This is a genomic window from Nitrospira sp. (assembly GCA_035968315.1).
In the GTDB taxonomy this organism is placed as follows: domain Bacteria; phylum Nitrospirota; class Nitrospiria; order Nitrospirales; family Nitrospiraceae; genus Nitrospira_D.
In genome coordinates this window covers 172461-228638 of sequence record JAVYIN010000007.1, presented here as the reverse complement: position 1 = coordinate 228638, position 56178 = coordinate 172461, and the positions used below count along the sequence as shown (strand labels likewise).

Below are 56178 nucleotides of genomic sequence, written 5' to 3'. Positions count from 1 at the left end.
TTCCTTGGCAGCGGCAGGGCCCGCATGCGGACGGCCCATCTTCTTCAGCTCTTCCCAGGCACCCTTGTCAGCATAGAACTTCAAGGTCTTGCCCGGATGAACTTTCTGCCACCAGAGGCCGCTCTCGGCGTTGCCGCCGAACACCGCGACGTTGATCCAGACCGCTTCATCATAATGATCGAGCACAATCACCCGACCGGTGATCGTCGTGGGCTTGCTCATATCTCCCCACTCAAACCGTTCCTGAAATGCTTCGATGGCCAATGCGGTGGAAGCCATGCCGACTACCAGCGCAACGGCTGCCAAAATGGCCCCGCCCTGCTTCTGAAGCTTCATAATCGAATCCTCCTTCAACAACATGAAAGAATGATAGCGTGATGATATCGATTACTTGAGGACCTTGAAACCGGTAATCGTCCGGCCATCCAAAGTCACTTCCATGGCTACGAGTTCCTGCGCAGCCTTGATGATCTGGTCCATCAACGCCTTGTCCTTCACAGCCAAACGAACCGTCGTCGCGGCATGGTACCAGCCGGCATACGCATTGTTCTTATCGGTCCCGCCCACAAAGCCCCATCCGCAGCAGGTCACCAAAGGATCCGGCGGCTTCACATCCATCATCGTTGAAGAACGGCCGGCAGGAGTCCCTGAAGCAGGATCCCCGGTGTTCCAATACTGAATTCCGAACAAGAGCTCTCCGTCTGGATTGTCGGCCCACTGTGACCAGACACGGCCCTGAAGCGTCTTGGCGGCTTCGCCCTTCAAGACTCTGCCTCCGACAACGTCGGTGGCAGGACCACCCCCAGCTGGGGCATCGGCGGCTACGGCAAATTCGGCCGCTAGCAAGCCGAGAACAGAAAACACTGCAACGGCGGCTAGAACTACGACCCTCTTCATACCTAGTCCCTCCTTCATAAAGTTAACAACCTCTGAACCTTTACGTTGATGACGATGAATTCAGCACAACCGAATAAATACGGATTTTGCTCATTCATATCGGAGTATCACGAAAACGTGGCAATGTTACTGAATCGGCACATGAGAGTCAAGGGATTGTTTCACGAAGATTAAAATTTGCAATCCACAGATAAATATAAATAATAACAACGATGTATGATGTATTCTTGAGCCCTGCAACCTTTCTAATATAACTCGCCCATTAAAAAACTCTCATCTTAGATGCCGGATTTGCTGCTGAGAAAGTGGCCCCAGTCCAGTAATCGCGAGCGTGTTTTCGTCGAATAGTTCTTCCGCCACTCGACTAACTTGCTTCATTGTCACCGCATCGATATCGCGAATCATGTGATCCAAGGTGGTATGCACGCCTTTGATCAGTTCATCCTTGGCCAGCTTATTCATGCGGCTGTGCGAACTCTCCAGGCTCAGCATGAGGCTGCCCTTCATCTGATCCTTCGTCCGGCGCAACTCGTCGCGAGTGATCCCTTTTTTTGCCATACTCCGGATTTCGCGGCGAATCAGTTCCACCACCCGCTCCACTTCCTTCTGCCTGGTTCCGGCATAGACCGTCACAGTTCCGCCATCGGAATAGCCAGACAGATAGGAATAGATGGAGTAGGCCAAGCCGCGCTTTTCCCTGACTTCTTGAAAGAGCCGGGAACTCACACTGCCGCCCAAAATACTATTCAACACATAGAGGGCATACCGGTCTTTATGGCCGGCAGCAACTCCCTTGAGTCCGATGCAGAGATGCACCTGCTCCAGCTGCTTGCGCTGCAGCACGACGCCACCATGGATCTCCGGCGATCGGCGAGGCGGCGCGGCCATCGTATCCACGCGCCCTCGGCGGTCGAACTCCCGCACGATGATCTGCTCCAAACGGCGCTGATCGAAACTCCCCGCCACCGCAATCACAATATCCTGAGGCCGGTAATGCATAGCCATGTAGTCGAGCAGGTCGTGCCGCCGCAGGGAACCGATGACCGCTTCCTCGCCCAAAATCGGCCTGCCGAGCGGATGCGCGCCCATCACCTGGCTGGTATGCAGGTCCTGCACGAGATCTTCCGGATCATCCTGCACCATCCGGATCTCTTCGATCACGACCTGCTTTTCTTTTTCGATTTCCTTGGCGCCGAATCGGGAGTGGTGGAAGAGATCGGAGAGCAGCGCCAGCGCCTGCGAGAGATGCTGATCGAGCACTTTGACGTAGAATGTCGTCGTCTCACGCGTCGTGAAGGCGTTTAACTCTCCACCCAACGCGTCGATCTCGCGGGAGATGTCCGTGGCCGACCGGGTGGCCGTGCCTTTGAAAAACATATGTTCGATGAAATGAGAGTACCCGGCTTGCGAGGGTTGTTCGTCGCGGGATCCGGCATTCACCCACATGCCGACCGTGACGGACTTGAGAGTCGGGATCCGCTCGCTGACCAAGCGGATCCCGTTATCCAGAATGAGCTTGCGATACAAGAGCGCTACTCAGCCGATGGTTCTTTCGCCGGGCTTCCGGCCGGCGCAGGCATGGTTTCCTTCCGGCTCAGCCGGATCTTCCCCTGCTTGTCGATTTCCATGACCTTCACCATGATCTGATCGCCTTCGGCGACTTCATCCGCCACGGCTTTCACGCGATGGTGCGCCAGTTGCGAGATGTGCACCAATCCATCGGTGCCCGGCAGCACTTCGACGAATGCGCCGAAATCCATGATCTTCCTGACGGTACCCATGTAGATCTTGCCGACTTCCACTTCCTCGGTCAGGCGGCCGATCGTATCTTTCGCCTTTTGGAGCGACGCTTCATCGGATGACGCAATCGTCACGATGCCCGTGTCTTCGATATTGATCTTGACGCCACAGTCGGCCTGAATCGCGCGAATCGTCTTGCCGCCCTGGCCGATGATGTCCCGGATCTTGTCCTGCTTGACCTTCATCGTGAAAATACGAGGCGCGAACGCGGAGAGGTTCGTGCGCGGACCGGTCAACGCCTTGGCCATGCAACTCAGAATATGGAGCCGTCCGACGCGAGCCTGCTCCAGCGCCTGCTGCATCAAGGCCGTCGTAATCCCGCCGATCTTAATATCCATCTGCAAGGCCGTAACGCCATTCTTGGTGCCGCAGACCTTGAAGTCCATATCGCCCAGGTGATCTTCCAGCCCGAGAATATCGGACAGAATGATGACCCCGTCGCCTTCCTTGATCAGCCCCATCGCAATACCGGCTACCGGTTCCTTGATCGGCACACCGGCATCCATCATCGCCAAGGTGCCGCCGCAGACCGTCGCCATGGAGGAGGATCCGTTGGACTCCAGGATTTCAGAGACAATGCGCAATGTATAGGGAAACACGTCTTTGCCCGGAATGACCGGCTTCAACGCGCGTTCCGCCAGCGCCCCGTGCCCGACTTCGCGCCGGCCCGGAGACCGAAGCGGCCGCGCCTCGCCGACACTGAACGGCGGGAAATTGTAATGCAGCATGAAGGTGCGCATGTATTCGCCCTCCAGGGCGTCGATGCGCTGCTCGTCGTCCGTGGTGCCCAGCGTGACGACCGCAAGGCTCTGCGTTTCGCCGCGCGTGAAAATGGCGGATCCATGCGCCCGCGGCAATGCGTTGACTTCGCAAGTAATCGGCCGGATGTCCGCCGGTCCCCGCCCGTCAGCGCGCGACTGCTTCTCCAGAATCATGTTCCGGACTTCGGTGTACTCCAATCCGTGGAACACGATCTTGATGTGCCGCTCACTGGTGGGCTCGTCAGGATTCTTGAATTTCTCGACCGCCTCGGCCATGACAGCGTCCAGCCTCTCCTGACGGGCCGACTTGTTGGGGATCATGATCGCGTCGCGAATGGGCTGCGCTACCAACGCTTTTACTTTGGCGGCCAACGCCGGATCGATCGCCTCGACCTTCACTTCGCGCTTCTTGTTTCCGACCATCTTCGCCAGCTCGGTAATCTTGGCGACGATTTTCTTGATCTCGGCATGGGCCAAGACCAGCGCTTCCAGCATCGTGGCCTCGGGCAGTTCATTGGCGCCCGCTTCAACCATCATGATGGCATCCGCGGTGCCCGCCACCACTAAATGCAGCTCGCTCTTTTCCAGCGTCTCCAAATCGGGGTTCACGATGAATTGGCCGTTCACCCGGCCGATCTTCACACCGGCAACCGGACCGTTGAAGGGAATGTTCGAGATGGACAACGCCGCCGACGCCGCCGTGATGCCGATGACATCCGAGGAGCCCGTCTTATCGGCAGACAGCACCGAGGCGATGACCTGCGTTTCAAAGTAATAGCCTTCGGGGAACAGCGGACGGAGCGGACGATCGATCAAGCGGCTGGTCAGTACTTCCTTCTCGGCCGGCCGGCCCTCGCGCTTGAAATAGCCGCCAGGAATTTTCCCGGCCGCATAAGCCTTTTCCTGATAATCGACCGTGAGGGGCAAAAAATCGATGCCCGGCTTGGCGGTCTGCGCCGCCACCGCGGTTGCCAGGATGACGGTGTCGCCATACGACGCCCAAATCGATCCGTCGGCTTGCTTGGCCACCCGGCCTGTTTCGAGCCGCAACGTGCGGCCCGCAATCTCCAGTTCAACGACATGTACCATCTATGGTCTCCTCCCGTTTGGTCCCACAGATGCCCACAGAGATACGCTCGCGCGCAAGCGCATCTCCGTGTTCACCTGTGCGACAGTCATTGCCGCTGCCGCACATTTGCGCGGCAGCGGCTTGCGTCCGTCTCTCTCCTGGCTACTTACGAATACCCAACCGTTCGATGACCGCCCGATAGCGGGCCTCATCCACACCGCGCAGATAATCAAGCAACCGGCGGCGGCGGCCGACCAGCTGCAAGAGACCGCGCCGTGAGTGGTGGTCCTTCTTGTGCGTCTTGAAATGCTCGGTCAGATAGGTGATCCGGTTGGTCAGCACGGCAATCTGCACTTCCGGAGATCCGGAATCCGTATCGTGCTGCCGGTACTGCTTGATCAATTCGGTTTTTGCTTCTTTTAACAATGCCATGGTTACGACTCCTCCTCGCTCCTCTTCAATTGAGTGATCCGATATCGACTAACACTTTTTGCACTTTGATCGGCCCTTTCGTCTGGGGATCATAGGTGCCGATCGCCAACAACCGCCCCTGTCCATCCTTGATTCTGATCGTGCTTGGCTCAGCGACGCCGCTCCATCCCGCCGGCGAAATCGGGGCGCCATGTAAGACACGGGACGCATCCTGCTCGCTGACCGTACACAGCGGCAATTGATCGAGGACGCGATCCAGCGTCCAGACCTGCTGACCCAACGTGCCGATCGCCAGCTGTGCGGCAATCTGCTCAACCGTCAGCGCCTGGTCGATTGACATCGCTCCGACTCGGCGGCGCTCCAGCGACAACAAATGTCCGCCGACACCCAGGGCCTCCCCCATATCGGCGCACAACGTCCGGATATAAGTGCCCTTCGAGCAGACGACCCGGAGCGTGATGTCCCGCCCATCCACGGCCAGCACGTCAAGCGCATGGATCACGATGTCACGCTCGGTCCGCTCGACGGTTTGTCCGGCCCTCGCCGACTTATAGAGCGGCCGCCCGGCGATTTTCACCGCCGAATACATCGGCGGCAGTTGCTTTTGCGGCCCAACAAAGCGCGCGACCGTGTCCCGCAGGGATTCGGAACTGACTCCGTCCGTCTCGACCCGCTGCAACACCGTCCCGGTCGCATCCTGCGTGTCCGTGGTTTCCCCCAGGCGCAGGACCGCACGATATTCCTTATCCCATCCGACCAAATATTCCGCTATCCGCGTGGCCCGCCCGATCAGCAAGGGCAAGACACCGGTGGCAGCCGGATCCAGCGTCCCCGCATGACCGACCTTGGCGCCGCCCAACAATCCCCGCACCTTGGCCACGACATCGTGCGACGTCCAACCGGCTTCCTTGTTCACAATCAACACGCCGTCGGCAATGCCGGTCTGGGCCATCATATCGATCGACGCCGTCATGAAACCGTTCCCGCCGGAGGGACAGGCAACCCCGCGACACCTGACGCGCCCATCGGCTCATCGTCGACGTGCAGTTCATCCAACAGCTTCAACACCCGGTCCCCGCGCGGGCCGGTCATATCTTTCTTGAACACAATTTCCGGCAGATAGCGGAGCGTCAAGCGCCGGCCCAGCTCGGCCCGCACAAATCCGCTGGCCTTGGATAATCCGGCGAACACATCGCGTTCGGCGGCATCCTGCTCCATGGTCGTGACAAAGACGTAGGCAATCCGCAAATCCGCCGTCAGCTCGACATCGGTGACCGTCACCGTTCGCACGCGCGGATCCTTGATCTTGCGCATCAAGATGTCCGCCACTTCCATCCGAATCTGGTCGGCCACCCGGTCGGCCCGCTTGTACGTTGACTTCGACATCATTCCTTCGCCGGCCTGACGCGCCGCCTCATACGCCACCGTCGCGCCCATGCAGACTACAGCAGCTCCCGGTGCACACGCACCACTTCGATGGCCGGCATGCTCTTCATCACGTTCAACACCTGCTCCAACACCTGCTCCACATGCGTCCCGTCGTTGGCCACACAGGCCATGCCGAGCACGGCTTTTTGCCAGAGATCCTGGCCATCAACCTCGGCCAGAGAAATATTGAACTTTCCCCGCAAGCGGTCTTTCAGACTATGCAGAACCTGCCGCTTCTCTTTGAGCGATTGACTCTCATGAATGAACAGTTCGACCGTACAGACTCCAACGACCATGATGATCCGCGCACAAGCCGCCCGATGATCGGTTTAGAGCTTCGCCGCAACCTTGTCGATGGCATAGGCTTCGATCACGTCGCCGGCCTTCACGTCGTTGAAATTTTCGACGCTGAGACCGCACTCATACCCCTGCTGCACTTCGCGCACGTCATCTTTGAATCGGCGCAGCGACCCGAGCTTGCCCTGATACACCACCACGTTATCCCGGATGACCCGCACACCGGCGGCAGCCCGCGAAATGGTGCCGTCAACCACATACGAGCCCGCCACCACTCCCGCCTTGGGAATGGTAAAGACCTGCCGGACTTCGGCGCGGCCCAAGACCCGCTCCTTGAGCGTGGGCTCCAGCAACCCTTCCATCGCCGCCTTGATATCGTTAATCGCATCGTAAATGATCGTATACAGCCGGATATCGACGCCTTGCTGCTCAGCCAGCGAGGCCGCCTTCGGCTCCGGGCGCACATTGAAGCCGATGATAATGGCCCGCGAGGCCGCCGCCAGCAGAATGTCGGATTCCGTAATGCCGCCCACGCCGTTGTGAATGACCCGCAGCCTGACCGCCGGAGTCGGCAGCTTTTCCACCGCCCCCGCCAGCGCTTCGGATGAGCCCTGCACATCGGCCTTGATGACAATGGCCAGTTCCTTGACCGACCCCTCTTGAATCTTGGCAAACAAATCGTCGAGCGAGACCTTCGCCGGGCCGGCCAGATCCGCCGCCCGCTGTTTCCGCGCCCGCTCGTCGGCAATTTCGCGCGCCACCCGTTCATCGGAAACCACTTGGAAGACATCGCCGGCGGAGGGCACCCCGGGCAAGCCGTTGACCTCCACAGGAATCGAAGGACCGGCCTGCTGCACTTTGACGCCCCGGTCATTGAGCAGGGCGCGCACGCGGCCGCTGAATGACCCGACCACGAATACATCGCCGACTTTGAGCGTGCCACTCTGAACCAGCACCGTCGCCACGGGACCGCGGCCCCGTTCGAGCTTGGCCTCGACCACCGTGCCCTTGGCTTGGCGATTGGGGTCAGCCTTCAACTCCAGCACTTCGGACTGCAAAAGAATCATTTCAAGAAGGTTGTCGAGCCCGGTCTTCTGCTTGGCCGACACTTCCACCATGATCGTGTCGCCGCCCCAGGCTTCGGAAACCAGCCCGTGCTCGGACAACGCATTCTTGACGCGATCGGAATTGGCGCCCGGCTTGTCGATTTTATTGATGGCTACGATTAGCGGCACGCCTGCGGCCTTGGCGTGATGGATGGCTTCGATCGTCTGCGGCATGACGCCATCGTCGGCGGCCACCACCAGAATGACGATATCCGTCACCTTCGCGCCGCGCGCCCGCATGGCCGTGAACGCTTCGTGGCCCGGCGTATCCAGGAACGTGACCTGCTTCCCGTTGACGGAAACGGTATAGGCACCGATGTGTTGCGTGATGCCGCCCGCTTCGCCTTCCGCGACGTTGGTTTGCCGGATCGCGTCCAACAGGGAGGTCTTGCCGTGGTCCACATGCCCCATGATCGTGACGACCGGAGGACGATGCACCAACAGCTCGTCGCCACTGCCCGCCTGCACGACTTGCTCCAACAGCTCATCGCCGGCCTTTTCGACGGAAACTTCGATCTTGACGCCGGCTTCATCGGCGATCATCGACGCGGCATCCATATTCATCGGCTGATTGAAGGTGAGCATCTGCCCCATCTCCATCAGCTTTCTGACGATGTCGGCAGGGCGCTGACCGATCAGCTCGGCAAATTCCTTGACGGTCGTCCCCGGCGCCACCTTGACGCTCTTCCGGCGAGGCTTGGTCACCTCTCCCGGCTGAGCGTGATGCAGATGCTTGGACCGATCGTCCCGGCGCTGCACCGCAGGAATGGCCCGCAGGTCTTCCCAACGCGCGGCATCCTCGCGGAACTTCACATCCTGCTCGTCTTTCGGCCGGCCAGTCTTCTTCGCCTTCTTGAGCTTCTCTTTGAGCCCTTCAGCCTCGATGGCCTCAAGCGCCAGGCTCTTTTTCTTGGCAGCGGCCGCCTCCAATGCCGTCATTGGTCCAGGCGCACCGGCAGCCGGCTTCACCGCGGCAGCCACCGGCGCCACGGGAGGCGTGGGGGGCTCTGCGAGAATCGTCCCGATCTCAGGCAACTCCGGCAACTCGGCCACCGGACTCGGCGGCGGCTCGCTCACGACCGGATGCGCGGCAGGCTCGGCCTGAGCGGGAGACACGCTGCTTGCGGCAGCCGCATGGCTCTCCACCTCGCTCATCGGAGCAGGCACAACCGCGCCCTCGCTCGGCTCATCCTCTTTCTTTTTCTTAATGAGGATGCGCCGCTTGTCGGGCTTCGCCGCCTCCTCGACATGCGCCGCTTTGGCGCCAGCTCCCTTGGAAGCATGGCTCACATCGTGGTGATCCGCTGCAGATGCCTCGTCACTCCCCGCCTTGCCTGACTTGACCATGCCCTTCGCTTTCGCACCGAGCTTTTCCAGCGCCTTGTGAACCGTATCCTCGTCAAGAGCGCTGCTATGGGAGGCGACGGACACACCCATTTTCTTCAGTTCGGGGATGAGATCCTTGTTCTCCATCCCCAGCTTCTTGGCAAGTTCGTAGACGCGCATAGCTGTCACTGGTTGTGCTCGATTCTAGTTTGTCGTCGTTTCGGTTTCTTCTGCCTTGGCAGCCTGCCGCGCTTCTTCCTGGAGTCGCTGCGCTTCGGCCTCTTCAGCCAGGGCCGCTTTGATCTCTTTATCTCTCTCGACTTTTTCCTTCTCGTACTCGGTCGCGCTGATAATATCGATCTTCCAGCCGGTCAATCGAGCCGCCAGGCGGACATTCTGGCCGTTCTTGCCGATCGCCAGCGACAGCTGCGAATCGGCCACGACCACCAGCGCCGATTTCTTTTCGTCATCGATGCCGACCTTCTCGATCGTCGCCGGATTGAGGGCTTCGGCGATGAACACACGCGGGTCCTGCGTCCAGGTAATGATGTCGATCTTCTCGCCCCGCAGCTCGCGCACGACCGCTTGCACCCGGGACCCCTTGATGCCGACACAGGCGCCGACCGGATCGACGGCTTTTTCCCGCGAGGTGACGGCGATCTTGGTCCGGTCACCCGGTTCCCGCACCACCGACTTGATCTCGACGATCTTCTCCATGACCTCCGGCACTTCCAGCTCAAACAGCTTGGAGACGAACTGCGGATGGCTCCGCGTCAGAATGACCTGCACATCTTTCGGCGTCCGGCGAACCTCCAGCAGCATGGCCTTCACCCGATCGCCGCGCCGATAGGTCTCCCGGGGAATTTGCTCCTGAATGGGCAGCACGGCCTCGGTCTTTCCGAGATCGACGAGGTAATTGCGCCGTTCCATGCCGAGAATGATGCCGTTGACCAGATCGCCCTGGCGGGTCGAGTACTCTTTCTGCACGGCTTCCCATTCGGCTTCGCGCACCTTTTGAAAGATGACTTGCTTGGCCGTCTGGGCGGCGATGCGGCCGAGTTCGTCCATCTCGATCAAGGAGCCGATTTCATCGCCCACTTCGGCTTCGCTGTCGAATTGCCGCGCTTCCTGGAGAGAGATTTCGGCTTTGGGATTACTGACTTGATCGACGATGACTTTCTTCGACACGACGGAGATCTCGCCCGTCTTGGGATCAATTTCGACCTGAATGTTCTCCGCCTGGCCGAATCGCTTTTTGGCCGCCGTTTGAAGGGCCGACTCAATCGCGCCGATCACGCGGGACTTGTCGATGCCTTTCTGGCGCCCGATCTCATCAATGACTGCGATCAATTCTCGATTCATACATCACGCTCCTGCTCGATCCATCAGCGGAACCGTCTCGGCCCCGGCTTGCACACTATATTTCGATGGCGATCCGGGCCTCTGCAATGATCTGCCGGTTCAGCGTCACCAGTTCCGGTGCCGCCTTTTTCGCCGAAACCGCCAGCACGATCGACTCCTCGTCCGCCTGCATCAATTCTCCGACCACACGCCACTGGCCATGCAGCGGCTCCTTCAGCTTAAGGCTCACACGCTTCCCAACCGCACGCTGATAATCTTGGAACCGTTTGAAGGGGCGATCGAGCCCTGGTGACGACACTTCAAGCGTATAGGTGTGGGGAAACGGATCTGCCACATCCAATGCGGGCCCCACAGCGACATGGGCCCGTTCACAATCCTTCACGGTGACGCCGCCCGGCTTATCGATGAATACGCGGATGATGGTGCGCGGCCCCTGCCCGACACACGACACTTCCACTAATTCCAACCCCAGCGTCCAAAGAATCGGAGAAATGATGTCCTGAAGCCGGTCACTGACCGACCGGGATCCATGCTCCGGAGTAGTCAACGCGTATCCTCTGAATAGTCACCCAAATAAGCGCCCAAACAAAAAAGTGGGCCTGAGCCCACTTCCAGCAGCGCAACCTTAGCATGCCCCCCTGTCCAAAGCAAGGGGGACTACCCCGTCAGGGCCGTCATCCGAGCCGCCAGGGCTCTGGTGATCGGACCGGGAAAACCGGCCCCGATGCTCCGTCCATCGACCCGAATCACACCGAGCACCTCCACGGTCGTCCCCGTGAGAAATACTTCGTCAGCCGCATAGAGCGACTCGACTGGCAGGAATTGCTCGCGCACCGGCAGGCCCTCTTTTCTGGCGAGGTCCAACACGACGGTTCGTGTCACGCCCGACAAGATCCGCGGACCTTCCGGAGCGGTGACCACCGTTCCCGCTTGCACCGCCATCACGTTGCTGACCGACCCTTCCGTGACCAGGCCATCTTTGACAAGAATCGCTTCGAACACGCCGGCCCGCTTCGCCTCCTCTCGCGCCAGCACATTCGCCAATAAATTCAGGCTCTTGATATCGCACCGTGCCCAGCGTAAGTCTTCGCAGGTCTTAGCGGCCACTCCGGTGGCGCGGGTCTGATCCGGGAACGGCAGCAACTCACGGATCGTCATCACCACCGTCGGCGGCACATTGACGGGAAAGGCATGGTCCCTCGGAGCCGCCCCGCGGGTTATCTGGATATAGACTTTCGCTTCGGCAAATCCAGCTTCTTCAATCCCTTGCTGAATCCATTCCCGCCACTGCGCTCTTGAATAGGGCTGAGACAGGCTTAACTCCCCGGCGCTCCGGTCAAGCCGATTGAGATGGGCCTCCAGCTCGAAGGGCCGGCCATGGTACGTCCGGACCACCTCGTAGACCCCATCGCCAAATTGGAACCCACGGTCCTCGATCGAGACCGTGGCCTCTTGCCAGGGAAGAAATCGGCCGTTGAGAAATGCAATAGCGGGCACGGCGGTCAGCCTTTTCCGTTCTCGGTCACATGAATCTGGAATACCCGGCGGTCTTCGGCGGTGCACTTCCATCCCATGCGCTTTTCAAACACAATCTCGTGCGTTCCTGGAAGCATGCTCGCAAACTCAAAGGTCCGTCGGCCATTATCGACGGCGTTGTTGCCGGCAATACGCAAATACTCATCGTTCACCAGCGCCAGTCCTTTGGTATTATAACTCGGGACCCATTGCTCCCCTCTGGTTCGATCTTCCCAAAGATGGAGGGTAAAGGAGCGGCCGATCGCCGATTCGATCACCCGAGGGCCTCCGACATTCGAGGAATTGTGCTGGTCCTGCCCCGCACTATTCATAAAATACTCGCTGCATCTAAACTGTTTACGATGGCCAACTCGACGCGCCCCGGACGCTCACGAGGCTTTCCGCCGAGGACCGACAAAAATCTCCGCGTTTTCCGTGCGAACCTCATAACTTCCGACGCAGTACCCGCCGCCGTCAGTCCCCTGTCCATTACGGATATCAAACGCCAGATCGTGCCAGGGACAAGCCACGACAAACCCCTTCACTCGCCCTTCATTCAAGGGACCACCCTCATGGGGGCAGAGGTTATGCACCGCGTAGAACTTGCCATCGACATTGAAGAGCGCAATAGCCCGATCATTGACCGTGACCACCTTCGATTGTCCAGGCAGCACCTCGTTCACCAGTGCGACTCGCTGAAACCCTTCCATCCCCAACTCCCTTAATCCTCTCCAGGCTCCCATCTTCCTGCTGCCCCGTCACTCCTCCTACATGCGCAGCACGTATTTCAGCTCATCCCCCTTGGCCACGCCCGATCGCTGGATAAACCCGGCTTCAGTTTGCAGCACATACCGGGCCAGTTCCGGCGGAGGCCCAAAGAGCGGGCAAGGATCTTTCGCGCAGGGATCGGCATGCTCGACCATATGCACCACATGATGGCTTTCATCCACCCAAATCATGTCGATGGGAAACCGGTACTCTTTCGTTCGGACGCGGTGCAGGCCGTTCTCTTCGAAGATATAAAGCATCCCGGTATTGGGTGGCAACCCGTCACGAAACGCCAGCCCGAAAAGCAGTTTTTCAGGGGTCTGCGCCACTTCCGCTTCCACAGCGATGCCGCTCGGAAACGTTACCACAATCACGTCAGTGTCTTTTTGCGGAACCAGAAACATCGAGACGCTCATGAGCAACACCGCCAGCAGGAGCATCATGATGATCCGCTTTTTCTTTTGCTCCCGATCGCTCTCCTGTGCCATGGCCATGATCGTTTCCTTCAGCAACTATGCGTATGCCTGCTGGGCCCATGGGCCCATATTCCCGGGCATTCTAGGCCTTCTGACCGACGCGGTTCTGTTGACTTGGAAAAGAACCACAGAATAGAATGGCCCCCTACATTGCGCACGCACTATGATCAGGGCGGCGCGATCTTGTCAACATTGTTTATCTGTCTTTTGTAGTGAGAAGGAGGCGTGGGTCATGGCACTGCTGATTACCGATGAATGCATCTCCTGTGGAGCTTGCCTGCCTGAATGTCCGAACGAGGCAATTTTCGAAACCCGGAGCGATGCCGAGGGCAAAGGAAATCATGTCGGCGACGGACAAGGCGTCGGCGATAATATTTACGTCATTACGCACGATCGCTGCACCGAATGCGTCGGGCACTTCGACGAGCCGCAGTGCGCGGCGGTCTGCCCCGTCGACAACTGCTGCATCGCCGACCCGGCCTATCCAGAAACCACCGAAGTGCTGTTGGAAAAGGCGAAAACTTTGAACCCCGATAAAGCCATTGATCCAGCCAAAATCTGGAGCGGCGTTCGGAACTAATCAGCACGCTACAATATTGGATTACCTTGAGGCCCCCTTTCCGCCAGGAGAGGGGGCCTCGGCTTTTTCTCGCCGCGCCCCCTTTACTCGCTTGTAAAAATGCACCCGCTACTGGATTTGAACCCGTTTGAGCTATAGACTGGAGACAGAATACGGCGTTTTCGATCCAGCTCCTTCTTCCGGTGCCCTCATAGCAAGTGAGACGTTCACTCCCGCTTTGGAGGTGCAGTCATGCGCAACCGATGGAGTCTCCTCGCAGTGTTGTTGTGCACACTCGCAAGCCCCGGCTTAGCTCAGGCCAGCACCGGAGAACTCGGCACCATCATCGAGAGCTTTGTCACGCACCATTTCCCCGATGCCACCAGCCATGTGTGGATCGTTAACGGCACACAATGGGACGGAGATGAAATGGTGGTCGATGTCCGCACAATCGTCGTGGAGCGGCAGCTGCCCGCACCGATTGAAAACCGGTACCTGCTGCTCATTAAGGAAGGGAAGCTCACCGCAGTCCAGCGTGTTCCCTTGGAAGATGGCTCAGACTGCCAACCCGACGAAGCCTAGCGAGCAACCCGCTGCCAAAGAATGAGAAAGGCCCCAGTGGAGGATCCACTGGGGCCTTTCTACTGCTCACGAGAGTGAGTCAAACTACTTCAGCATCACCAGCTTGCCGCCGACATGCGCCGGATGCAAATGGCAGCGGTACGTCAACACGTTGCCCGCGGCATAGAACAGATCGCTGGTGGGCACACCGATATACTTGGTCTCACCTGGCTTCAGAACAACCTGGGTGTTCAACACGGTCGGGGCGGACTGATTCACGGCAGCCGTAAGTTGGAAGCCATGCTCGGCGGACGAGTTATTCGTCACCTTCAACAGCACCGGCGCGCCAGGACGAGTCTTGAAATCGATCACCGTGGTCGGCGGATACCAGGTCTTCATGTTGCCGATTTCCACCGCGTAAAACTGGGCATCCACTTCGAGATCCTTGAATGGCTGGCCCACCACGGATCCGGTTTCCAGATCGCCGACTTCGACGCCGCCAGCCTGAAGTGCATGTGCAGCCGAGGCTCCGGCGACGATCATCCCGAGGCCAAAAAGGACCGATAACATCGTCTTACCCATGACCTACCTCCTTAAAAAGAAGAAGAGATGTGATTAGGTTGGTAAAAAACTACCGCCAAGCTCTGATAGCCTTGACTGCTTCGATGACTTCCGACTTTCACGTCAACACCGTTTGCCAACATCTACTCCATCACGAGGCGAGTCTTATAGCATAGGGGCCAAAATGGAAGCAAGCAGCTTCTACCCACCCATGAAAAGAAAGGCAATCTTGCCCATCCTCAGATTAAACCAACAGAGATCAACACCTTTTCAGCCACTTAGCGACCAATGCCGTCAATTATTGGTTCACTGAGACCTCTTTCCCAATCAGAACATCATAGGGGGCAAAATCGTCGCTTAACTCAAACCCTCTCGGCCAAGGCCTATCTCGATGGGTGCCCAGCAAGGCGATCGCTTCTGAGGGCAACTGCCGATTGAGCGCCATCTCCGTCACTTTCGAGACAAATTCACTCTGCGCTCCTCGATCAACTGGCCCTCCGGCAAAAAAGATCAAATTCTCCGCTTTGGTCTGATTCTGTTTCCACGGCCCCTTCACGGCAAACGTTTCGACCGTCGGAAAGGCCCGCTTCATCGTCTGCACCACCGCGGCCGCTCGAACATTGTCCACCTCTTCTCCCGACGACGCCAGATTCACTGCCACCACACCATCCGGCTTCAAATGCGCCCGCACCGCCGAGAAAAACTCGGTGGTCGTGAGATGAAACGGGATCATATGCCGGGCAAAGGCATCGATCCAAATCAGATCGTAGGCGTATTCCGTCGTGTTCAGAAAGGCCCGTCCATCCTTGACATGCACATGGTGATTGGCCGGCGGATGATACCCGAAATATTCCTCGGCCATGCGCACAACCGTAGGGTCAAACTCGACGATGTCCATCTCAAGATCGGGCCAGTAATGGGCCAGCCACTTGGCCAGCGATCCGCCGCCATGTCCAAGAATCAGTCCTCGCTGCGGATGCTCGACCAGCGCCAGCGACGACACCATCAACTGGCTATAGGGGAGAAATAGCGGCAGCGGATCGGCTTTCCACATGACGGCGTGAAAGGTCCGATCCAGCACCAGATAACGAAACAGTTGGTCGTCGCGGACTCGCACCTGCTGATAGGGGCTATCTTCCTGATACACCGGCGGATTCAATTTCTGGATGGGATGACTCGCACCCACGGCTGACACCGCCGGGACGACCAAGATAAGAATTTGCACAAGGCGCCCAACCCCGGATCCCTTCCACAGCCAGAGCGCTCCCAGCACGACTTGAATAGTGCCCAACCAAGCCACAAGCGCCTGGCTTCCGATCCAGGAGAGGAGGAAAAACGCGGTCCCCCAGGTTCCAATCAAACTGCCGACCGTCGACAGCGCAATCAGACGGCCGGTATGGCGGCCAAGATGGCCCATATCGGACACGGCCAATCGCAACATCGCCGGCAACACTCCGCTCAGCCCAAAGGCCGGTGGAGCCAAGAGCACGGTCGCAGCCAAACAGGGGCCCCAGCGCGGGTCCTGAATCCAGGCTTCCACCTGGAACAAGATCGGCTGGCTTGCCCAGGCCACCAAAAAAGTCCATGATCCGGAAAAGAGCAACAGCCCGGCCAGTACCGCGCCCCCGGGATACCGATCCGACGCCCATCCCCCAAAAGCATACCCGCTGCTCATCGCGGCGAGAATCACCCCGATCAAGGCGCCCCAGACAAACAGGGAATTCCCGAAGACCGGAGCCAGCAGACGGCTCCCCACAATTTCCAGCGCCATCACGACCGCGCCCGTAATAAGGGCCGTCGACAGCAGCACACTGCGGGAGATGGGAGCGGGACGTTCCGATGTCATGAAACAGACACGACCGGATGGATTTGAACGATGGGCGGCACATCACGCGCAGGCATCACAACTGGCTCCCCCAATTTTTGAAATAGCGCAACAGATCTCTTACCGACAACATGCCCACGACCTCTCCGCCCTCAACAACCACAAGATGCCGGATCCCGGCTTCAGCCATCAAGTCGCTGGCCTCGTGAGGAGACGCCGCAATGTCAATCGTCACCAACGGAGCGCTCATAACCGAACGAACCGTCGTCTGCGCCGGGTCCAGTGATTCAGCGAGCACCTTTCTCGCAAGATCCGTTTCACTGACGATCCCCAGATCGCGCCGGCCGTCCCGAACCAGGAGCGCGCCAACCTTCCCCTGACGCATCTGTTGGGCGGCCTCAACCACCAAGGCCTCCGGACGGATCGTATGGACGACCGGCTGCATCATCACCGCCAGCGGCCGCTGGATTCCGCTCGACCCCGTCATGCGCCTCTCTCCTGCCAAATCGGAAGGCGATTCTACTCACCCGATTTTCAAAGAGTCAACGAAACAACCCTCCGAAGGGGAACCATGACGCCGCATACACATTTCATTGCCCACGCTTCTCCTCGTTGCTATACTTCGACAAATTTACGAATTTTCACTGAGGAGATCCGCGCCCATGCACATCAGCGTCATCGGAACCGGCTATGTCGGGCTTGTTACAGGAGCCTGCTTCGCGGAATTCGGCGTCCACGTCACCTGCATGGACACCGACGCCAAACGAATTGCGCAGCTTGAAAAAGGCGACGTCCCGTTCTTCGAACCAGGCATCACCGAGCTGGTCGCCAAGGGAATCAAGGAAAACCGTCTCACCTTCACCACGGACATTGCGCGGGCCGTCGACAAAGCGCTGGTCATCTTTATCGCCGTCGGGACGCCCCCCAAATCGGACGGATCTGCGGATTTGTCCTACGTCGAAGAAGTGGGCCGGGGTATCGCCAAGCACATGACCGGCTATAAAGTGATCGTCACCAAATCGACGGTGCCGGTCGGGACCGGCGAGAAGCTCCGCGAGGTCATCAAGGCGCATCAATCGGACCGGTTCCGATTCGATATCGTGTCGAATCCTGAATTTCTCCGCGAGGGATCGGCGATCGAAGACTTCATGCGGCCCAATCGGGTGGTCATCGGCGCGGACAGCGAGCAGGCCGTCGCCATCATGAAAGACCTGTATCGGCCCCTCTATCTCATCGAAACGCCGTTCGTCACCACCGACGTGCCGACGGCGGAAATGATCAAATACGCCTCGAACGCCTTCCTGGCCGTCAAGATTTCGTTCATCAATGAGATGGCCACTGTCTGCGAACGGGTGGGAGCCAACGTGCAAATGGTGGCCAAAGGCATGGGGCTCGACCATCGGATCGGCAGCAAATTTCTCCACGCGGGTCCAGGGTTCGGCGGTTCCTGCTTCCCGAAAGATCTCGCAGCGCTGGTCCAGACGGGAGAACGAGTGGGCTATCCATTCCAGATCGCGGGAGCCGCAGCCAAGGTGAACTATGAACAGCATCTGCGCATGGTGACGAAGATTCGCGAGGCCTGTGGCGGTCTGCAAGGCAAAACGCTGGGCGTGCTGGGCCTCTCGTTTAAGCCCAATACCAACGACATGCGGGAAGCCCCATCGTTGACGATCCTGAATGCCTTGATGAAGGAAGGGGCCGCAGTGCGAGGATACGACCCCGTGGCCATGGAGGAAGCGGCCAAGCTGATTTCTGGGATGATTCCCTGCCAGGACATGTATGACGTGGCCGACCAGGCGGACGGGCTCATCATCATGACCGAATGGAATCAGTTCAGGAACCTGGACTTCGAGCGATTGAAGCAGACCATGCGGCAGCCGCTCTTGCTCGATCTGCGGAACGTCTACGACTCCGAGAAGGTCACCGGCTACGGCTTCCGCCACGTCTCCGTCGGCCGGCCGACCCAAGAGCCCCGCTCGGCGTAAGCGGGGCTCGCAGTTCGCCTATGTCAGCCTGGGCAGCTCGACCGCAGCCTCCGGCTTCGTCTTCGGCTTGTAGCCCATCCGGTCCAGCACCTTCATGATCCTGGTCTTCAAGCGGTCATCGGCATCGGTCAACGCCGTCGCCAAGGGCTCCACGGCGGGCTTGCCGATTTTCCGGATAATCTCCGTGGCCGACTGCCTGATTTCATCCTCTTCCGAGACCAGCAACGGCACCAGCGATGACACGGACACTCCGCCCAGCTTGATCAACGAATCATAGGCCCGCTGCCGGACATCGCCGACTTCATCGGTGAGGGCATTCACGAGCGGCATGACCGCCCGCTGATCCTTGAGTTCACCCAGCACTTCCGCCGCGTATTTCCGGTTCAGCCAATGCGGGTCCTTGAGATCCAGCAGCATCGCGTCGGCTTTCGCCGCATTCGGGTCTTTCGCGCGAATCCGGAAGCTCTTGGCGACCCGCTTCCCGCCTTCTTCGACCACACGAATCGTCGCGCCGTCCCCGACCTTGAGCTTCTTGAGGTCCTCAAGCGCTTCCTCGGCGACGTCCAGCACGACGGTCTTGCCGTCATAGGCCAGCAGCTCGACTTCGATCTGCTTCGCTTCTGGATTGACTGCGACGACCCGCTCGGTCACGAGATTGAATCCGTCTTTTTTCTCGCCGCCCTTCGGACCGATCTGAATCAATTTCACTGGAGCTTCATCTGCCATAACGTGTGTCCTTCTTCTGTATGTAGTGAGCGGTTATTGACCCGACTTCCAACCAAGACTCGCCAACACCCCTTCCACCGTTTCCTGCACCATCGTATTTTCATCTTCAAGCAGCGGCAACAGCGGTTGAATCGCCTCTTTCGCCCCCAGCCTAGCCAGGGACTCCGCCGCATTCCGGCGCACCAGCCAGTCTTCATCCTTCAAGGATTCGATCAACGGTCCGGCCGCGCGGGCGTCCCCGATTTTCCCGAGGGCTTCAGCCGCGTGACGGCGCACCATCCAGTTGTTGCCCAAGAGGCCGTCGATCAAGGCCTCGACCGCCCGCACATCGCCGATCTTCTTCAGCACCCGCGCGACATCTTCCCGCAGAGTACTGTCTGTCAGCGCGTCAATCAAGCCGGGGACCGCTCGGGGATCGCCGATCCGCTCCAGCGCCCACACCGCCGCCGTCCGCACCGCCCCATCCTTATCCTTGAGCGCCTTCACCAGCGGTTCCACGCCGCGAGGATCTTTCAGCTTGCCAAGTCCGGATGCCGCTTGCTCGCGAATCGCCCACTCGTCGTCCTGCAGCGCCTCGAGCAACGCCTCGACCACCGTCGGCCCGATCCTAACCACCGCCGTCGTGGCGGCTTCACGAATCACCACATCTTCGTCGGCCATCAACCCGATCAATCGGGGCACCGCATCGGGCCCCATCTGCCCCAAACTCGCAATGGCATGGTCGCGCAAGGCTTCGTTCTCGTCGCGCAGCGCGGAAATGAGAAGATCGATCCGATCCGATTCCGTCTCGTTACTCATCCTCGTCCTGTCCTTCCTCTCCCGTGACCGGCGTGCCGGCCAAGGCTTCCAGTTTGTCGGCAATCAAGCCGGCATTATAGGCCACCAGTCCGTCGCGATCCGTCCTCAGCCGGTCGAACAGCTCCTTGTGGGGACGCAAGGCCTCCACGTCCTTGATCTTCGCCAGCGCTTCCATCGCATAGACCCGCAACGGACGGATCGGAATCGCTTCCAAATACAGTTGCATCGGGCGGGCGTCGCCGATCAGGCCCAGCGCCTTGATCGCCAGCTCCTTCACCCCCGTGTCCTTGTCGTGCGCCAGCCGCTTCATCAAGGGCTCGACCGCCCGCACATCGGCAATCTTCCCCAACAGATCGGCTGCCGCCTCACGCACGAGCCAATCCTCATCTTCAAGATATTCGATCAGGATTTCAACGCTGGGCCGGCCGATGCCTAACAGATTGATGACCGTGGACATCCGCGCTTCTTCCCGCTCACTGGCCCCTTCCACATCCCGAAGCGCGTTGAACATGTCATCGATCCGCTCGCGGATGGCGCTCAGTTTTTTCAACGTGCCGACCGCGATGTCCCGCACCGCCGGCTGCCCCATCGCGTCGATAAAGGCATCGATGGAACGGGGGTCCAAAAGCTGATCCAGCATCAGCGCAGCCGTGATTTGCACCTCAGGATCCACATGTTTGAGCATCTCGCACAGAGGAATCACCGCTGTCGGAATCGCGCCGACGAGATGCGTCATCACCTGCCGGGCTTCGCCTTCCGGCGTCTTCAGCAGCAACGCGACCAGCGCCGCGGCGGTATCCGTATCGAGGACACCGGCCATATGCTCCAAAGCGGTCGCCCCGGCCTTGCGCGCCACCTCATCGCTATCTTCGAGCAGACCGACGAGCGCCACCCCCGCTTGCGGATCCTTGATGCGGGCCAGCATCGCCGCCGCTTCTTTTTTCAGCTCCGTCGTGCCAGTTCGCAACACCTCGCTCAGCGCCTGCACGGCCCGCGGCCCGCCCGCCACACAGGCGGCCGTCGCCCGCATCCGGCGCCAGTCCTCTTCATGGACCAGCTCAGAAACTAATGTTTCAATGGTTTCCTTGGACATAGATTCCAGTCGCTGAGACGCTACACCCGTCCCGGTCTCCAGCCAGCCAGCGCCAGCGCTTCTTTGACGTGATACCGGATATTTTCATCCCGCGGGCCGGTCAGCAAGGGGAGCAAAAACGGCACCGCTTTGGAGCCGAACTTCGCCAATGCCGCCGCCGCCTCAGCCCTGGTAAACGTCGGTTCCAAGGCGGCCACCAGGGATGGAATCGAGGAGTCATCACCGATAATGCCGAGGGCCCGCACCGCCACGCCCTGCGTGATGACTTCTTCATTCCATTGATCGCCGCACCCCGCGACGGCGCGCGGCGCGTCGAGCGGACGCTTCCCCTCCACCACTTCGATCAAGACCGGAACCGCGCGGCGATCGCCGATGCGCCCCAGCGCTTCAACCGCCAAGGTCCGCAATCCCGGCTCTTTCATTGCCGTGAACAAAAACTCCACCGCCTGGGGATCGCCGATCTCGCCGAGCGCCCGCACCGCATCCTCGCGAATGGCCGAATCCTGATCGTTGAACAAGACCGACAACAGGGGTTCCACCGCCTTCTGCGACTTCATTTTCCCGAGCGATTCCACGGCATGGAGACGGACCAGCCACTCCGCATGCTGCAGGGTCTCCAGCAGCGCCGGAATCGCCGCTTCCCCGATCGCCGCCAGCGCCGCCGCCACTTCCTCCCGCACCGCTTTGACTTTATCTTGCAGCAGCGGCAGGAGCGGCTCGATCGCCGACACCTCTTGCACCCGCCCCAGCGCCTTGGCCGCGTGCATGCGCACAATCCAATCGTGGCTGCGCAGCGCGTGCTTCAGCGGATCGAGCACCCGTAGGTCCGCAATGGAAGCCAAAATGGCGGAAGCCGCCTCCTGCACCGTCAACTCCGGATCGGAGAGACAGGCTCCCAGCGCCGGGACCGACGGTTCGCCGATCGCCGTCAAGGCGCCGATCGCGGCCTCACGGACAGACCGGTCGCGATCGCGCAAGAGCGACACCAGCGGGAGGACCGCTCTTGGATCTTTCAGGGTGCCAAGGAGGCCGGCCGCCTCTTCGCGAATGGCCCAGTCCTCATCCTTGAGGGCTGCAATCTGCTCCGCTACCGAATCCCCCACCATGGACCTCCCGGATCGAGCCGATAACCCTAACACACGGTTTTTTACAGGGTCAACGGAGCGGCGCCGCACGGGCCGGAAGATGAGAGAGGATTGAACAACAGGCCAAAATGCTAGCTGGACCTTGCCACGTCGCCGGAGGGACCAAAGCGGCCCGTCTCGCCGAGGGGCCGATCGACGCGGAGATTGTCCGCATGACTGGAATTGATATCCACTTCTTCAGCGGGCGGCGACCACCCGAGCTTTTCCAGCGTTTCCAGGACGATCAGCCGGAGGGCGTCTTTGGCCGTCAACCGCACGGAGGCATAGGAAAGGACTCGCTCTCCCTCGGCTTCCACTTCGGAGGCCTTGGGATCGTAGAGGAACGCGATCAGCGGCTCAATGGCCGTGTCGCCGATGATGGTCAAGGCCGCCGCCGCTTTCTCCCGCAACACCCCGTCCTTGAGCAACATGATGAGATCGGGAATGACGCGCGGATCGCGGAACTGCCCGAGCGCCGTGGCGGCCGCTTCCTTGATAAAGGCATCTTCGCTCACGATGCAGCCGGGCGTTGGAGTGCCCTCCTGCTTGATTCCCTTTCCCTTCAAGGCATCAAGCACGGCGGGCAGCGCGCGCGGATCGCCGATCATCCCGAGGGACGCGATCGCGTGGCGTTTGACCACCCCGTCTTTCATGGCTTCCAGCAGCGCGTCGATCGCACGGGAATCGCCGATCATCCCGAGCGCAATCGTCGCATCTTCACGCACCGCGCGATCCGGATCCTTCAGCGTGGCGATCAAGGCGTCGACGACCTTGGCGTCGCGCACCCAGGTCCGGCCAATCTGGTAGTCGGTTGTCATCCCGCCCAGCGCCCGGGCCGCGTGGCAGCGCACGACAAAATCCTTATCTTTCAAGCTCTCGATCAACGGATCGACGGAGGGCTGGCCGATCGCAATCAACGCCGTGCCGGAAGTCTCCCGTACGATCTTGGAAGTATCACGAAACAGCTTGATCAAGGCCGGAACAGCTTTGGCATCGCCGATTTTACCCAGCGCCTCGGCCGCCGCGCTCTTCACGGCCCCATCACGATCGCGGCAGGCGACCATCAGCGCATCGACGGCCTTCTTGTCGCGCAACTCGCCGCAGGTCTTCGCCGCGTGCTCGCGCACCCGCCACCGTTCGTCCTTCAGCGCCGCCAGCATGCGGTCCAGCACGACCGGCCCCATCTTGGCCGCGGCCTCCACCACCTGGTTGCGCACTTCCATGATGGCATCGTTAAACAGCCCGATCAGGGCCTCCACCGCCTTAGGGCCGCCGATCTTGGCGACCGCGCAGCCGGCATAGGCCCGCACCGACCAAAAATCGTCCCCGCACGCGCTCACCAGCGCGTCGATGGACTTCGGATCGGCAAGATCGGCCAGCGCCTTCGCCGCTTCTTCCCGCGTCGCGTCGTCAACATCTTCCAGGGCTTCTAAGAGATCGTCCAGGGTGTGTGTCATAGTTAGGGTTTCTGTTCGTAATACTGATCCCGTTGGCCCCCGTGGGGGTACATTCGCTTGCAGCGCACCACCAAAGTCTGGGTCCCGCGGCCCTCGATGCACTGATCGAGCGACTTCGCAAACTCGATCGTCCCATCCAGATTGACCATGAATGGAAAATCGAACGTGAAACTGATGAACTTGTACTTGCCCGGCTTCAGCAGCAGCTCCCGCCGCTCGGACGTTTTGTAGGCGTCCGACGTTTCAGGATCCAGGGTCCAAATCGTCGGCGTAATGCCCGGCACCTGCCACCACGACTGCGGCACCAGCTTCGTGGCATCAATCGTAATCGTATGTTCTTTAAGATGAGCCGGGGGAGGCCCCGCCTGCCCTTCGGACGTCCAGCCCCCTACCGTAAAACCCAGTACCAATACACCCGCGAGAGCCGCCATCGGGCGGCGAAACAATCTCATTGTCATCATAGGGCTATCTCTTGGAAGAAGCCGCAGCTGGCGCCATGGCTGCCGCGTGGAAGATTTCCTCGATGGCCTTGCTTTCCCACTCCGTATGCGTCTCCAGGCCGAGGAGGCGCATCACCGTCGCCCCGGTGTCAATGATAGATACCGGTTGGCGAATGACTTGTCCGTGCGAAATCCCGGCGCCGGAGATAATCCACGGCACCACCGGGGTGGCCGTCGTCGTGGGCTCCTCCCCGTTGAGGTCTGTGCCGGGAGCGCTCAGGGCCGTCACCACCACCGTGGTCCGATTCGAAAGGCCATGCTCCTTGAAGATGTCCAGGACGGATTTCATGGCCGCATCCACCGCCTGCAGGGCCTGGCGGTATTCTTTCGAGTTCCACCCATGCGCCACGCCGGCGCGGCCGGGCTCCGGAAGATGGACGACCAACAGATGCGGCAGCGAAAGAATCGCGTGCCCGTAGCCATGACCGCTTGTGGCTTTCTGAAAATATTGGCGGATGTAGGACACGATCTTGTCCGGATGGCACTCGGGGCGAAGCGCGCCGCACAATTGATAATCGGTATAGGGCTCCGGACGCGCGAGCTGATAGAGCGACTCATCCATGTAGAAAATGGCGCTGTCCCGTCCGCCGCTCAGATCCAGATAATCGAACAGGCTGGGCGAGCGCGAGTAGCCCCGGCTGAATTCAAACGCGTTCCAGGTAATCCCGTGTTTCTCCACCGGCATTCCGGTGACGAGCGACGCCATCGCAGGCAAACGCAACGCCGGAGTGATCCCCGTCGCCGACCAGGTGGCGGCGCCGTCCTTCACGAGCTTGCTGAGGACCGGCATCGCTCCGCCCTTCAGCGAATCCTGTCCAAATCCTTCCAGCACGAACAGAATCACATGCTCGGGCGCCGCGGCTGGCGCCTCAATCGTTTTGGCCGTGGCCGCTTCGGCGTGGAAGCCAAACCCCGCAAACCACTCAACCCCGATGAGGAAGAGACCGACGAGAAATGTGCGGAACATATGAGATGGATGGCGCATGACTGTTACGCTGTAATCCTTTCACCCGTGAGGGGATAAGTACCTTAGCACGCGAATTTTCTGGAAGGCAAGCCAGTCCAGGCACAGGCTCTACGCTGGCGAAATGAGCGCCGCCGGTGTTATGCTAATCTGCATCGACAGGCGGGAGATCGCTGTCATCCAGCAGGGTTCTGGTGCGTCATTCCTCTCAGAGAGGGTCACAACGATGCCCGGTCCGATTATCCCGCAGACAGCCATCTCGCCGCCGCTTCTCCATCACACCGGCTCCCTCTTCCTCGGATTCTTCTGGCTTGCGGCAATCCTGCTCTCCGCCCAGACGGGACAGGCCGAAATTCGAATCGTGACCGCCCAAGGCGAATACCGGATGGGAAACCGGGATACCCGCGAAGATGCCATCCGGCTCGCCACCGAACAGGCCAAGCGGAACGCCCTGGAGCAAGTCGCCACCTATCTGGAAAGCATCACCGTCGTGGACGGGCTGGATATCACCAAAGACGAAATCCGGACCTACACCGCAGGGCTGGTGCTGGTCCTCGATCAGCAGACCATGACGACGCTGGACGACAACGTCGTCGTCAAAACCGATCTGGTCGCACAGATCGACACCGAAGAAGTCAGCCAGGCCATCGCGGCCTTGCGGGACAACGAGGATGCGCGCCATCAGCTCGTCGCGCTCAAACAGGAGAATGAACAACTCCAGCAAGAACTCGACGCCGCCAATCGCGCGCTGGCCACCGCCTCAACCGCCGATCAAGCCCAACAGGCCACCCAGCAACGGCAGGAGATTCTGAACCGGGTGCAATCCAACGCGATGGTCTCCCAGGCCTGGACCGACTGGGTCCTCGTCTCGCCCGTCGTCTCTCCCTATCCCTGGATCGGCCTCGCCCAAACCCATGCGCTGCTGAACGTGGCCCGCGGGCTCTATCCTGCAAGCCCCCATGTCACCATCGCCCAACAGGTGTTCACCAGCAAACAGCCTCCGATGCCCCCGCAGCCACCGGTGCCCCCGGCTCCCGGCCTCAGCCAACCGGCCATGCCCAGTCACCAGATCGTGCCGCCTCCCGGCTCACCGGGAGGCCCGCGCACCCTCAATGAAATCGTCCAAACCGTTCCCACTGTTCCGCCACAGACCGGCCAACAATCCTCTGGCCATATCGCATCTCGGACGCAACCCTCTCCGCGGCAAAACTATTCCCGTGAACAGCCTGGGATCTACGGATACCAGCCCCCCCAGCCAGGCTCGTATCCTCCTGGCACACACCGTTTGCCGCCGACCATCAACCAGATTCATCCGCCCCTTCCGCACCAGGTCCCGCGCGTCCCCTATCACGTCGCACCCCGATCCTCCGGAGGCGGCGGCTCCCATGGGGGAGGGGGAGGACATAACGGCAATAGCGGAGGACGACGAGGCCGGCCATGACAGCACCCCTTTCCAGCCCTGCCATCATCGCTTCGCTCTGCGGACTCCTGGCCGGCGTGCCTGCACTCCCGGCCCATGCCGCTGGCCCAGATGACGTGAAACAGCGGGCCGACCAATCCTTCAACCGCCTTTCGCCACAACTCCTGCCCAACGGCAACGGCACAGCGGCTCCGGGCCTCCCCGCATCGGACAGCGAACGCGCCAGTGGGTATGCGGCTGACAAATATTGGATCGGCACGGGCCAGGGGGATCTGACCAAGGGGCCCATCATCTGCCAGCGGGTCTCGGAACTCTCGGCACGAACCGACCTCGCCAAACAAATCCGTGTCATGGTCAAGGAACATATGGTGGACCGTGTCCGGGACCGGAGCGGCCGCGAGCCTGAGCAGGATATTGAATTGACCAGAGAGGAGCTCGTGCAGGAATACCTGCAGGACGTGAAGATCGTCGATCGCCGGATCGACGAAGACAAGAAAATCTGCTCCGCCACCGCCGTCATGCCCAAAATCACGCTACAGCCAAAGCCCGTAACAGATTCTGGCAACGCTCTCCCTACTCCTCTCGCCCCTCGCCCCTAACCCTTCAGCCTTCGTATGATTGCACTTCTATCCTGACATGCGGTAAGTACGTCGCCATGCCGCACGAAAATAATTTTCAGCACGACGAACTGTCCAGAAAGAGCCCGGGAGACCGGCTGCGGACCGCCGAACTGACGCCAGGGGCGCTCCCGGAGTCGCCCGCCTGGTTCGAGGCCATGGCGCAACAGGGCACCCAGCTCGCCCAAGCCGGAGTCCGGGCGATCGTCCTGCTCCATGGGTCCATCGTCGGCACCGATGTGTTCGGCATGCAGCGGCTGGACGAAGTCGGGGGACTCAAGCGGGGCTACTCGCGCGGAGTCTCAGGCGTCGATGCCCTGCTCGCCGCCATGCGCGAAGGGGGCAATGGGATCCCGCCCTTGTCCGGCGGGCTGACCGTGCCGCTTGCCAACGATGAAGCCACCAAGAAAGCGCTCGACGCCCAAGTCGGCGAGGCCGGCAATTTTACGGCGTCCTATACCGGCTTGTTGCAGCAGGCCCTGAGCAAGCATCTCCCGACACCCATTCCCTGCGTGCGCCTGCTGTGGTCTTCCGCGCATCACCATCTGGGACGGGCTCTTGCCGCCGTCCAACTGTTGAACGACCTGCGGACGCTCTGCGAACAACATCAGCTCGCGGCGGGACAGCGCATCCTCCTGCTCGCGCATGGGCAAGCGGGACTCGTCGTGGCGCTGGCCTCGAATCTGCTGTGCCCCAGCCCGATTACCAACCGGCCCAAACTCTTGCATCTGCTGGCCACCACGACGCCGCACGCAGGCCATGCCGACATCGTGTCGGCGATTCAACGCATCGAGCCGCTCTTGGCCTCCGGGTCGCTCTTGAAGGGCGCGCAGCTGGACATCGTTACGCTTGGCACACCCGTCCGCTACGGATGGGATCTGTCGGGAACCGGCCGGTTGCTGCACATCGTCAACCACCGGAATTTGCGCACCGACGGAAAAACCTGGCTCTCGAAAATGGAGCTGCCCCAAGTCACGATGGAAATGCCGATTGCCTGGGGCGGAGACTATGTCCAGGAACTCGCGGTGGCCGGAAGCGATGCCCTGCCAGCGAATGAGGCGGCCAAGGCCGCCAACAAAGCCATTTGGGAGCTCGTCGAACCCTACGATGGTTTCGAGCGCTGGCTGGAATGCGCCCGCCGGGCCGTGCGGTTTCCAACCGACGGCCAGTGCCTCCTGGCGGACTACAAAGACTGCACGAACTCCACGACCATCCGCGACCATTACTACGGCCACGCAGCCTACACCCGCCTCAACGCCATGCTGTTCAACACGGCCGAGATCGTCCGCGCGCTCTATTCCACCCAATAGCTCTGCGTTCGTGTCACCAAACACCCAAAGCCATCAGGGTTACGGGCTATCTTGTGAACGAGAAGGGGGGATTAGCGCGCTTTGGACTGCAACAGAGTCTGAAGCTGTTCGCTGGCTTCTTTCACCAGAATCCCCATCTTGGAGTGAGACGGCTCGAAATCGACGGACCAATCATAATGGCGGAGCCGCTCGCTGGCCGTCGGGCCGATAGACGCGACCACCACCCGCTTCAGCGCTGCTCGAAATGACTCAACCGTGCCATCCTGTTCCAGCACCTGCATGACATGGTCGATCTGCATGGCATTCGTCAGCAGCAGCACCTGAACCTTCCCTGCCATCACGTGATCAAGGGTCTGGCGAAGCGCGGTCAGATCCTCCGGCAACCCCCACTTATAGACCGGCACAGGGAACACATCCGCTCCGCGCGTACGGAGGGATTCCAGGAGGTCAGGATTGGAGACGCCATATTCCTGCACGGCCACGCGCAGGCCTTTGACCGGCCGGTATTCATCCAGCGTTGACACGACATCCACCCAGGTATTGGGCTCCGGGACGACCAGCGTGGGCGTGATGCCAAGAGCCTTGAGGGCCGCCACCGGTTTAGGGCCTCGCGCGACAATGGCGGTGCGCTTCACCCCCACCATGATTGACGACATCGGATGGCGCGACCGGAGGATCTCAAAGAGCGCCGTCGTTCCGATGCCGGTCATCAGAATGAGAATATCGACTTGGCCTTCAATGAAACGGATGCCGAAGCGCAGGGCGGTGGGATTGTCCTCGATGGGCAATTCGCGGAGCGCGGGGGTCACCAGGGGGCGCCCCCCGTAGCGTTCGATGAGCCGGGCCATCTCGGGTGCCATCCGGCTCTCGAATGCGACAACTGTGATTCCGGAGAAGCCCTTCTCACTCATGGATGGACTCTATTTCGCCGGCACGTCCATCGCGCAACGGAAGCCGGTCGACTCGTTCCGGATCGTCGGGTCGCTGTCGACGCGGGTGAAGATGCGGACAGTCGGAGTCTCGTTCTGCCAACCGGAGCCGCGCAAGACCCGCTTCGTGCCGGACTCGGGGCCTTTCGGATTCTTCGCCGGACTCTTCTCGTAATACTTGGCGTCGTACCAATCGTTCACCCATTCCCAGACGTTGCCGGCCATGTCATAGACGCCGAACGGGCTCTTGCCGGCCTCGTAACTGCCGACCGGCATCAAGGTCTTTTCACCGACCCACTGCTGGTTAAAATTAAGATGCTTGTTGGTCGGCTCGACATTCCCCCAGGGGAAACGCCGATCGGCTGTGCCCTTGGCCGCCTTCTCCCACTCGGCTTCGGTCGGCAGCCGTTTGCCCGCCCATTTGCAATAGGCCTCCGCATCCGCCCAATCCACATTGATCACAGGCCGGTCGGCCAGCGACTCGGTAATCGTCTCGCCCTGCCAGAGGTTGCGGGTGGGGTTCTTGGGATTCTGCGGGATCCGATGGCCCGTCGCTTTGACGAACTCGAGATACCGCCCGTTGGTCAGCTCGAACTTATCGATATAGAAGCTGCTCACGAATACATCGTGGCGCGGATATTCATCTCGTCCACCGTCCCGGTCGCCGTGGGGCACGCCCATGGGGAACGAGCCTTCAGGAATCAGCACCATCGGGGCGCCATCGTTCCCTTTCACGTCTTTCTCAAGCCCGTCGGCGAGCGACAGGGCGGGAATTGCCAACAGGGACGCCACGGCCATCACAATGCGAAAAGGGACATTCATGACAGGCTACTCCTTTGTTCAGCGAACGGATGGGCCATGGTACCACAGCCGTCCCTCATTCCGCAGGGGCTGAATTTCCGTTGACGGCTGGCAGGCTGCCTCCCTACTATACGACGATCACGTCCGGCGCTGAGTAAGAAGAGGATGGTTTCCGTGGCACTTCCGCAACACCGAGGACTCCGCCATTTGGCACTGCGCGTGACCCATCTTCCCCGATCACGCCGATTCTACGAGGATCTGCTCGGCATGCGCGTGGTGTGGGAGCCGGATGCCGACAATGTCTATTTCAGTTCAGGGAGCGATAACCTGGCACTCCACCAAATTCCCGCTGACGAACTGGCCGCGTATCAGCCGTCCAAGGGCCAGCTCCTCGACCATGTCGGAGTGATTCTCGACGATCCCCAAGCCGTCGACCGGATGTTTGCCGACCTGTCACCGAAGATCACCGGACTTGGCGGAGCGATTGTGAAACAGCCGAAGCTGCATCGGGACGGCAGCTACTCCTTTTATTTTTCGGATCCCGATGGCAATGTGATTCAAGCTCTCTACGAACCGACGATCAGCACACTCCGCTGGCAAAGTGAACGGAATACATGAGTCGGATTTGGGACAACCTGCCTCGCCAGCAATACCTGAGCCTCGCCCCCTGGTGCTGGGTGCAACTGGAAAGCGGGGAAGCGCCCGGGCCCTTTCCCTTCGTGGCTGGCATCGCACCTGAAGTCGTCGCCGGCCTGCACGAAGCCCATAGTTTGTTGTCCAGTTCGATCGACACCGCGATCAGCGACGTGTTTTCAAAGCGGGCGCCGCTGGACGATCCCGACCGGCAGCGGCGGCTGGAAGATGCCTACGCCGAGCTGGTGAATTCCCGCCCCTACTTGAAACAGCACATCCGATGCGGACGCAGGCCGGACGGGACCTTCCAATGGGAATTTCCGACCGACCCGACCAAATCGGCAACCGTGACCAACGGCGGCCTCCGGATTTTTCACTCGGTGAAACGGCAGGCCATTCCGATCGGCTTCGATCAGCGCCCGCTCGGGCCGGTCGTGGGGAAAGTGCTCGGCATGCTGGACGGCACCCATCAAACCGAGGCCATCAAAACCGTCATCATGACCGCGCCGCGCGAGGCACAACCGGTCCTGACCAGGCTGATTGAATCGCTGCATCAATATGAGTGCCTGCTGAGCACGGCAGCCCCATCGGTCCGCCAGCGCTGGTTCGACGTGGTACAAGACCGCGACATGGTCCATCTGGGCCATGCGGCGCTGCTCTATCGCCAGCAGAACAATGCGTTGCTGTTCGATCCCTGGCTGCTCCCCTGGTTTGCGGAATCGTCGATCCCGTCGTTGTGGGGCGCGCTCTTGCCCAAACCGGCCGCGGTGTTTCTCACGCACGACCACGACGACCACGTGGATCCCCGAACGCTTCTGCACCTTCCCAAAGACACGCCGATCATCGTGCCGAGCCGCCGCAATCGCAAAAAGCTGCACTATGACTATCTCGGGCTGTTGCGAGAGATGGGCTTCGGGCGGGTGATCGAACTGGCGCACGGCGAACGCTGGGATTTCGAAGGTGGCGCGGTGATCTCCGTCCCCTTTTACGGCGAAGACCCCTGTGATCTGGAGATGCCACGAAACTGCTACCTAATCCACGACCGCGGCCAAAACGTGCTGGTGCACGCCGATAGCGGCCCGACTAATTCCGGCCGCTCTGCGCTCAAGGACAATGCTATTCAGCAACTCGTCGAGCAATACGGACCGATCACCCTCGTCCTGGCCTCACAGCAACAGCTGCTCGAACTCCGCAGCTATGCCGCGCATGCCTCCCTCTCACACCCAGGGAAGTGGCTGGATGTCGGCGAAAACGGCTACCTGACCAACGCCTACCTGGCGGAACTCTGCGCGACGGCCAAGGCCAGACTCTTCGTGTCCTATGCCACCGGCGGGGCGGACTGGTATCCGGACCACCTGTCCTTCATGTTCAGCCAGCGCAATCCGGCCAGGACGGCATTACTGACGGCCCATTGGGAACGACCGGAATCGTTGAAAGGCCTTCTCCAGCCACAGCATTGCGAGTATCATGGCGCCCGAGCGCTCGATATCTACCGGACCACGGCATCAGGCCGCGTTGATGTTGTTTCCACCGGCGAGTCGCTCACACCGCTCGCGTTGCACCGTCTGGACCACGGCGATCCTCCCTTCATGAAGCCGGGCGGACGGGCGTAACACGATCTTTTTCTTGCCGCGAAGGAGTGCGCCCGCATGAGTGGAACATCTTCCCCGATTCTGATCACCGGCGTCGCCGGCTTCATCGGTTTCCACGTCGCCCAGCGCTTGCTGGAGCGCGGAGACCAGGTCATCGGCCTGGATAATGTCAACGACTACTATGACGTCCGCCTGAAAGAGGCGCGACTGGCGAAACTGGCAAACGCCGAGGGCTATCAGTTTCTGAAGATGGAACTGGCCGACCGAGCGGGGATGAAGGCGCTGTTTGCCGACCATGGCATCAAGCGGGTCGTCCACCTGGCCGCCCAAGCCGGTGTGCGCTACTCCCTGATCAATCCGCATGCCTATACCGAGAGCAACATTGAAGGGTTCATGAACATCCTGGAGGGATGCCGGCACGCGAAGGTAGAACACCTCGTCTACGCGTCGTCGAGTTCCGTCTATGGCGGCAATACCCATATGCCCTTCTCTATTCACGACAATGTGGATCATCCGGTCTCGCTCTACGCCGCCAGCAAGAAAGCCAATGAGTTGATGGCCCATTGCTATGCCCATCTCTACCGCCTGCCCTGCACCGGCCTGCGGTTTTTTACGGTCTATGGGCCCTGGGGACGGCCCGACATGGCGCTGTTTATCTTTACGAAAGCGATTCTGGAAGGCAAGCCGATTGAGGTCTTCAATCACGGCAAGATGAAGCGGGACTTCACCTATGTGGACGACATCGTCGAGGGCATCATCCGCACGCTGGACCGCCCGGCCACGGCGAATCCCTCATGGTCCGGCGACAAGCCGGATCCGGGAACCAGTTCGGCCCCGGCCCGGGTCTATAACATCGGGAATCACCAGCCGGTGGAACTGCTGCACTTTATCGAAGTGCTGGAAAACGCGCTGGGCAAGAAGGCCGAGAAGAAACTAATGCCGTTACAGCCTGGGGATGTGCCCGCCACCTACGCCGATATCGATGACCTGGCCCGCGACGTCGGCTTCAAGCCCGCCACGCCGATTGAGGAAGGCATCCCGCGTTTTGTGAAGTGGTACCGGGAGTTCTACAACGCATGAAAGATCGGGTGCCTTCTACTGGCATCCGACCGGAATAAACCCTCTCCCGAAGATCCGGTTCAGCGTTTGATACCGCGCATTGTCGTAGAACGAGTAACTGGGTCCGCGCTGATTTTGCCCGGTCGGATCGCCGCCGTAGGAAGGATCCGAACCGAAAAAGAACCCGCCTCGCGTTTTCTCGTTCAGCCTGATCCATTCCCAATACATCCCGCAGATTTCGCCGCGGCTTCCTGTCGTCGAGGCATACCAGTCCTTGGCCCAATCCGGCACATTCTGCGTTCCACTGACCGGCCCATGGTCAGGAACCGCCGGGAGCTGGTAGGGTGGATTCCCGATCGTGCGAGGAATCAACGGCATATGATCCAGGGAGGGAACGATGGACAGAGGCTTGAGAGTCATCGCCCGGCACCCCGGCTTCTCTTTATTCGTATAAACCGACGTCCCGTCGGCTTGCGGACATTCCCACGTTTCCGACGGCTCCACCGGCGGCGGGGTATCGGCCCATACCGAACTCGCAGCGACCAGCGCCAACACGGCCGCTATTCCATACATGTGTCTCAGGCCCATACAGCACCTCCTAAAAAATACACCCGCATATCGAACATCGTGTAGCAGCCGATCGAGTTGGCGTGACATTCCCACCTTACGTAACGGAAGTTGGGTGAGTCTATGCTGCTTTGGAGGGGGAAACTGACACCTGTGGCCGGGTTGCCGAGATTGGGCTGTACAAGTTTGAACTAGGTTAGCCGTGAGCTGAGGCGCGTGAAAAGGTCTTCGGGATCCACCCCCGCCAGTGAGGGCAGAACCAGATCGGCTTCATGCAAGTGATCCGCAGAATAGGTCGTCGCCAACCCCAACACAAACATGCCGGCGGCACGCGCTGAACGAATACCAGCCAAGGAATCTTCAATGACCAGGCATTCCTGCGGCTGCACAAGCGGAAGGTTCGTCCCAACACCGTTCAGCCGCGCCAGGGCCAGGCGATAGATGGCCGGATCGGGTTTGCCGATGGGACAGTCTTCCGCCGAGACGATGAGTTCAAAATCATACTGGATAGGGGTACGATCGAGCGCCCGATCGATTTGCTCCCGCCGGCCGCCGGAGGCAATGGCCAGCCGATACCGTGGCTTGGCCGCTTTCACGCACTCCACCACGCCGGGAAACAGTTCCGGCTTGTGCGCGGCGGTATAGCGCCTGAACAGCTCTGCCTTCCGCTCCTGAATCTGCCGCAATAGCCGCTCATCACTGTGCCCATCGCGGGCCGTCAGCAACAGGGCCGTGCAGGTCCGCTCGTCCATCCCGAGGTACGTGCCGTAATACTCTTCGGTCGTCAGCCGCAGGCCGAACTCCTTGAGCGCCTGGCAAAAGCAGTGCACATGCGGGGTCTCGTCATCGGCGATGACCCCGTTGAAGTCGAATATGATGGCTCGCAGCATCAGACCTCTGACCTCCCAGCATCCTGGTGCGCGCCTACTGTACTCAATGGCCCTCTGCCCGACAAGCAGCTTTACCTTGTTCACACCCGGCAGCTGGGGTATTCTCCGACCCAGGCTTCTACGTACTTATTGACTATGACCGACTACGGCGTGCTCAGCAATTTGCTCATCATCTTCGCGGTGTCGATCGCGGTCGTCTTCGTGTTCCATCAGTTTCGGCTGCCCTCGATCGCCGGCTTTCTCGTCGCCGGAGCGCTCATCGGCCCGCACGGGTTCAACCTCATCTCCAATACCAGCACAGTGCAAATCCTCGCGGAAATCGGCGTCGTCCTGCTGCTGTTCACCATCGGCATCGAGTTTTCCTTGGGCCGATTGGCCTCGCTGAAACGGCTCCTCTTCATCGGCGCCCCCCTCCAAGTCGGCGGCGTGATCGGCATTATCTGGGCCGGGAGCCTGTTCACAGGATTGCCGTGGCAGCAAGGCCTCTTCTGGGGGTTCCTCCTCTCGCTTAGCAGCACGGCCATCGTGCTGAAAGCGATGGCCGCCAATGGCGAAAGCGACTCGCTCCACGGGCGCGCGACGATCGGGATCCTGATTTTTCAAGACCTCGCCGTCGTCCCCATGATCCTATTGGCCCCCATCCTCGCCAGCCCCAGCGAAGGCGCCGCGCTCTCCATCCTCCTGACGCTTGGCAAATCGGTGGTGGTCGTGGGCTTGGTGGTGGCGGCGGCCTGGTACATCGTCCCGAAACTCCTGGAGCACATCGTCCGCAGCCGCAGCCGCGAACTCTTTCTCCTCACCATCATCATGTTGTGCCTGGGGATCGCCTGGCTGACCTCGCTCGGCGGGCTCTCGCTGGCGTTGGGCGCCTTCATCGCCGGGCTAGTGATTTCGGAATCGGAATACAGCCATCAGGCCATCGCGGAAGTCCTGCCCTTTCGCGACAGTTTCAACAGCCTCTTTTTCGTCTCCATCGGCATTTTGATGGATTGGCGCGTGCTGCTCGAATACCCGGCGGTGGTGACCGGCCTGCTGGCGGTCATTTTGACGGTCAAGTTCGTCGCAGGCGCCGGTGCCGTCCTGGCCGTGGCCGTGCCCCCGCGATCCGCCGTCATGACCGGCGTGGCCCTCGCGCAAGTCGGCGAATTCAGCTTCATTCTGGCGCAAGTCGGCCAGGAGAACGGGCTGCTCTCCGGCGCGCCCTATCAAATCTTTCTCGCGGTCTCCGTCTGCTCGATGATCATAACGCCCTTTCTGATGCAGTGGTCGCCGCATCTCGCCCGCCGGGCCGAAGCCGTGCAGCGGCTCCGTCACTGGTTCCCGGGACGAACGACCGCGCATGTGCTCGAAACGGAAGGGCGGCATCTGCGGATCAAAGATCACGTGATCATCGTGGGGTACGGCCTGAACGGCCGCAACCTGGCGCGCGTGCTCGGGGAAACGGAAGTGCCCTATGTCGCGCTGGATCTGGACGGCGACACGGTCAAGCGGGAATCCCAGCATGGCGTGCCGCTCTATTACGGTGACGCCACGAATCCCCATGTGCTCCGGCACATGAAAATCGAAGAGGCCCGGGTCATGGTCGTCGCCATTTCCGATCCCTTCATGGTGCGTCGCACGGTGCAAGTGGCGCGAAGCCTCAACGCCAAACTGCACATCGTCGTCCGCACCCGGTATCTGCGCGAGCTGGAAGAGCTCCACCAACTGGGAGCCGATGATGTCGTGCCGGAAGAGTTCGAGACCTCGATTGAAATTTTTGCCCTCGTCCTGCGGACCTATCACATGCCTCCGGACTACGTGATGAAGAAGGCCGAACAAGTGCGGCGGGAAGGGTATGCCCTATTGCGGCGGAGCGAATTGCCGGAATTGGCCCACCATCTGCGCGGCGGCACCTTGAACGATGCCGAAGTGGAAACCTGCCGGATCGATGAGGACTCTCCCGCCGCGGGGAAGACGCTGGCGCAGATTTCCCTCCGCCCGCGAACCGGCGCCTCGGTGATTGCCTGGACGAGAAGCGGCGTGACCGAGTCGAATCCGTCCGAGAAAACCAAACTCCTGGCCGGGGATATCATCGTGCTGCTCGGCTCGCGCGATCAGATTCGCCGGGCCATCGCGCTCGTCGTGCCTGCCAACACACACTAGCCTTCAGATACAGGCTGTTCGGAAAGGCCTTCCATGCTCACCCGCCCAACCCCAGCGCGCCGAAACGCGCTGCTCCGCGAGCAAGGCCGCAGCCTGCACTAGCTCCTCCAGCGCAACGTCACCGGCCCTTTGAGCGGATGGTCGAACGGTTGTCCGGTCTGAAGCGACGCAACATGGGCCGCTTTCAACTTGTGATACCACTTCGCCTGCTGATCGGCATCGCCCACGAGGCGGAACGGCGGCTTGTACTTGAGCCCGATCGACTGGCGGTCCATCGCGACCTTGTCCTGCGCCAGAAACCCTTTGGCAAAATACTTGAAGATCGAGGTGCCGAACGGCAGCCACCGCAGCGCGTTCCAGGCCGCACAGAAATCCATGCGCGTTTCGTGTTCCGTAATCGGCGTCATCAGAACCCGAATCGAGACCCACAGCGACCCGCACTGGATGAACTCATACCGCTGGTTCGGCAGCACGAAATCGATGGTGGTGGTGAGCTCCCCGCCTGAAAACCACTTTAATAATTGATAGGGGGGGCTGTTCTTCGACGGCGCATGGCCGATCATCCGAAACCCGTTAGGGATCGGCTCGAATGTTTTCGCCTTGTCGTGCTGGCCGGCCGGCTTTCGCCAAAATCGGCTCTGATGCACGTAGGGTCCGTGCGCCGGGTCCATAAGTCCCACCACCCCGTCATCGAGCGTGCTGGAGAGCATCTGTGAATGCTGGAACATCAGATAGGGGCTGGAGGGAAGCGGATGCCGCATGAGGGGAGGAATCGGCCGGTCGGGATAGCGGCTGTCCGCCATGTAGACCCAAATATAGCCGTCCTGATCCTGGCAGGGAAACGACGTGACACAGATTTTCTTGGGATCGATCGGCGAATCGCTGACCAGAGATGGAATCGCCGCGCAGCGCCCGTCCGTCTCAAACTGCCAGCCGTGATAGGGGCACTCGACCCGGTTTCCATCCATCCGCCCAAACGACAGCGGCATCCCCCGATGCGGGCACAGATCGAGCATCGCCGACACCCGGCCATCCGCCGTCCGGCAGAGGAGTATCGGCGTGCTCAACAGCACAACGCCCTTCAACGTCCCTGGAGCGAGATCGGCGCTGGCCGCCGCCGCATACCAAAACCCCAAGAGCGGCGGGCTGCGTACGGGAGTGGTATCCTGTTCCACGTGCATTGTCATGCCTTGAGACGGTTCTGAGGATCGTGCGTGTGAAGTGGGGACTATAACCAGCCGCACGAGTGCGGTCAAGCTCGCTGCCTTGACAAGAAAAAGATACGGAGACTATAGTCAAAACACCTTACAAATAGCGGTATCGCGCGTGATGCACGCGAATGAGGAGCCCCATGCAGACCACTCAGATAGAGCCGTCCGCAACCTTGGCGCAGCTGCAAGAGTCGAAACCCGATAAGGTGACGATCGTGCTGCTGAGCGGGGATATGGATAAAGCCATGGCCGCCTTTATCATCGCCACCGGCGCGGCCGCGATGGGGATGCAGGTCACCGTATTCTTTACCTTTTGGGGCCTGAATACGATCCGCCGGAAAGGCGCCACCAGCTCGGCCAAAGACTGGCTCCGCCGGATGTTCGGCGTCCTCAACAAGGGAGGAGCAGAGAACCTTCCGTTGTCCCGCTTCCATTTTGGCGGGCTCGGCACCAGGATGATGCAAAAAGTCATGAAACAGAACCGGATGCCCGGCGTGCCCGAGTTGATGGAAACGGCCCTTGATCTGGGCGTGCGATTCATCGCTTGCACCACGACCATGGGGCTTATGGGCATCACCAAGGACACGTTGATCGACGGCATCGATCAATTCGCAGGGGTGACGACCTATCTCGCCGAAGCCAAGCAGGGCAGCGTCAATTTGTTCATTTAATATAAAAGGCAAGAGGTACGAGGCCAGAGGCGAGGGGTCATCGGATTCTTCCCCTAGCCCCTTGCCTCTCGCCGCTAGCCAGGAGCGTTATTGATGATGCAGGCCGATGTGAAGCTCGATACCCTCGGGTACTTTTGCCCGATGCCCATCATTCTCACCTCGAAGAAAATCAAGGAACTCGCCGTCGGCCAAGTGCTGGAAGTCGTATCCGACGACGAAGGCATCAAGAAAGACATGCCAGCCTGGTGCGACACCACAGGGCATCAGATGGTCGGCATGGAAGAAGAACAGGCGACCGCGGGCCGGATCTACAAGGCGTTTGTCAAAAAAACCAAGTAAGCGTTCGACCGCCTCGCGCACCCCGTCCAGCTTTGCCGTTTCTCGCATACACGCCGATGCCGACGATTATTGAATGCATCCCCAATTTCAGTGAGGGGCGAGACTCCGCCACCCTTGAAGCGCTGAGGGCAGCCGTGCGATCGGTGCCGGGCGTCTGGCTGCTGGATCATACCAGCGATCCCGATCATCATCGCTCCGTGCTGACGTTCGCGGGCGAACCTGAGGCCGTCTGCGATGCGGCGCTCCAGGCGATTCGTGTGGCCACGGAACGGATTGATCTGCGCCGCCATGAAGGAGTCCATCCCCGCATCGGCGCGACGGATGTGGTGCCGTTTGTGCCCCTCCAAGACGCGACCATAGAGGATTGCATCCGGCTGGCCCGTCTGCTTGGCGAACGTGTGGGACAAGAACTTCAGATCCCGGTCTTTCTGTATGAACAGACCGCCAGTCATCCCGATCGCGTGCGACTGGAATCCGTCCGCCGGGGAGGATTACCAGGCCTGCGCGCACGAATGGCCGCGGATCCAAACTGGCGGCCCGATTTCGGCCCCTCCCGGCTTCATGAGACCGCGGGAGCCATCGTGATCGGCGCGCGACCGCCACTCATCGCCTTCAACGTGAACCTCAACACGGCCGATCTCGCGATCGCCAAGGCCATCGCCAAGACCGTCCGACAATCGAGCGGCGGATTCCCCTGTATCAAAGCCCTCGGCGTCCCGCTCACCAGCCGCGGGATTGTGCAGGTTTCGATGAACCTGACGGATTATCGCGTCACATCAATGGCCACGGCCTTTCGTGCAGTGAACAGGGAAGCCGCCAAGCTCGGCGTGGCCATCGCCGGCAGTGAACTGATCGGCCTCGTTCCGCAAGCCGCGCTGGATCAGGCCGCAGCGGCGCTCCTTCAGCTTGACCGATTCGATCCCTCATCCATCCTTGAAACGAAATTGCGTGCCGCCTTGTCCATTTCATCGCATGCAGAAACCGGCCAGATAGAGGGTTACCTCCAAGCCGTCGCCGCCCCCATCCCAACACCGGCTGGCGGAAGCGTGGCCGCGTTGGTGGGAGCTTTGGCTGCCTCGCTGGGCGTCATGGGTGCGCGCTTGGGCAAGGAGCCTGCGGCAGAACAACGGCTCATCGGCATGAGCCGGCGGCTGCAGCGGCTCGTACAAGAAGATTGTGACGCCTACAAGATATTCGCACAGGCGCGCGCGCTTCCCGTCGATCACGCGGATCGGTCCACACGATTGCCAGCGGCGCTGCAACGGATCACAGAAGTGCCGCTAGAGATTGCCGAATTGGCCTGTGAGGCGGGGCAAGTCCTCGTCACCATTCGAACACATCTTCCCGTCCCCGTTCAGTCAGACCTGACCGTAGGGCTTCTGATGGCCATCGCCGCGGCCGAGGCAGGACGTCACACAGCCAACACGAACATAAATGTCCAACAAAATCATAATATTAAAGACTCTTATACGCAAAGATCCTCAAAGATCAGCAACTGTCTTGAGGAACTCAAAAGGCTGTGCTACACTCCGCCCTTTGTTGCGTAGTTTCACAGAGGCAGACAGGCACGGCCTGAGAAAGTAGAAAGTCGGCACGAGATGGAAATCAAAGTCTTCAATAACAATGTCGAGAAGGCCCTCAAGGTTGCCAAGAAGAAATTGGCAGGCGAAGGGTTGTTTCGTGAACTGAAGCGCCGCCGGTACTATGAAAAGCCGAGCGTGAGAAAGAAAGCCAAGCTGCGCGAAGCTCAACGGCGCCGTCAGAAGTGGTTGTCGAAGCGGAAGCCTGAGTAGCTGACAGCCTCGGGCTGTTGTCCGCTCGTCCTCTTCTCCTCGATCAACGTTCTCCCAGGCCACGCACGTCGTACCCGATGCGTCAGGACGAGATCCACCCCGCGATCAGGATCGTCACGCGGGAGATCCGCCAGTGGCAGGAACCGGTCGTTGGGGTCGTGGCGCGTGAATCCGACCGCGATCCCTTCCGCATCCTCATCTCCTGCCTCCTGAGCCTCCGCACCAAAGACAAAACCACCGCAGAAGCGAGCGCGCGACTCTTTGCCCTGGCACATGAACCCGCCGCGATGCTGGCGCTGCCGCTCACGCACATTGAACAGGCCATTTACCCGGTCTGTTTCTACCGGACCAAAGCGAAGTCGATACACGCGATCTGCCGACGCCTGCTCGACGTCTATGGCGGAACCGTGCCCGATTCCATCGAGGAACTCGTCACCCTGTCAGGCGTCGGCAGAAAGACGGCCAACCTGGTCGTGACGGTCGGCTACGGCAAACCCGGCATCTGCGTGGATATTCACGTGCATCGGATCAGCAATCGCTGGGGCTACATCAAGACGAAGACGCCGGACGAGAGCGAAGAAGCCCTCCGGCGCAAACTGCCGAAACAATATTGGATCACCTTCAACGACTTGCTCGTGCCCTACGGGCAGAACCTCTGCCAGCCTGTCTCCCCCTGGTGTAGCAAGTGCAAATTGACGGACTATTGCGATCGGGTGGGAGTCACAAAATCACGTTAAACGTGAGACGTAACACGAGAAACGACGTGAGCCAGATTGACTGGACGCTTCTGACGTTTCACGTTTTACCTTTCACTTTTCACGTATTCAAATGAAGAGCTTCGTCTCCGCTTCAGCCGTGAGGCTCAGGATCGCGGGCAGGCCCAGCACTTCATCGACATTCTTTTCCACCGCCCCACTCTCCACGCCCATGTATTCCAGGCCGGCGCTGCAGGCGATCAGCCGAAACTGTCCAACCTGCCTGGCGTCCTGCAACATCTCCGAAATCTTCGGCACCTTCTTTTCCTTCAAGAGCCGGGCAACCTCTTCGGCGGACGAGGCATATTCCGGCGGGAAATCGATCTGGTCGATCTTTCCTTCGGCCAGTTTCTTGATCGTCCAGAACAGCAAGATAACGATGACATCCTTGCCCATGGCCGCGGCGGTCAGGCCAAGCGTCGCCACCTGATGCAGCTTATCGTAGGTGGCATTATGGGCGAAGATGACGAATTTGGGCTTGCGTGACATGAGGATCGTTATTTCTTCTTTGCGCGGGCCTTCACGCTGTTAATGTAATCGGCAATCGCCGCGTCCACTTCGACGGCAGCCAATGGCCGGTCGTGGGTTTCACTCTCATCGACCAGATACTTGTCGTGATCCTTTTCCTGCCGGACAATGACGGTATTCTCCGGAGTCACTTCGATCATCAAAAACCATTCGCGCGCCCCCTGCGTGATCACGACTTCTTTCCCCAGCCCTTTTTTCGCCACCTCGATCTGGAGCTCGTCCGTCTCCGCGGCGAGAGCAGGATGGGGAGTCACGCCGATCACCGCCGCACACAGGCCGCACACCAGAAGGAGCCAGAGAAGGAGCCCTCGGCTGGTCATAAGAGTCCGCAACGCCATAAAGGATTCACACGCTTCGGAAATAGTGCGCCATTATATGACGCCCGCCGCCGCAGGTAAACCAGGCTGACCTTGGCCCTTCCGGTCCGAGCAACCCGCATGCTAGGATTCCCCCTGCATGGATGCCATTCTCGCGGCGGTGACACAGTACGTTCCTGTTCAGGTCCTCGTCTGGTTGACGGTCGGTTCGCTGATCGGTTTTATCGGCACGTTGATCGCCATCCCATTCATCATGGTACGGCTCCCCTCTGACTACTTCGATACCCGCGTCCCGCGCCATTGGATGAAGGACCATCACCCGGTGCTCCGGCTGATCGGATTGATTGTCAAAAATGTGGTCGGCCTCGTGTTTCTGCTGGCGGGCTTCGCCATGTTGTTCCTCCCGGGCCAGGGCATTCTGACCATGCTCATCGGCATTTCCTTGATGGATTTCCCCCGCAAACGCGAGCTGGAGGCGAAGATCGTCGGCCAGCCCACTGTCCTGCAGGCCCTGAACGCGATGCGCGCCAAGTTCGAGAAACCGCCGCTCACCCTCGCGCCCGACCCCTGAGCCGTGACGCCTATGCCTGACTCCAACCGCAAGACGCTCTACCTGATCGACGGGAGCGCCTATATCTATCGCGCCTTCTTCGCCCTCCCGCCCCTGAACAATTCCAAGGGCCTGCACACCAACGCCGTCTATGGGTTCACCACCACCCTGTTGAAGATCCTGAGGGAGCGGCAGCCGGACGGGATCGTCGTGGCCTTCGACGAAAAGGGGCCGACCCTCCGCCATCAGGAGTTCAAAGACTACAAAGCCCAGCGCCCTCCGATGCCGAAAGGCATGAGCGCGCAGATCCCCTATATCCATCGCGTGGTGGAAGCGCTGAACATTCCGGCGGTGAAGCAGGCCGGCTATGAGGCGGATGATCTCATCGGCACGCTGGCGCACCAGGCTGAACAGGCCGGCTACGACGTCGTGATCGTGACCGGCGACAAGGACATGCTCCAACTCGTCACGCCGCATGTGCGCATCTATGACCCGGTGAAAGACAAATGGTCCGGCGAAGCGGAATGTGTCGCCAAGTTCGGCGTCGAGCCGGCGCGCGTGATCGAGATCATGGGGTTGATGGGCGACGCGACGGATAACATTCCCGGCGTGAAGGGCATCGGCGAGAAGACGGCCATGAAGCTCATCGCCCAGTTCGGCACCATCGACGAATTGCTCCGGCGCACCGACGACGTCACGCCGCCACGCATCAAAGCGCTGCTGGTCGAACAGGCCGACAACGCCCGGCTCAGCCGCAAGCTGGCCACCATCGACATCCACAGCCCCATCGCCTTCGATGCGGAAGCCTTTCATGTGAAGCCGCCGCATCAGGACCAGCTCATCGACCTGCTGCGCGAACTGGAATTCACCACCCTCCTCAAGACGTTCCAAGCCAGCGCCACACCGGCCGATCCCAAGGCCGACGAATCGGCATTGCTTCAGGACGAACCTTCAGCCCAGCGCTTCGTGGCAGCGCTGCCAAAAGACGGCCCCCTCGGCGTCTGCTGCCTGCTCTCCGGCGGTCCCAGCGTTCAGGCAGACGTCAAGGGCATCGCCCTCTCGGCAGGCGGAAAGACCGCCTACATCCCAATCGATGTCCATGCCTACATGCGGCCGATCATTGCGGTGCTGCACGATCGGGCCCACATCAAAGTCGTGCACGATCTGAAAGCCACCATGCTGGCCTTTCATCGCATCGGCATCACGCTCGCAGGCCCCTATCTCGATACCATGGTGGCGGACTATCTGCTCAACCCCAACCGCCGCGACCACAGCCTCGATACCATCGCGATGGAAGCCATCGGCCATCGATTGGGCACCCACCAAGCTGGCGCCAAGGCCCCGCAATCGCTGTTCGACGAAGACACCGGCTCACGCGAAGAGGCCACGGAGCAGGCCGCCGTCCTGGCCAAACTGGCTCCTGCCATGACCGAACGCCTGATGGGCCAAGGCAGCCTGACACTCTTTCAGGATGTCGAAATGCCGCTCGTCCCAGTGCTGGCGGAAATCGAGCGCAACGGATTCCTGCTCGATGTCCCGGCCTTGCAGGGCCTGAGCAAGGAACTGGAACACGAACTCGACAAGATGATGGAGACTATCGCCGGCCTCGCGGGCGGCGAGTTCAACATCAATTCACCCAAACAGCTAGCCGTCGTGCTCTTCGAGAAGCTCGGCCTCAAACCCGGCCGCAAAACGAAGACCGGCTACTCGACCGACGAAGACACGCTCACACAGCTTGCGACGCAGCACGACCTGCCCGCGCAGATTTTGAACTATCGCAGCCTGAGCAAACTCAAATCGACCTACGTCGACGCCTTGCCCGAATTGGTGAATCCGGAGACCAAGCGGCTGCACACGTCGCTGAACCAAACCGTCGCCGCCACCGGCCGGCTCTCTTCGACGGAGCCGAATCTGCAAAACATCCCGGTCAAAGGCGACTACGGCCTGCGCATCCGCGAAGCCTTCATCGCGCCGAAGGGCCACACTCTCCTCTGCGCCGACTATAGCCAGATCGAGCCGCGCATCCTCGCGCATTTGTCGCAGGATCCCCGCTTGCTCGAAGTCTTCGAGAAAGGCGAAGATATTCACATGGCGACCGCCATGGACATTTTCCATCTCCCCGCTTCGCAGATCACCCGCGAGATGCGGCGGGCGGCCAAGAGCGTGGTCTTCGGCATCGTCTACGGCATCAGCCCCTTCGGCCTCTCGCAGAACATCGGCGTGCCGCAGGCGGAGGCCAAGAAGTACATCGAAACCTATTTTGAAAAATACGCGGGCGTGCGGGCTCTGATGGACCGGAATATCGAAGAGGGCAAAACCAAGGGCTATACCACCACCATCCTGGGCCGGCGGCGGCCGATTCCCGAACTCCAAAGCGGCGATCCCGTGCAGCGCGGCTTCGGCGAACGCATGGCGGTGAACAGCCCCATCCAAGGCTCAGCCGCAGACCTGATCAAGGTCGCGATGATCAATGTGAATAAGACCCTGCATCATGAGATGCCGCATACGAAAATGATCCTCCAGGTCCACGACGAATTGATCTTTGAAGTGCAGGAGAAGGACTTGGACGACGCGAAGCGGCTGGTGAAACACGAAATGGAACATGTGGGGAAGCAACTCGGGCTCTCCGTCCCGCTCAAAGTGGACCTGGGCACCGGACACAATTGGCGAGTGGCGCATCCATAACCGAAACCTGAGGGAGGTGACCCATGCAGAACGCACGTCTGTCATTCGCGTGGTTGATCGCAGGCCTGAGTCTCAGCGCGTTGGGATTCCTGCTGCTCGTGGGGCAGCCATTCACGGCAAAGGCCCAAGAACAGAAACAGTTTCAGTATCGAATCATCGAGGTGCTTCCCGACACCCACAATATGCAAACGAAGCTGAATGAGTTCGGGGCGAATGGATGGGAATTGGTGGCGGTCTCGATGGGCAATATGACGGAGCCGAGACTGATCTTTAAGAAGTAACGCCACTAACTCATATCAACGGATAGCCGGTTTCATGATCTCCTTGTGGCAACCGTCTGAGAATCCCTTCACTGTCGAACAACCATGGACCTGTTCCTAAGGCATGGACGGAGAAAAAGCCTGAAAAATATAGCTATCCATGACCATTTATTTGGGCATCACACCTGCACTGATGTGCACAGAGACATCCATCCGTGCAACGAGGCCCCTAGATGGTGGTACGGCAATATCCCCGGTTTCCCGCAACGTTTTCAGGGACACTGGTCTATCAGAACCGGTCGCATGCCATCACGCGATCAGTGGATATCTCGCGCACAGGCTGCCGTCTCAAAAGCAACGCCCCTGTCTTCACCGGCATGAACGTGGATCTTTTCTTGTATGTCCCCGGAGAGGAGATCCCTCTTCTCATTCAACAGGCTACGGTTCGCTGGTCCGGCCAACCCGGCATCGGCATCGAATTTCAACGCCTCGCCTTTCCCCATCAGGAACGGCTCGACACCTTCCTCCGCCAGCTCATCATTGCGGCCTGCAACTGACCGCGCCGCGCCCAAGCACGAGACCGGCAACACCCACGCGTGACCTCGCCTGCTGATGTCCGGAGAGGTCGCCGGAGATAAGACACCGTATCGTTCGCGTACCTTATTTCTGTATACATTCCACTCCGGTTGGCTTTCGCGTGATATTTCAGGACGATCCGTTGATTCCGGATTGTAGGGTGCATCCGTTTCCCTACAAGAGCCTTATTGTCACCATGTCAGCCACGCCATATTGCCCAATATTTGCGTAACTTCGCATGATGGATCTTCGGCATTAACCTTGCTCAACACAAGGTCATCATGAAAGTCATCTGCGCATGGTGTGAACAAGAAGGGAAGGAAACGCTCATTGGCGAAGTCGGGCTATACGGCCGGGGCATGACATCCCACGGCATTTGTGATGATCACAAAAAAGTACTGTTGACACAGATTAGAAAGCTGAAGATTAAATAGGATACAACGCTTCACGGATGGAACCACGCTTAATCAGCAAGATCTTCTCAACCAGAAGACGCGGTGACAAGTTTTTCTGATCCGTTGCCGATTAGACCTGCGCCTCCCGTTTCTGCTAGCCCCCAACCAATCTATATCCCCACTACGCTTGCACGGTATTCGAGAATCGTCCCTTCCTCCTTGACAGCCTTCGCTTCAGCATGTAACATTTTGTGGCATGACAGCCAAACAGTTCAGACAGGCGCGGGTTCGGTTGGGCTACACGCAGGCAAAGCTGGCGGAGGCGCTGCAGCTCAGCCGCATGACGATCAGCCGCTATGAGGCGGGCACCTGGGAGGTGCCGCTGGCGGTGGAGATGGCGCTGGATCAACTGGGCACGGCGCAACTGCCGATGCTCGGGATGGTGGCGGCCGGTTCGCCGATCGAACCGATCACGCAGGCCGAACTGGTGTCGGTGCTGCCCCCGCTGCTGCGCCAGGGAGAAACCTTCGCGCTACGGGTGAAGGGCGAGTCGATGAAAGACGACGGCATTCTCCCCGGCGATCTGGTGGTCGTGCGGAAGCAGAGCACCGCGCGGAACGGCCAGACGGTGGTGGCCCTGGTGAACAACGAGGCGACGATCAAGAAATATTACCGCACGGAGGGCCGGATCGAATTGCATCCGGCGAATGAGGCGATGACACCGATTCTCGTGTCGCCCACCGATGAGTTTCGCATTCAAGGCATCGTGGCGGGCGTGATCCGCCACTTTGAATCGTGAGGTGATTGATGGCCACCGCGACACAACCATTCCTCGATTTCCCGCCACAGACTCACCAGGGCACGCCCGTCATCGGCACGTCGTCGCACCTGCTGGCGGCGCTGCGAAAGAGTGCGCTGCCTGCCGATCCGCCGAACGGGCTGGTGGTGCTATCCGGCCATTCCGCCGTGTATCGACTGGGGATCTGCGCAGCGGTCGATCGCGCCTTGGCCGGTGAGCCGGTGCTCTACCTGGCCGGAGCCAATGTCTTCGATCCGTTTCTGGTTGGGCGTTTGGCAAAGGCCGGCCGCGTTGCACCGGCGCGGGTGCTGCAACAAATCCACGTATCGCGCGCCTTCACCTGCCACCAGATGGTCCGGCTCGTGACTGATTGCCTGCCCTCAGCCTTGCGCACCTACGATGCGCGGGTCGTCGTGCTCTCAGGCCCGCTCGAAACGCTCTACGACCAATCGGTGCCTGAACAGGAAGCGCTGCGGCTCTTTCGCACGATGCTGTCGGCGCTCCGGGACCTCGTGAAAGACGGCGTACAACTGGTCTGCGTGAGCCCTCTCCCGGTGACGGCGCCTGCATCGCGCCGCGGGTTCTTGACGACGCTGCGCGCACAGGCCCATCGGGCCATCGACGTACACGAGGGCGAAGACGGGATCTGGCTGGATGAACGGAGTGGCGCCGGGGCACGGCGCTGGGGTATTCCCCGGGCGGTATGGGCCAGGTTATGAACGATGGGCCGCACTCTTGCCACGTTTACGCAATTGCTCCAGCAGGAGATCGACTCCTGGAGCCGCTACCGGCGGGCCTTGCGACGCGAAGACCAGCAGGCGCTTGACGCCTTGTTTGCCGCCGCCCGCCACTATGCCCCGGCGGGGGCCTATCTGGCACGCGAGACGCCGTTTGAGGTGATGCTGCTCTCGATGTTGATCGAACAACACAAAGACGTGATGACGTTGCAACAGAAAGTGACAACGCTTGAAGCCCGCTTGCTCGACAACCAGACTCCGGGGGTGGCTTCTTGACGTCTACCCGGCACAGGACGGCATGGTGGTCTGGCTCCTCGGCGAGGATGGGACTCGTCACCGTCTCCTCGACCCGTTCGTGCCGACCTGCTATCTGGCTGCACCAGCCACGCTGCGCAATCAGATTACGCGCTGGCTCTGCCGAGCCTCCTGCCGGATCGACCAGCGCGTCGTCGAACGCTACGAACTCGGCGCCCTCCGTCCTCTGCGCGTGCTGGAAGTTGCCATTCATTCGCCCGCGCAGTTCGTCCCTCTGACTCGCCGGCTGATCGAGACCTTCCCTGAGGCGCAATTCTTCCACATCGATATCTCCCTCCCGCAACGCTACTTCTACGACCGCCAGCTCTTTCCCCTGGCCTCTTGCGAGGCTGACGTCACCAAGGACGGTGGGATTCTCGCGATCCAGTCGCTGGAGTCGCCCTGGGACACCGACTACCTTCTCGCGCCGCTCACGGTCATGGAACTCTCGCCGGAGAGTGACTCGCCGAATCCGAATCACGGAGGACGCGGCGCGCTCATCGTCCGCATAGATGGCGACGAACGAATTCTGGAAGGTGATAACGCCGACGTCGTGCGCCGCCTGCATCAGCTTCTCACTCGGCATGATCCGGATCTGCTCCTCACCGATTGGGGTGACTCCTATCTCCTCCCCCGTCTCATCACGATGGCCCAGCAGTTGCGGCTCCCGCTCGCGCTCAACCGCGACGGCGGCCGGCCGATCGGATCGAGGAAAGCCCATTCCTATTTTTCCTATGGCCGCATCGTCTCGCATGCCGGCGCCCGCACCCTGTCCGGACGGCTCCATCTGGATCGACGGAACTCCTTTGCGCTCGCTGAAACGGGACTCGCCGGCCTGATCGAACAGGCGCGTGTGGCGAAAGTCGATCTGCAACAGATGGCCCGCACAACCACCGGCACCGGCATCACCTCGATGCAGTTGGAGACTGCCTGCCGGGACGGTGTGCTGATTCCCTATCGCAAGCAGGAGCCGGAAGCCTTCAAATCTGCACTCGAATTGCTGCACACGGACCAGGGCGGGTTGGTCTTTGCGCCGATCATCGGCTACCACGAGCAGGTCGGCGAGCTGGATTTCTCCTCGATGTATCCCTCGATCATGGTGCGCTTCAACGTCTCGCCCGAGACGGTGAATTGCCGCTGCTGCCGCGATGAGCCGGCGGCGCGGGTGCCGGAAATCGGCCACCACACCTGCCGCCATCGGCAGGGATTGGTGCCTCGAACCCTGGCACCGTTGCTCGACAAACGTGCGCGTTACAAGCGCCTGATGGCGGCGACCGTGAACGCCGCGGCAAGAGCGCTGCTCGACCAGCGCCAGTCCGCGCTCAAATGGCTGTTGGTCGTGTCCTTCGGCTATCTCGGCTACAAGAATGCCCGCTTTGGCCGGATCGAAGCGCACGAATCGGTCACGGCCTACAGCCGAGATATCTTGCTGCAGGCGAAAGAGATCGCGGAGCGCCAGGGCTACCGCATGCTCCACGCCATCGTCGATTCGCTCTGGCTAGTGAAACCTGGTGCGGGGCGCTCCGAGTACGACGCCCTCGCGCAAGTCATCACGGAGGAAACGGGACTGCCCATCAATGTGGAAGGGATCTATCGCTGGATCGGCTTTCTTCCCTCGCGGGTGAATCCCAAGATGCCGGTGCCGAATCAGTTCGTCGGCGTCTTCGAGCATGGGGGGATGAAGATACGGGGCATCGAACTCCGTCGAAGCGATGCGCCGCTGGTCGTCAAGCGGGCGCAGGCGGAGATGCTGCGCTGCTTGGGCCAGGCCTGCACGCTAATCGAGTTGCGCAAACTGGTCCCCCAGGCCTTGGAGATCGTCCACGCCTATCACCGCTATCTCCGCGAGGGCCATGCGACGATTGAGGAACTGGCCATCACAAAGTCCCTCTCGAAAGAGCCGCAGGCCTATCGCCACCAAACCCTCTCGATGATTGCCGCTCAGGAATTGCTCGCGCGCGGCATCGCGCTCCAGGCCGGCGACACCATCCACTACATCATCACGGATGCACACGCCGCCTGCCCGCCGGATCGCGTACGGGCGGTGGCAGGGCTCGACGGCACCTGGAGCTACGATGCAGCGGCCTACGCCGCACTGCTCTATAAAGCGGCGCTGGCTGTGCTCAGCCCCCTGGGAGTGACGGCGAAAGACCTACAACAAGACGCAAGTCGGCCAACCGCCTGCGTGAATCCAGAACTACCGATGGAGCTTGATCACTTGAAGAAAACAAAGAGATCGAGAAGGCCGGCCCGATAAAAGAGGACCGGCCTCCACGGAATGGTTGGCGCTTAGGGAGTTACGGGCATCTGCGCTGGTGCGGCCGCCGGCGCGTCGCCGTCTTTCGCGTCGCGGGCGCAACGGAAACCCATCCAGTTCATCGAAGTCTTGGGATCCGTGCCGTTGCGCTGCGAGACCCGCACGCTCGGTGTGCTGTCGATCCAGCCGCCGCCACGGAAGGCTTTCTGCGTGCCCGTCTCAGGCCCCTTGGGATTCTTGTCCGGCGCGTTCTTGTAATAGTCCTTATCGTACCAGTCGGACACCCACTCGGCCACATTGCCCGCCATCTGGAAGAGGCCGTAGGGGCTCACGGAATTGTCGTATTTGAACACGGAGATGATCGGCGGATAGAGCAGCAACCGCTCCGGACGATCGCGCACGGGACCGGACAAGCCGGTCCGGCCAAAGTTCGCCCGCGACAGGCCGGCCATTTCATTCCCCCAGGGGTAGATGCGCGTGTCGGCATGGCCCCGCGCCGCCTTCTCCCACTCGGCTTCGGTCGGCAGGCGCTTCCCTGCCCATTTGCAATATTCGTCGGCTTCGTACCAGGTCACATGCATGATGGGGTGAGCCACCATCGTATCCTGAAAGTTTCCGCCGTCGAACTTCCAATCCACTTGTGGCTCGCGGTTCGTCGCCAGCACGAATTTCAAATACTGCACCGTACTGACTTCGTACTTATCGATATCATACGCGTCGAGATAGACCGACCGCTGCGGCATCTCCACCAGATAGGCATTCTTATCCGTTTTCCTCTCGCTGCCCATCGTAAACGGTCCCGCTGGAATGCGGACCATCTCGTCATAGGCCGGCAGCTTCACCCGTTCAGCGGCAAGCTTGCGCCCTTCCGCCGTCCATTCCTGCTTCACATCGCCCACATCCATCGCCCACACCGTTCCGCCCACTCCCACCAACCCTGCGACGACAGCACCGGCCAAGATATTTGTCATTCGCACGACAACTCCTCCTTGCTGATTACATGCCTTGCTCTTTCGGTTCCGGACCGGGCGCTTGATTGAACTCTTCCAGCGGCTGAAAATTCAGCGGCAGCTGAAAGAGATAATCCGTGACCGTCCGCAATTTCACATGCTGGTATTCCACGATCCAGCTGCCGTCTTTCTTCGCCAGCTTCATGGGGAAATGGATATCCGTGGCCAGCCACTGGTAATACACCTCCGTCCGATCCCCATGCTTCGTCACCACTTCATACAAAACCGTCGGATGCCCTTCACGGACTTCCTGGCCGATTTCCTCCCGCGAGACTTCGCCGTCCAACTTCTCCGTCACCATCAAGTCCTGCTCCGCGCTGTAGGAAAGGGTCTTGAAGCGTTTCATCCGCGACAGCAGCATCCACACCACCTGCTTGTCCTTGCGCACGATGCTGACGTTCACCGGCCCCATCGTGTGGTGTTCGATGCGCCACATGTTGTCACGGTAATAGATGTTGGCTTTGCCGGTGCGGCCGTCGATCTTGGTGATGCGATCGGCGGTAAATTCCAGCGCCCAGGCGGGCACGCTGGACATGAGCACACAGGCAAGAATGAGCGTTGTAGCGGTTCGAAGCATAGCCGCCCACTGTACCCAATCCGGGGGGAGGATTGCTAGATGGCGCGCGTCAGAGGGAGAGGACTGCGGCCCCCTGGAAGGATCCGGCCTTGAGCGCTTGCAATGCCTGATTGGCGTGGTGCAAGGGAAAGCGAACGGTGTGCGGGGTGATCGGAATCGCGGCCGCCTCGCGCAGCAGATCGAGGCCATCCTGCCGCGTGTTGGCCGTGACGCTGCGCAGGACTCGCTCCCCGAACAAGTCACGGTCATAGTCGATGAGGGGAATCGGCGACATATGGATGCCCGCCAGCGCCAAGGTGCCGCCTCGCTCCAACGCACGCAATGCAGGCGGAACCAGCTCTCCCGCCGGAGCGAAGAGAATCGACCCGTGGAGTGTATCAGGCGGCAGATCCTGGGCGCCGCCGACCCAGATCGCGCCAAGCGTGCGCGCGAGGGCTTGATGCTCGGCCTTCAGGGAGCTCACATAGACCTGACAGCCCCAGTGACGGGCGATTTGAATCGCAATATGGGCGGAGGCCCCGAAGCCATAGAGCCCGAGCCTTTGGCCCGGTTTGATCCCGCTCAACCGCAACGCGCGATAGCCGATGATGCCCGCGCAGAGCAGCGGCGCGGCGGCGTCATCGGAAAAGACCGGCGGGATGGGATAGGCATAGCGCGCCGGCACGACTGCGTACTCCGCATACCCGCCATCGACCTGATAGCCGGTGAACCGCGCCTGCAGACAGAGATTCTCCCGGCCGCTTGTACAGAATTCGCATGTGCCGCAGGTGCCTTGCAGCCAGGCGATGCCGACCCGATCCCCTTCCTTCAGCCCCTCAACTCCGGCGCCCAGCTGCGTAACGATCCCAACCACTTGATGGCCGGGCACCAGCGGGCGTTTCACATCGGGCAATTCTCCCTCGATGACATGCAGATCGGTGCGGCAGACACCGCAGACCTGCACCTTCACCAGCACCTGACCTGCTCCAGGGACCGGCATCGGCAGGTCTCTGAGCTGCAACGGATCAGTTGAAACATCCCCGGCACGGTCGAGGACCATGGCCTTCATACAAACTCCGACGACTCGTGGGGTGAGAATCGGCCAGCAGCCTCGGGAGCCGGGGCTGCTGGTGCCGCAAAGTACGATGGGTGCGGCAGGAGAAGACTACGGCTTCTTCGCTTTAATGCACTCGATGTCGAGACGGATCTGCACGTCATCGCCGACCGCCAGTCCGCCGCTATCGAGCGTCTTGTTCCAGACCATGCCGAAATCCTTCCGGTTTATCTTGCCTTCACCGGTGAAGCCCGCGCGCGTATTGCCCCAGGGATCCTTGCTCACTCCATTAAAGGTCCCAACGAGCGCGATCTCCTTGGTAACGCCATGCAGTGTCAAATCACCCAGCGCCGTATAGCCTTCGCCGGTCTTCGCATAACTCTTCATTTTATAGGTCATGGCCGGATATTTCTCGACATCGAAGAAATCGGCGGCACGGAGATGGGCATCGCGCTTCTCATGGTTGGTATTGATCGACGCCGTATCGATCGTGGCTTCGATCGTCTTGAACTGGTGCGCCTCCGCATCCATTTCCACCACGCCGGTGTAGCGCATAAACCGGCCCGCCGTCTTCGAGACGACCATGTGGGACACGCGGAACTCGATAATGGAATGGTCGGGGTCCAGATTCCACTGCGCCATTTCCGCCCCAGCCATAGCTGGCAGACTCGCCGCCAACACTCCGATAAATAGACTTGCTCCCCAGCTCATTCTTCGACGCATACAGCCTCCTCCACACCCGTGATCCATTGACAGCCCAGCGGTTTCGCGCACATCCTCATTTTTTGGCATTGCCGGAGCCGGCCTCGGACGGGCTCGACGAGTGAATCGTCACCGACTGCACCTCCCGCGAGGAGGCTTTCGCCCCGGTCCGCATCCGCACATGCACATCCACCGCCTCCGATCCGGCATCGCTGGGGAACGGCGGAAACGGCTGGGCCTGCACGATCGTATAAATCCCCGCCTCGTCGACTTCCCGCGCTCCCGATCCTTTTTCAATCTGGATGAGCTGTGCCCGCCCGCTCGGATAGAGCCGGAACCGCACCCGCACCGTTTCGCTCGTCGGCGCATGGCGAACATGCCGCACGGCGCGGCTCCAACTGCGGCTGACCAGGGTGCTGATCTGCTGCCAATAGGCCCGGCTCTGATCCGGCGTCGGCAACGGCAGCAAATCTTCTTCGGCCACATGCCCCCCGGATACCGGCACCACATCCGGCTGTTCCTCGTCCGGAGCCAGGTCACCACCGACGGTCTTCTCGCGAATGGGCGTGGACGGCTCCGCCGCGTCCGGCACCTCGGCGGCCCCCAACGTGATGTAGACCACACGGCTGAGCACCCGCTCGAACTTGCCCTCTCGCAGACGGGCAAAGGTGACTTGCACTCGCGCCGCCTTGGGAGGGATCGATAATTTTCCGGCAGGAATCGGTTCCAGCGCCGCCGAACCAGTCATCACCATGGGCGCCTCACCCGGCTCCAGCGTCACCACCTGCCGCTCAAACAACACCGATTCGCAGATGGCCACCAGAGGCGCGCTCCCCTGCGCCACCCCGCCAATCGTGACGGCGAGCTCAAGCGGCTTCCCGAGCTGAATCTCCCCCGAAGCATCGGCCGTCGTCAGGTCAATCGTCGCCCATCGCGTCCCGGTCATTGCCGAAGCAGAGTTGGTTGTGGAAACGGCCGAGGCGGGCTCGGGAAAGAAGGTCAACTGAAGCGCGCACACCCCCAGCGCACCGGCTGCCAGAACAAGAAAACTTGGCGCGGAAGAGCGCATGTAACCATCCTACTCAGGCTCACGATCGAGTGCAACCCGATTTTTCTCGAATCGCACGTGCCTCCCCCCTCAACTTGGCGTACAATGCGGCCATGCGTGCGCTCGTGAAAACCGCTTCCGCCCCGGGCCTGACGGCGATGACCTGTCCGGACCCGGCCCCGGGTCCCTACGATGCCCTCGTGCAGGTGAAAGCCACCTCGCTCTGCGGAACCGATGCCCATATTTATAATTGGGACCCCTGGGCCCACAGCCGGATTCACCCCCCGCGCA

Annotated in this window: 61 protein-coding genes (2 of these 61 running past the window's edge); 24 read left to right on the top strand and 37 right to left on the bottom strand. The window is 60.3% G+C overall.

Annotation, left to right across the window (positions count from 1 at the left end):
* The 15 genes from RI101_10895 to RI101_10825 all read right to left on the bottom strand — a co-directional run.
* Positions 1-336 carry the 5' portion of a hypothetical protein gene (locus tag RI101_10895; protein MEC4890557.1) on the bottom strand. It extends 333 nt beyond the left edge of the window, so the window shows 336 of its 669 coding nt (coding positions 1-336); it begins with the start codon at positions 334-336; the stop codon falls past the left edge of the window.
* A 51-nt stretch (positions 337-387) separates the two neighbouring features.
* Positions 388-897, bottom strand: a complete 510-nt coding sequence (locus RI101_10890; protein ID MEC4890556.1) for a hypothetical protein — start codon at positions 895-897, stop codon at positions 388-390.
* Between the two features lie 273 nt (positions 898-1170).
* Positions 1171-2424: a pitrilysin family protein gene (locus tag RI101_10885; protein ID MEC4890555.1), complete on the bottom strand. Its 1254-nt coding sequence runs from the start codon at positions 2422-2424 to the stop codon at positions 1171-1173.
* A gap of 5 nt (positions 2425-2429) precedes the next feature.
* Positions 2430-4547 (bottom strand): polyribonucleotide nucleotidyltransferase, encoded by a 2118-nt coding sequence (pnp, locus tag RI101_10880; GenBank protein ID MEC4890554.1) that lies wholly within the window; start codon positions 4545-4547, stop codon positions 2430-2432.
* Positions 4548-4689: 142 nt separating this feature from the next.
* Positions 4690-4959, bottom strand: a complete 270-nt coding sequence (rpsO, locus tag RI101_10875; GenBank protein ID MEC4890553.1) for a 30S ribosomal protein S15 — start codon at positions 4957-4959, stop codon at positions 4690-4692.
* Positions 4960-4984: 25 nt separating this feature from the next.
* Positions 4985-5932 carry a tRNA pseudouridine(55) synthase TruB gene (truB, locus tag RI101_10870; GenBank protein ID MEC4890552.1) on the bottom strand — a complete coding sequence of 316 codons (948 nt, stop codon included), beginning with the start codon at positions 5930-5932 and terminating at the stop codon, positions 4985-4987.
* Positions 5929-6396: a 30S ribosome-binding factor RbfA gene (gene rbfA, locus RI101_10865; GenBank protein MEC4890551.1), complete on the bottom strand. Its 468-nt coding sequence runs from the start codon at positions 6394-6396 to the stop codon at positions 5929-5931. Before rbfA ends, truB begins: the two co-directional genes overlap by 4 nt.
* Positions 6397-6401: 5 nt before the next feature.
* Positions 6402-6683 (bottom strand): DUF503 domain-containing protein, encoded by a 282-nt coding sequence (locus tag RI101_10860; GenBank protein MEC4890550.1) that lies wholly within the window; start codon positions 6681-6683, stop codon positions 6402-6404.
* A 33-nt stretch (positions 6684-6716) separates the two neighbouring features.
* Entirely contained in the window at positions 6717-9296 is a 2580-nt protein-coding gene (infB, locus tag RI101_10855; protein MEC4890549.1) for a translation initiation factor IF-2, read from the bottom strand.
* 24 nt (positions 9297-9320) lie between these two features.
* A complete protein-coding gene (gene nusA, locus RI101_10850; GenBank protein MEC4890548.1) occupies positions 9321-10478 on the bottom strand; it encodes a transcription termination factor NusA in 1158 nt (385 codons plus the stop codon).
* A gap of 55 nt (positions 10479-10533) precedes the next feature.
* Positions 10534-11025: a ribosome maturation factor RimP gene (gene rimP / locus RI101_10845; GenBank protein ID MEC4890547.1), complete on the bottom strand. Its 492-nt coding sequence runs from the start codon at positions 11023-11025 to the stop codon at positions 10534-10536.
* Positions 11026-11135: 110 nt separating this feature from the next.
* Positions 11136-11975, bottom strand: a complete 840-nt coding sequence (dat, locus tag RI101_10840; protein MEC4890546.1) for a D-amino-acid transaminase — start codon at positions 11973-11975, stop codon at positions 11136-11138.
* A gap of 5 nt (positions 11976-11980) precedes the next feature.
* Positions 11981-12325: a protease inhibitor I42 family protein gene (locus RI101_10835; protein ID MEC4890545.1), complete on the bottom strand. Its 345-nt coding sequence runs from the start codon at positions 12323-12325 to the stop codon at positions 11981-11983.
* A 57-nt stretch (positions 12326-12382) separates the two neighbouring features.
* Positions 12383-12703, bottom strand: coding sequence for a Rieske 2Fe-2S domain-containing protein (locus RI101_10830; protein ID MEC4890544.1), 321 nt, complete (start codon positions 12701-12703; stop codon positions 12383-12385).
* A gap of 57 nt (positions 12704-12760) precedes the next feature.
* Positions 12761-13255 (bottom strand): DUF192 domain-containing protein, encoded by a 495-nt coding sequence (locus RI101_10825; protein MEC4890543.1) that lies wholly within the window; start codon positions 13253-13255, stop codon positions 12761-12763.
* A 214-nt stretch (positions 13256-13469) separates the two neighbouring features.
* On the opposite strand from RI101_10825, the gene RI101_10820 reads away from it, so the two are divergent.
* Together RI101_10820 and RI101_10815 are read left to right on the top strand one after the other, a co-directional pair.
* Positions 13470-13817: a 4Fe-4S dicluster domain-containing protein gene (locus tag RI101_10820; GenBank protein ID MEC4890542.1), complete on the top strand. Its 348-nt coding sequence runs from the start codon at positions 13470-13472 to the stop codon at positions 13815-13817.
* Between the two features lie 231 nt (positions 13818-14048).
* On the top strand, positions 14049-14378 hold the full coding sequence (locus tag RI101_10815) for a hypothetical protein (GenBank protein ID MEC4890541.1): 330 nt from the start codon (positions 14049-14051) through the stop codon (positions 14376-14378).
* An 84-nt stretch (positions 14379-14462) separates the two neighbouring features.
* Here the strand turns inward: RI101_10815 and RI101_10810 are convergent, their stop codons facing one another.
* The 3 genes from RI101_10810 to RI101_10800 all read right to left on the bottom strand — a co-directional run bounded on the left by RI101_10810 (position 14463) and on the right by RI101_10800 (position 17230).
* A complete protein-coding gene (locus RI101_10810) occupies positions 14463-14939 on the bottom strand; it encodes a hypothetical protein (GenBank protein ID MEC4890540.1) in 477 nt (158 codons plus the stop codon).
* A gap of 277 nt (positions 14940-15216) precedes the next feature.
* Positions 15217-16764, bottom strand: coding sequence for a fused MFS/spermidine synthase (locus RI101_10805; protein MEC4890539.1), 1548 nt, complete (start codon positions 16762-16764; stop codon positions 15217-15219).
* Between the two features lie 55 nt (positions 16765-16819).
* Positions 16820-17230 carry a CBS domain-containing protein gene (locus RI101_10800; protein ID MEC4890538.1) on the bottom strand — a complete coding sequence of 137 codons (411 nt, stop codon included), beginning with the start codon at positions 17228-17230 and terminating at the stop codon, positions 16820-16822.
* Positions 17231-17405: 175 nt separating this feature from the next.
* On the opposite strand from RI101_10800, the gene RI101_10795 reads away from it, so the two are divergent.
* Positions 17406-18728 carry a UDP-glucose/GDP-mannose dehydrogenase family protein gene (locus RI101_10795; protein MEC4890537.1) on the top strand — a complete coding sequence of 441 codons (1323 nt, stop codon included), beginning with the start codon at positions 17406-17408 and terminating at the stop codon, positions 18726-18728.
* Between the two features lie 18 nt (positions 18729-18746).
* Here RI101_10795 and RI101_10790 read toward each other — a convergent pair whose 3' ends face one another.
* The 7 genes from RI101_10790 to RI101_10760 all read right to left on the bottom strand — a co-directional run bounded on the left by RI101_10790 (position 18747) and on the right by RI101_10760 (position 25411).
* Complete coding sequence (locus RI101_10790) at positions 18747-19454, bottom strand: HEAT repeat domain-containing protein (protein ID MEC4890536.1); 708 nt, start codon at positions 19452-19454, stop codon at positions 18747-18749.
* A 33-nt stretch (positions 19455-19487) separates the two neighbouring features.
* Positions 19488-20252 carry a HEAT repeat domain-containing protein gene (locus tag RI101_10785; GenBank protein MEC4890535.1) on the bottom strand — a complete coding sequence of 255 codons (765 nt, stop codon included), beginning with the start codon at positions 20250-20252 and terminating at the stop codon, positions 19488-19490.
* Positions 20245-21345 (bottom strand): HEAT repeat domain-containing protein, encoded by a 1101-nt coding sequence (locus RI101_10780; GenBank protein ID MEC4890534.1) that lies wholly within the window; start codon positions 21343-21345, stop codon positions 20245-20247. Before RI101_10780 ends, RI101_10785 begins: the two co-directional genes overlap by 8 nt.
* A 20-nt stretch (positions 21346-21365) precedes the next feature.
* On the bottom strand, positions 21366-22451 hold the full coding sequence (locus tag RI101_10775; protein MEC4890533.1) for a HEAT repeat domain-containing protein: 1086 nt from the start codon (positions 22449-22451) through the stop codon (positions 21366-21368).
* Positions 22452-22561: 110 nt separating this feature from the next.
* Positions 22562-23926, bottom strand: coding sequence for a HEAT repeat domain-containing protein (locus RI101_10770; GenBank protein ID MEC4890532.1), 1365 nt, complete (start codon positions 23924-23926; stop codon positions 22562-22564).
* A gap of 2 nt (positions 23927-23928) precedes the next feature.
* Positions 23929-24387, bottom strand: coding sequence for a hypothetical protein (locus RI101_10765; protein ID MEC4890531.1), 459 nt, complete (start codon positions 24385-24387; stop codon positions 23929-23931).
* 4 nt (positions 24388-24391) lie between these two features.
* Positions 24392-25411: an alkaline phosphatase family protein gene (locus RI101_10760; GenBank protein MEC4890530.1), complete on the bottom strand. Its 1020-nt coding sequence runs from the start codon at positions 25409-25411 to the stop codon at positions 24392-24394.
* Positions 25412-25616: 205 nt separating this feature from the next.
* Here RI101_10760 and RI101_10755 point away from each other — a divergent pair, with 205 nt between their 5' ends.
* The 3 genes from RI101_10755 to RI101_10745 are packed head-to-tail and all read left to right on the top strand — an operon-like array spanning position 25617 to position 28737.
* Entirely contained in the window at positions 25617-26831 is a 1215-nt protein-coding gene (locus tag RI101_10755) for a hypothetical protein (GenBank protein ID MEC4890529.1), read from the top strand.
* Positions 26828-27409, top strand: a complete 582-nt coding sequence (locus RI101_10750; GenBank protein ID MEC4890528.1) for a hypothetical protein — start codon at positions 26828-26830, stop codon at positions 27407-27409. Before RI101_10755 ends, RI101_10750 begins: the two co-directional genes overlap by 4 nt.
* A 56-nt stretch (positions 27410-27465) precedes the next feature.
* Entirely contained in the window at positions 27466-28737 is a 1272-nt protein-coding gene (locus RI101_10745; protein ID MEC4890527.1) for a hypothetical protein, read from the top strand.
* 71 nt (positions 28738-28808) lie between these two features.
* On the opposite strand, the gene RI101_10740 is transcribed toward RI101_10745, so the two are convergent.
* Together RI101_10740 and RI101_10735 are read right to left on the bottom strand one after the other, a co-directional pair.
* Positions 28809-29597: a uroporphyrinogen-III synthase gene (locus RI101_10740; GenBank protein MEC4890526.1), complete on the bottom strand. Its 789-nt coding sequence runs from the start codon at positions 29595-29597 to the stop codon at positions 28809-28811.
* Positions 29598-29657: 60 nt separating this feature from the next.
* Positions 29658-30488 carry a formylglycine-generating enzyme family protein gene (locus tag RI101_10735; GenBank protein MEC4890525.1) on the bottom strand — a complete coding sequence of 277 codons (831 nt, stop codon included), beginning with the start codon at positions 30486-30488 and terminating at the stop codon, positions 29658-29660.
* A gap of 153 nt (positions 30489-30641) precedes the next feature.
* Between RI101_10735 and RI101_10730 the strand changes: the two genes are divergently transcribed.
* From RI101_10730 to RI101_10720, 3 genes are read left to right on the top strand one after another with little or no spacing between them, the layout of a single operon-like run.
* A complete protein-coding gene (locus RI101_10730) occupies positions 30642-31085 on the top strand; it encodes a VOC family protein (GenBank protein MEC4890524.1) in 444 nt (147 codons plus the stop codon).
* On the top strand, positions 31082-32713 hold the full coding sequence (locus RI101_10725) for an MBL fold metallo-hydrolase (GenBank protein MEC4890523.1): 1632 nt from the start codon (positions 31082-31084) through the stop codon (positions 32711-32713). Before RI101_10730 ends, RI101_10725 begins: the two co-directional genes overlap by 4 nt.
* Positions 32714-32749: 36 nt before the next feature.
* Positions 32750-33772 carry an NAD-dependent epimerase gene (locus RI101_10720; GenBank protein ID MEC4890522.1) on the top strand — a complete coding sequence of 341 codons (1023 nt, stop codon included), beginning with the start codon at positions 32750-32752 and terminating at the stop codon, positions 33770-33772.
* Positions 33773-33787: 15 nt separating this feature from the next.
* Here the strand turns inward: RI101_10720 and RI101_10715 are convergent, their stop codons facing one another.
* Positions 33788-34339 (bottom strand): hypothetical protein, encoded by a 552-nt coding sequence (locus RI101_10715; protein MEC4890521.1) that lies wholly within the window; start codon positions 34337-34339, stop codon positions 33788-33790.
* Positions 34340-34509: 170 nt separating this feature from the next.
* Positions 34510-35208, bottom strand: coding sequence for an HAD family phosphatase (locus tag RI101_10710; GenBank protein ID MEC4890520.1), 699 nt, complete (start codon positions 35206-35208; stop codon positions 34510-34512).
* A gap of 135 nt (positions 35209-35343) precedes the next feature.
* On the opposite strand from RI101_10710, the gene RI101_10705 reads away from it, so the two are divergent.
* Entirely contained in the window at positions 35344-37350 is a 2007-nt protein-coding gene (locus RI101_10705) for a cation:proton antiporter (GenBank protein MEC4890519.1), read from the top strand.
* Between the two features lie 98 nt (positions 37351-37448).
* On the opposite strand, the gene RI101_10700 is transcribed toward RI101_10705, so the two are convergent.
* Positions 37449-38537, bottom strand: coding sequence for an aromatic ring-hydroxylating dioxygenase subunit alpha (locus RI101_10700; GenBank protein MEC4890518.1), 1089 nt, complete (start codon positions 38535-38537; stop codon positions 37449-37451).
* 164 nt (positions 38538-38701) lie between these two features.
* Here RI101_10700 and RI101_10695 point away from each other — a divergent pair, with 164 nt between their 5' ends.
* The 5 genes from RI101_10695 (at position 38702) to nth (ending at position 42101) form a co-directional block, all read left to right on the top strand.
* On the top strand, positions 38702-39232 hold the full coding sequence (locus RI101_10695) for a DsrE/DsrF/DrsH-like family protein (GenBank protein ID MEC4890517.1): 531 nt from the start codon (positions 38702-38704) through the stop codon (positions 39230-39232).
* A 93-nt stretch (positions 39233-39325) separates the two neighbouring features.
* Entirely contained in the window at positions 39326-39571 is a 246-nt protein-coding gene (locus tag RI101_10690; GenBank protein ID MEC4890516.1) for a sulfurtransferase TusA family protein, read from the top strand.
* A gap of 56 nt (positions 39572-39627) precedes the next feature.
* A complete protein-coding gene (ftcD, locus tag RI101_10685) occupies positions 39628-41118 on the top strand; it encodes a glutamate formimidoyltransferase (protein MEC4890515.1) in 1491 nt (496 codons plus the stop codon).
* Positions 41119-41169: 51 nt separating this feature from the next.
* The gene (gene rpsU, locus RI101_10680) at positions 41170-41364 is read left to right on the top strand and encodes a 30S ribosomal protein S21 (GenBank protein ID MEC4890514.1); all 195 of its coding nucleotides are present in this window, start codon (positions 41170-41172) and stop codon (positions 41362-41364) included.
* Positions 41365-41441: 77 nt separating this feature from the next.
* The gene (gene nth / locus RI101_10675; GenBank protein ID MEC4890513.1) at positions 41442-42101 is read left to right on the top strand and encodes an endonuclease III; all 660 of its coding nucleotides are present in this window, start codon (positions 41442-41444) and stop codon (positions 42099-42101) included.
* 87 nt (positions 42102-42188) lie between these two features.
* Here nth and RI101_10670 read toward each other — a convergent pair whose 3' ends face one another.
* Together RI101_10670 and RI101_10665 are read right to left on the bottom strand one after the other, a co-directional pair.
* Positions 42189-42608 carry a hypothetical protein gene (locus tag RI101_10670; protein ID MEC4890512.1) on the bottom strand — a complete coding sequence of 140 codons (420 nt, stop codon included), beginning with the start codon at positions 42606-42608 and terminating at the stop codon, positions 42189-42191.
* An 8-nt stretch (positions 42609-42616) separates the two neighbouring features.
* On the bottom strand, positions 42617-42967 hold the full coding sequence (locus RI101_10665) for a hypothetical protein (GenBank protein MEC4890511.1): 351 nt from the start codon (positions 42965-42967) through the stop codon (positions 42617-42619).
* 136 nt (positions 42968-43103) lie between these two features.
* Here RI101_10665 and RI101_10660 point away from each other — a divergent pair, with 136 nt between their 5' ends.
* The 8 genes from RI101_10660 to RI101_10625 all read left to right on the top strand — a co-directional run bounded on the left by RI101_10660 (position 43104) and on the right by RI101_10625 (position 51517).
* Positions 43104-43535, top strand: a complete 432-nt coding sequence (locus tag RI101_10660) for a PGPGW domain-containing protein (GenBank protein MEC4890510.1) — start codon at positions 43104-43106, stop codon at positions 43533-43535.
* A gap of 12 nt (positions 43536-43547) precedes the next feature.
* Entirely contained in the window at positions 43548-46199 is a 2652-nt protein-coding gene (polA, locus tag RI101_10655; protein ID MEC4890509.1) for a DNA polymerase I, read from the top strand.
* 23 nt (positions 46200-46222) lie between these two features.
* On the top strand, positions 46223-46480 hold the full coding sequence (locus RI101_10650) for a hypothetical protein (GenBank protein ID MEC4890508.1): 258 nt from the start codon (positions 46223-46225) through the stop codon (positions 46478-46480).
* Positions 46481-46692: 212 nt separating this feature from the next.
* Positions 46693-47016 carry a PilZ domain-containing protein gene (locus RI101_10645; protein ID MEC4890507.1) on the top strand — a complete coding sequence of 108 codons (324 nt, stop codon included), beginning with the start codon at positions 46693-46695 and terminating at the stop codon, positions 47014-47016.
* 670 nt (positions 47017-47686) lie between these two features.
* Entirely contained in the window at positions 47687-48229 is a 543-nt protein-coding gene (gene lexA, locus RI101_10640; GenBank protein ID MEC4890506.1) for a transcriptional repressor LexA, read from the top strand.
* A gap of 8 nt (positions 48230-48237) precedes the next feature.
* On the top strand, positions 48238-48948 hold the full coding sequence (locus RI101_10635) for a hypothetical protein (protein MEC4890505.1): 711 nt from the start codon (positions 48238-48240) through the stop codon (positions 48946-48948).
* Between the two features lie 3 nt (positions 48949-48951).
* A complete protein-coding gene (locus RI101_10630) occupies positions 48952-49242 on the top strand; it encodes a hypothetical protein (protein ID MEC4890504.1) in 291 nt (96 codons plus the stop codon).
* Between the two features lie 22 nt (positions 49243-49264).
* A complete protein-coding gene (locus tag RI101_10625; GenBank protein MEC4890503.1) occupies positions 49265-51517 on the top strand; it encodes a DNA polymerase domain-containing protein in 2253 nt (750 codons plus the stop codon).
* Between the two features lie 32 nt (positions 51518-51549).
* Here RI101_10625 and RI101_10620 read toward each other — a convergent pair whose 3' ends face one another.
* The 5 genes from RI101_10620 to RI101_10600 form a co-directional block, all read right to left on the bottom strand.
* Complete coding sequence (locus RI101_10620; GenBank protein ID MEC4890502.1) at positions 51550-52488, bottom strand: SUMF1/EgtB/PvdO family nonheme iron enzyme; 939 nt, start codon at positions 52486-52488, stop codon at positions 51550-51552.
* Between the two features lie 25 nt (positions 52489-52513).
* On the bottom strand, positions 52514-53104 hold the full coding sequence (locus RI101_10615) for a hypothetical protein (protein MEC4890501.1): 591 nt from the start codon (positions 53102-53104) through the stop codon (positions 52514-52516).
* Positions 53105-53153: 49 nt separating this feature from the next.
* Positions 53154-54152 (bottom strand): zinc-dependent alcohol dehydrogenase family protein, encoded by a 999-nt coding sequence (locus tag RI101_10610; protein ID MEC4890500.1) that lies wholly within the window; start codon positions 54150-54152, stop codon positions 53154-53156.
* A 96-nt stretch (positions 54153-54248) separates the two neighbouring features.
* Complete coding sequence (locus RI101_10605) at positions 54249-54860, bottom strand: YceI family protein (GenBank protein ID MEC4890499.1); 612 nt, start codon at positions 54858-54860, stop codon at positions 54249-54251.
* Positions 54861-54915: 55 nt separating this feature from the next.
* The gene (locus RI101_10600) at positions 54916-55908 is read right to left on the bottom strand and encodes an energy transducer TonB (protein ID MEC4890498.1); all 993 of its coding nucleotides are present in this window, start codon (positions 55906-55908) and stop codon (positions 54916-54918) included.
* 92 nt (positions 55909-56000) lie between these two features.
* Here RI101_10600 and tdh point away from each other — a divergent pair, with 92 nt between their 5' ends.
* Positions 56001-56178 carry the start of an L-threonine 3-dehydrogenase gene (gene tdh / locus RI101_10595; GenBank protein MEC4890497.1) on the top strand. 857 nt of this gene lie beyond the right edge of the window, so only the first 178 of its 1035 coding nucleotides appear in the window; its start codon is at positions 56001-56003; the stop codon falls past the right edge of the window.

Bases quoted from the DNA above. Each gene is read 5' to 3' on its own strand.
- RI101_10755 (MEC4890529.1), top strand. From the start codon at position 25,617: ATGCCCGGTCCGATTATCCCGCAGACAGCCATCTCGCCGCCGCTTCTC.
- RI101_10775 (MEC4890533.1), bottom strand. From the start codon at position 22,451: ATGGTGGGGGATTCGGTAGCGGAGCAGATTGCAGCCCTCAAGGATGAG.
- RI101_10690 (MEC4890516.1), top strand. From the start codon at position 39,326: ATGATGCAGGCCGATGTGAAGCTCGATACCCTCGGGTACTTTTGCCCG.
- RI101_10710 (MEC4890520.1), bottom strand. From the start codon at position 35,208: ATGCTGCGAGCCATCATATTCGACTTCAACGGGGTCATCGCCGATGAC.
- RI101_10695 (MEC4890517.1), top strand. From the start codon at position 38,702: ATGCAGACCACTCAGATAGAGCCGTCCGCAACCTTGGCGCAGCTGCAA.
- infB (MEC4890549.1), bottom strand. From the start codon at position 9,296: ATGCGCGTCTACGAACTTGCCAAGAAGCTGGGGATGGAGAACAAGGAT.
- RI101_10645 (MEC4890507.1), top strand. From the start codon at position 46,693: ATGGTGGTACGGCAATATCCCCGGTTTCCCGCAACGTTTTCAGGGACA.
- RI101_10820 (MEC4890542.1), top strand. From the start codon at position 13,470: ATGGCACTGCTGATTACCGATGAATGCATCTCCTGTGGAGCTTGCCTG.
- RI101_10650 (MEC4890508.1), top strand. From the start codon at position 46,223: ATGCAGAACGCACGTCTGTCATTCGCGTGGTTGATCGCAGGCCTGAGT.
- RI101_10660 (MEC4890510.1), top strand. From the start codon at position 43,104: ATGGATGCCATTCTCGCGGCGGTGACACAGTACGTTCCTGTTCAGGTC.
- RI101_10890 (MEC4890556.1), bottom strand. From the start codon at position 897: ATGAAGAGGGTCGTAGTTCTAGCCGCCGTTGCAGTGTTTTCTGTTCTC.
- RI101_10670 (MEC4890512.1), bottom strand. From the start codon at position 42,608: ATGTCACGCAAGCCCAAATTCGTCATCTTCGCCCATAATGCCACCTAC.
- nusA (MEC4890548.1), bottom strand. From the start codon at position 10,478: ATGAATCGAGAATTGATCGCAGTCATTGATGAGATCGGGCGCCAGAAA.
- nth (MEC4890513.1), top strand. From the start codon at position 41,442: ATGCGTCAGGACGAGATCCACCCCGCGATCAGGATCGTCACGCGGGAG.
- polA (MEC4890509.1), top strand. From the start codon at position 43,548: ATGCCTGACTCCAACCGCAAGACGCTCTACCTGATCGACGGGAGCGCC.
- RI101_10830 (MEC4890544.1), bottom strand. From the start codon at position 12,703: ATGGAAGGGTTTCAGCGAGTCGCACTGGTGAACGAGGTGCTGCCTGGA.
- RI101_10780 (MEC4890534.1), bottom strand. From the start codon at position 21,345: ATGTCCAAGGAAACCATTGAAACATTAGTTTCTGAGCTGGTCCATGAA.
- RI101_10795 (MEC4890537.1), top strand. From the start codon at position 17,406: ATGCACATCAGCGTCATCGGAACCGGCTATGTCGGGCTTGTTACAGGA.
- RI101_10625 (MEC4890503.1), top strand. From the start codon at position 49,265: ATGGTGGTCTGGCTCCTCGGCGAGGATGGGACTCGTCACCGTCTCCTC.
- pnp (MEC4890554.1), bottom strand. From the start codon at position 4,547: ATGGTACATGTCGTTGAACTGGAGATTGCGGGCCGCACGTTGCGGCTC.
- RI101_10750 (MEC4890528.1), top strand. From the start codon at position 26,828: ATGACAGCACCCCTTTCCAGCCCTGCCATCATCGCTTCGCTCTGCGGA.
- rpsU (MEC4890514.1), top strand. From the start codon at position 41,170: ATGGAAATCAAAGTCTTCAATAACAATGTCGAGAAGGCCCTCAAGGTT.
- RI101_10745 (MEC4890527.1), top strand. From the start codon at position 27,466: ATGCCGCACGAAAATAATTTTCAGCACGACGAACTGTCCAGAAAGAGC.
- RI101_10700 (MEC4890518.1), bottom strand. From the start codon at position 38,537: ATGACAATGCACGTGGAACAGGATACCACTCCCGTACGCAGCCCGCCG.
- RI101_10810 (MEC4890540.1), bottom strand. From the start codon at position 14,939: ATGGGTAAGACGATGTTATCGGTCCTTTTTGGCCTCGGGATGATCGTC.
- RI101_10635 (MEC4890505.1), top strand. From the start codon at position 48,238: ATGGCCACCGCGACACAACCATTCCTCGATTTCCCGCCACAGACTCAC.
- RI101_10760 (MEC4890530.1), bottom strand. From the start codon at position 25,411: ATGCGCCATCCATCTCATATGTTCCGCACATTTCTCGTCGGTCTCTTC.
- RI101_10785 (MEC4890535.1), bottom strand. From the start codon at position 20,252: ATGAGTAACGAGACGGAATCGGATCGGATCGATCTTCTCATTTCCGCG.
- RI101_10860 (MEC4890550.1), bottom strand. From the start codon at position 6,683: ATGGTCGTTGGAGTCTGTACGGTCGAACTGTTCATTCATGAGAGTCAA.
- lexA (MEC4890506.1), top strand. From the start codon at position 47,687: ATGACAGCCAAACAGTTCAGACAGGCGCGGGTTCGGTTGGGCTACACG.
- RI101_10610 (MEC4890500.1), bottom strand. From the start codon at position 54,152: ATGAAGGCCATGGTCCTCGACCGTGCCGGGGATGTTTCAACTGATCCG.
- RI101_10600 (MEC4890498.1), bottom strand. From the start codon at position 55,908: ATGCGCTCTTCCGCGCCAAGTTTTCTTGTTCTGGCAGCCGGTGCGCTG.
- RI101_10835 (MEC4890545.1), bottom strand. From the start codon at position 12,325: ATGAATAGTGCGGGGCAGGACCAGCACAATTCCTCGAATGTCGGAGGC.
- RI101_10825 (MEC4890543.1), bottom strand. From the start codon at position 13,255: ATGGCCATGGCACAGGAGAGCGATCGGGAGCAAAAGAAAAAGCGGATC.
- RI101_10735 (MEC4890525.1), bottom strand. From the start codon at position 30,488: ATGAATGTCCCTTTTCGCATTGTGATGGCCGTGGCGTCCCTGTTGGCA.
- RI101_10720 (MEC4890522.1), top strand. From the start codon at position 32,750: ATGAGTGGAACATCTTCCCCGATTCTGATCACCGGCGTCGCCGGCTTC.
- RI101_10805 (MEC4890539.1), bottom strand. From the start codon at position 16,764: ATGACATCGGAACGTCCCGCTCCCATCTCCCGCAGTGTGCTGCTGTCG.
- RI101_10715 (MEC4890521.1), bottom strand. From the start codon at position 34,339: ATGGGCCTGAGACACATGTATGGAATAGCGGCCGTGTTGGCGCTGGTC.
- RI101_10765 (MEC4890531.1), bottom strand. From the start codon at position 24,387: ATGATGACAATGAGATTGTTTCGCCGCCCGATGGCGGCTCTCGCGGGT.
- RI101_10815 (MEC4890541.1), top strand. From the start codon at position 14,049: ATGCGCAACCGATGGAGTCTCCTCGCAGTGTTGTTGTGCACACTCGCA.
- RI101_10630 (MEC4890504.1), top strand. From the start codon at position 48,952: ATGGGCCGCACTCTTGCCACGTTTACGCAATTGCTCCAGCAGGAGATC.
- RI101_10800 (MEC4890538.1), bottom strand. From the start codon at position 17,230: ATGACGGGGTCGAGCGGAATCCAGCGGCCGCTGGCGGTGATGATGCAG.
- RI101_10770 (MEC4890532.1), bottom strand. From the start codon at position 23,926: ATGACACACACCCTGGACGATCTCTTAGAAGCCCTGGAAGATGTTGAC.
- RI101_10615 (MEC4890501.1), bottom strand. From the start codon at position 53,104: ATGCTTCGAACCGCTACAACGCTCATTCTTGCCTGTGTGCTCATGTCC.
- RI101_10665 (MEC4890511.1), bottom strand. From the start codon at position 42,967: ATGACCAGCCGAGGGCTCCTTCTCTGGCTCCTTCTGGTGTGCGGCCTG.
- RI101_10790 (MEC4890536.1), bottom strand. From the start codon at position 19,454: ATGGCAGATGAAGCTCCAGTGAAATTGATTCAGATCGGTCCGAAGGGC.
- truB (MEC4890552.1), bottom strand. From the start codon at position 5,932: ATGACGGCGTCGATCGATATGATGGCCCAGACCGGCATTGCCGACGGC.
- RI101_10740 (MEC4890526.1), bottom strand. From the start codon at position 29,597: ATGGCACCCGAGATGGCCCGGCTCATCGAACGCTACGGGGGGCGCCCC.
- RI101_10705 (MEC4890519.1), top strand. From the start codon at position 35,344: ATGACCGACTACGGCGTGCTCAGCAATTTGCTCATCATCTTCGCGGTG.
- RI101_10605 (MEC4890499.1), bottom strand. From the start codon at position 54,860: ATGCGTCGAAGAATGAGCTGGGGAGCAAGTCTATTTATCGGAGTGTTG.
- RI101_10620 (MEC4890502.1), bottom strand. From the start codon at position 52,488: ATGACAAATATCTTGGCCGGTGCTGTCGTCGCAGGGTTGGTGGGAGTG.
- ftcD (MEC4890515.1), top strand. From the start codon at position 39,628: ATGCCGACGATTATTGAATGCATCCCCAATTTCAGTGAGGGGCGAGAC.
- rbfA (MEC4890551.1), bottom strand. From the start codon at position 6,396: ATGGGCGCGACGGTGGCGTATGAGGCGGCGCGTCAGGCCGGCGAAGGA.
- RI101_10725 (MEC4890523.1), top strand. From the start codon at position 31,082: ATGAGTCGGATTTGGGACAACCTGCCTCGCCAGCAATACCTGAGCCTC.
- rpsO (MEC4890553.1), bottom strand. From the start codon at position 4,959: ATGGCATTGTTAAAAGAAGCAAAAACCGAATTGATCAAGCAGTACCGG.